The 57,671-nt window shown below is 36.4% G+C and carries 58 protein-coding genes and 1 tRNA gene (1 of these 59 running past the window's edge); 29 read left to right on the forward strand and 30 right to left on the reverse strand.

Going from position 1 to position 57,671, the window contains the following annotated elements; translation table 11 throughout:
• Nucleotides 1–3 precede the first annotated feature (3 nt).
• Together aspS and V0410_RS12825 are read left to right on the forward strand one after the other, a co-directional pair.
• A complete protein-coding gene (gene aspS, locus V0410_RS12820) occupies nucleotides 4–1,758 on the forward strand; it encodes an aspartate--tRNA ligase (RefSeq protein ID WP_330743830.1) in 1,755 nt (584 codons plus the stop codon).
• A gap of 499 nt (nucleotides 1,759–2,257) precedes the next feature.
• Entirely contained in the window at nucleotides 2,258–3,589 is a 1,332-nt protein-coding gene (locus tag V0410_RS12825) for a M12 family metallopeptidase (RefSeq protein ID WP_330743832.1), read from the forward strand.
• Between the two features lie 83 nt (nucleotides 3,590–3,672).
• On the opposite strand, the gene V0410_RS12830 is transcribed toward V0410_RS12825, so the two are convergent.
• The gene (locus tag V0410_RS12830) at nucleotides 3,673–4,950 is read right to left on the reverse strand and encodes an adenylosuccinate synthase (protein WP_330743834.1); all 1,278 of its coding nucleotides are present in this window, start codon (nucleotides 4,948–4,950) and stop codon (nucleotides 3,673–3,675) included.
• Nucleotides 4,951–5,135: 185 nt separating this feature from the next.
• On the reverse strand, nucleotides 5,136–5,705 hold the full coding sequence (locus V0410_RS12835) for a Crp/Fnr family transcriptional regulator (RefSeq protein ID WP_227944166.1): 570 nt from the start codon (nucleotides 5,703–5,705) through the stop codon (nucleotides 5,136–5,138).
• A gap of 146 nt (nucleotides 5,706–5,851) precedes the next feature.
• Here V0410_RS12835 and ku point away from each other — a divergent pair, with 146 nt between their 5' ends.
• The 4 genes from ku (at nucleotide 5,852) to V0410_RS12855 (ending at nucleotide 9,762) form a co-directional block, all read left to right on the forward strand.
• A complete protein-coding gene (gene ku / locus V0410_RS12840) occupies nucleotides 5,852–6,637 on the forward strand; it encodes a non-homologous end joining protein Ku (protein ID WP_110008276.1) in 786 nt (261 codons plus the stop codon).
• The gene (locus tag V0410_RS12845) at nucleotides 6,637–7,242 is read left to right on the forward strand and encodes a DNA polymerase ligase N-terminal domain-containing protein (protein WP_330743838.1); all 606 of its coding nucleotides are present in this window, start codon (nucleotides 6,637–6,639) and stop codon (nucleotides 7,240–7,242) included. The genes ku and V0410_RS12845 overlap by 1 nt, the downstream gene beginning before the upstream one ends.
• 71 nt (nucleotides 7,243–7,313) lie before the next feature.
• Nucleotides 7,314–9,185: a DNA ligase D gene (ligD, locus tag V0410_RS12850; RefSeq protein ID WP_330743839.1), complete on the forward strand. Its 1,872-nt coding sequence runs from the start codon at nucleotides 7,314–7,316 to the stop codon at nucleotides 9,183–9,185.
• Nucleotides 9,186–9,216: 31 nt separating this feature from the next.
• Nucleotides 9,217–9,762, forward strand: a complete 546-nt coding sequence (locus V0410_RS12855) for a hypothetical protein (protein ID WP_330743840.1) — start codon at nucleotides 9,217–9,219, stop codon at nucleotides 9,760–9,762.
• A 52-nt stretch (nucleotides 9,763–9,814) separates the two neighbouring features.
• Here V0410_RS12855 and V0410_RS12860 read toward each other — a convergent pair whose 3' ends face one another.
• The 5 genes from V0410_RS12860 to V0410_RS12880 all read right to left on the reverse strand — a co-directional run bounded on the left by V0410_RS12860 (nucleotide 9,815) and on the right by V0410_RS12880 (nucleotide 13,632).
• The gene (locus V0410_RS12860) at nucleotides 9,815–10,660 is read right to left on the reverse strand and encodes a mechanosensitive ion channel family protein (protein WP_202841532.1); all 846 of its coding nucleotides are present in this window, start codon (nucleotides 10,658–10,660) and stop codon (nucleotides 9,815–9,817) included.
• A gap of 269 nt (nucleotides 10,661–10,929) precedes the next feature.
• Nucleotides 10,930–11,664 carry an SDR family NAD(P)-dependent oxidoreductase gene (locus tag V0410_RS12865; RefSeq protein WP_330743843.1) on the reverse strand — a complete coding sequence of 245 codons (735 nt, stop codon included), beginning with the start codon at nucleotides 11,662–11,664 and terminating at the stop codon, nucleotides 10,930–10,932.
• A gap of 184 nt (nucleotides 11,665–11,848) precedes the next feature.
• Nucleotides 11,849–12,208, reverse strand: coding sequence for a preprotein translocase subunit YajC (yajC, locus tag V0410_RS12870; protein ID WP_002976292.1), 360 nt, complete (start codon nucleotides 12,206–12,208; stop codon nucleotides 11,849–11,851).
• 10 nt (nucleotides 12,209–12,218) lie between these two features.
• On the reverse strand, nucleotides 12,219–12,725 hold the full coding sequence (locus tag V0410_RS12875; protein ID WP_330743847.1) for a DUF1573 domain-containing protein: 507 nt from the start codon (nucleotides 12,723–12,725) through the stop codon (nucleotides 12,219–12,221).
• Between the two features lies 1 nt (nucleotide 12,726).
• On the reverse strand, nucleotides 12,727–13,632 hold the full coding sequence (locus V0410_RS12880) for a transcription antitermination protein NusB (RefSeq protein ID WP_110008282.1): 906 nt from the start codon (nucleotides 13,630–13,632) through the stop codon (nucleotides 12,727–12,729).
• Between the two features lie 91 nt (nucleotides 13,633–13,723).
• Here V0410_RS12880 and V0410_RS12885 point away from each other — a divergent pair, with 91 nt between their 5' ends.
• Entirely contained in the window at nucleotides 13,724–15,385 is a 1,662-nt protein-coding gene (locus tag V0410_RS12885) for an ABC transporter ATP-binding protein (RefSeq protein ID WP_330743849.1), read from the forward strand.
• A 99-nt stretch (nucleotides 15,386–15,484) separates the two neighbouring features.
• The gene (locus V0410_RS12890; RefSeq protein WP_027375472.1) at nucleotides 15,485–15,820 is read left to right on the forward strand and encodes a DUF3276 family protein; all 336 of its coding nucleotides are present in this window, start codon (nucleotides 15,485–15,487) and stop codon (nucleotides 15,818–15,820) included.
• A gap of 110 nt (nucleotides 15,821–15,930) precedes the next feature.
• On the opposite strand, the gene V0410_RS12895 is transcribed toward V0410_RS12890, so the two are convergent.
• The 12 genes from V0410_RS12895 to V0410_RS12950 all read right to left on the reverse strand — a co-directional run bounded on the left by V0410_RS12895 (nucleotide 15,931) and on the right by V0410_RS12950 (nucleotide 29,032).
• A complete protein-coding gene (locus V0410_RS12895) occupies nucleotides 15,931–18,291 on the reverse strand; it encodes a hypothetical protein (protein WP_330743857.1) in 2,361 nt (786 codons plus the stop codon).
• A 258-nt stretch (nucleotides 18,292–18,549) separates the two neighbouring features.
• Nucleotides 18,550–18,625 (reverse strand) — tRNA-His (locus V0410_RS12900).
• A 35-nt stretch (nucleotides 18,626–18,660) separates the two neighbouring features.
• The gene (gene bshB1 / locus V0410_RS12905) at nucleotides 18,661–19,380 is read right to left on the reverse strand and encodes a bacillithiol biosynthesis deacetylase BshB1 (protein ID WP_062675760.1); all 720 of its coding nucleotides are present in this window, start codon (nucleotides 19,378–19,380) and stop codon (nucleotides 18,661–18,663) included.
• An 82-nt stretch (nucleotides 19,381–19,462) separates the two neighbouring features.
• Complete coding sequence (locus V0410_RS12910) at nucleotides 19,463–21,115, reverse strand: tetratricopeptide repeat protein (RefSeq protein WP_330743860.1); 1,653 nt, start codon at nucleotides 21,113–21,115, stop codon at nucleotides 19,463–19,465.
• 91 nt (nucleotides 21,116–21,206) lie between these two features.
• Nucleotides 21,207–22,079, reverse strand: coding sequence for a PstS family phosphate ABC transporter substrate-binding protein (locus V0410_RS12915; protein WP_330743862.1), 873 nt, complete (start codon nucleotides 22,077–22,079; stop codon nucleotides 21,207–21,209).
• Complete coding sequence (locus V0410_RS12920) at nucleotides 22,069–22,266, reverse strand: DUF308 domain-containing protein (protein WP_171006307.1); 198 nt, start codon at nucleotides 22,264–22,266, stop codon at nucleotides 22,069–22,071. The genes V0410_RS12915 and V0410_RS12920 overlap by 11 nt, the downstream gene beginning before the upstream one ends.
• 75 nt (nucleotides 22,267–22,341) lie before the next feature.
• Nucleotides 22,342–23,184 carry an energy transducer TonB gene (locus V0410_RS12925; RefSeq protein WP_062675757.1) on the reverse strand — a complete coding sequence of 281 codons (843 nt, stop codon included), beginning with the start codon at nucleotides 23,182–23,184 and terminating at the stop codon, nucleotides 22,342–22,344.
• Nucleotides 23,185–23,213: 29 nt separating this feature from the next.
• Complete coding sequence (locus V0410_RS12930; protein WP_110008287.1) at nucleotides 23,214–23,783, reverse strand: ExbD/TolR family protein; 570 nt, start codon at nucleotides 23,781–23,783, stop codon at nucleotides 23,214–23,216.
• 11 nt (nucleotides 23,784–23,794) lie between these two features.
• Nucleotides 23,795–24,403: an ExbD/TolR family protein gene (locus V0410_RS12935; RefSeq protein WP_047435560.1), complete on the reverse strand. Its 609-nt coding sequence runs from the start codon at nucleotides 24,401–24,403 to the stop codon at nucleotides 23,795–23,797.
• A gap of 61 nt (nucleotides 24,404–24,464) precedes the next feature.
• Entirely contained in the window at nucleotides 24,465–25,328 is an 864-nt protein-coding gene (locus V0410_RS12940; RefSeq protein ID WP_076594929.1) for a MotA/TolQ/ExbB proton channel family protein, read from the reverse strand.
• A gap of 240 nt (nucleotides 25,329–25,568) precedes the next feature.
• Complete coding sequence (gene leuS / locus V0410_RS12945) at nucleotides 25,569–28,382, reverse strand: leucine--tRNA ligase (RefSeq protein WP_330743870.1); 2,814 nt, start codon at nucleotides 28,380–28,382, stop codon at nucleotides 25,569–25,571.
• A 173-nt stretch (nucleotides 28,383–28,555) separates the two neighbouring features.
• Nucleotides 28,556–29,032, reverse strand: a complete 477-nt coding sequence (locus V0410_RS12950) for a lipocalin family protein (protein WP_330743872.1) — start codon at nucleotides 29,030–29,032, stop codon at nucleotides 28,556–28,558.
• 145 nt (nucleotides 29,033–29,177) lie between these two features.
• Here V0410_RS12950 and V0410_RS12955 point away from each other — a divergent pair, with 145 nt between their 5' ends.
• Genes V0410_RS12955 through V0410_RS12965 form a run of 3 tightly spaced genes read left to right on the forward strand, consistent with a single transcriptional unit; the run spans nucleotide 29,178 to nucleotide 31,613 of the window.
• Entirely contained in the window at nucleotides 29,178–30,209 is a 1,032-nt protein-coding gene (locus V0410_RS12955) for an acyltransferase family protein (protein WP_330743874.1), read from the forward strand.
• A 22-nt stretch (nucleotides 30,210–30,231) separates the two neighbouring features.
• Entirely contained in the window at nucleotides 30,232–30,987 is a 756-nt protein-coding gene (locus V0410_RS12960; protein ID WP_330743876.1) for a glycosyltransferase family 2 protein, read from the forward strand.
• On the forward strand, nucleotides 30,987–31,613 hold the full coding sequence (locus tag V0410_RS12965; protein WP_330743879.1) for a deoxyuridine 5'-triphosphate nucleotidohydrolase: 627 nt from the start codon (nucleotides 30,987–30,989) through the stop codon (nucleotides 31,611–31,613). The genes V0410_RS12960 and V0410_RS12965 overlap by 1 nt, the downstream gene beginning before the upstream one ends.
• Here the strand turns inward: V0410_RS12965 and V0410_RS12970 are convergent.
• The 6 genes from V0410_RS12970 to V0410_RS23015 form a co-directional block, all read right to left on the reverse strand.
• Nucleotides 31,605–32,843, reverse strand: a complete 1,239-nt coding sequence (locus tag V0410_RS12970) for a 3-deoxy-D-manno-octulosonic acid transferase (protein ID WP_330743880.1) — start codon at nucleotides 32,841–32,843, stop codon at nucleotides 31,605–31,607. The two genes, V0410_RS12965 and V0410_RS12970, sit on opposite strands and share 9 nt — an antisense overlap.
• Nucleotides 32,844–32,848: 5 nt before the next feature.
• The gene (locus V0410_RS12975) at nucleotides 32,849–33,193 is read right to left on the reverse strand and encodes a cupin domain-containing protein (protein ID WP_330743882.1); all 345 of its coding nucleotides are present in this window, start codon (nucleotides 33,191–33,193) and stop codon (nucleotides 32,849–32,851) included.
• Nucleotides 33,190–33,657: a DUF1648 domain-containing protein gene (locus V0410_RS12980; protein ID WP_330743884.1), complete on the reverse strand. Its 468-nt coding sequence runs from the start codon at nucleotides 33,655–33,657 to the stop codon at nucleotides 33,190–33,192. Before V0410_RS12980 ends, V0410_RS12975 begins: the two co-directional genes overlap by 4 nt.
• Before the next feature lie 22 nt (nucleotides 33,658–33,679).
• Nucleotides 33,680–34,396 (reverse strand): C40 family peptidase, encoded by a 717-nt coding sequence (locus tag V0410_RS12985; RefSeq protein ID WP_110008296.1) that lies wholly within the window; start codon nucleotides 34,394–34,396, stop codon nucleotides 33,680–33,682.
• A gap of 86 nt (nucleotides 34,397–34,482) precedes the next feature.
• Nucleotides 34,483–35,130, reverse strand: a complete 648-nt coding sequence (locus V0410_RS12990) for an O-methyltransferase (RefSeq protein WP_202841554.1) — start codon at nucleotides 35,128–35,130, stop codon at nucleotides 34,483–34,485.
• Between the two features lie 119 nt (nucleotides 35,131–35,249).
• Entirely contained in the window at nucleotides 35,250–35,405 is a 156-nt protein-coding gene (locus V0410_RS23015; RefSeq protein WP_407936191.1) for a CCPGW family putative bacteriocin, read from the reverse strand.
• A 261-nt stretch (nucleotides 35,406–35,666) separates the two neighbouring features.
• On the opposite strand from V0410_RS23015, the gene V0410_RS12995 reads away from it, so the two are divergent.
• Complete coding sequence (locus V0410_RS12995; RefSeq protein WP_330743888.1) at nucleotides 35,667–35,825, forward strand: hypothetical protein; 159 nt, start codon at nucleotides 35,667–35,669, stop codon at nucleotides 35,823–35,825.
• 186 nt (nucleotides 35,826–36,011) lie between these two features.
• Here V0410_RS12995 and V0410_RS13000 read toward each other — a convergent pair whose 3' ends face one another.
• Entirely contained in the window at nucleotides 36,012–36,845 is an 834-nt protein-coding gene (locus V0410_RS13000; RefSeq protein ID WP_202841555.1) for an OmpA family protein, read from the reverse strand.
• An 87-nt stretch (nucleotides 36,846–36,932) separates the two neighbouring features.
• Between V0410_RS13000 and tilS the strand changes: the two genes are divergently transcribed.
• The 8 genes from tilS (at nucleotide 36,933) to V0410_RS13040 (ending at nucleotide 46,411) form a co-directional block, all read left to right on the forward strand.
• Nucleotides 36,933–38,285, forward strand: a complete 1,353-nt coding sequence (gene tilS / locus V0410_RS13005) for a tRNA lysidine(34) synthetase TilS (RefSeq protein WP_330743890.1) — start codon at nucleotides 36,933–36,935, stop codon at nucleotides 38,283–38,285.
• Complete coding sequence (locus tag V0410_RS13010; RefSeq protein WP_330743891.1) at nucleotides 38,258–38,818, forward strand: RNA polymerase sigma factor; 561 nt, start codon at nucleotides 38,258–38,260, stop codon at nucleotides 38,816–38,818. The genes tilS and V0410_RS13010 overlap by 28 nt, the downstream gene beginning before the upstream one ends.
• Before the next feature lie 98 nt (nucleotides 38,819–38,916).
• Nucleotides 38,917–39,858: a redoxin domain-containing protein gene (locus tag V0410_RS13015; protein ID WP_330743893.1), complete on the forward strand. Its 942-nt coding sequence runs from the start codon at nucleotides 38,917–38,919 to the stop codon at nucleotides 39,856–39,858.
• 332 nt (nucleotides 39,859–40,190) lie between these two features.
• Entirely contained in the window at nucleotides 40,191–42,260 is a 2,070-nt protein-coding gene (locus V0410_RS13020) for a protein-disulfide reductase DsbD family protein (RefSeq protein ID WP_330743895.1), read from the forward strand.
• A 135-nt stretch (nucleotides 42,261–42,395) separates the two neighbouring features.
• Complete coding sequence (locus V0410_RS13025; protein ID WP_330743897.1) at nucleotides 42,396–43,931, forward strand: T9SS type A sorting domain-containing protein; 1,536 nt, start codon at nucleotides 42,396–42,398, stop codon at nucleotides 43,929–43,931.
• A 184-nt stretch (nucleotides 43,932–44,115) separates the two neighbouring features.
• Nucleotides 44,116–44,643 (forward strand): biopolymer transporter ExbD, encoded by a 528-nt coding sequence (locus tag V0410_RS13030; protein WP_110011454.1) that lies wholly within the window; start codon nucleotides 44,116–44,118, stop codon nucleotides 44,641–44,643.
• Between the two features lie 108 nt (nucleotides 44,644–44,751).
• Nucleotides 44,752–45,534: an alpha/beta fold hydrolase gene (locus tag V0410_RS13035; protein ID WP_330743903.1), complete on the forward strand. Its 783-nt coding sequence runs from the start codon at nucleotides 44,752–44,754 to the stop codon at nucleotides 45,532–45,534.
• A 70-nt stretch (nucleotides 45,535–45,604) separates the two neighbouring features.
• Entirely contained in the window at nucleotides 45,605–46,411 is an 807-nt protein-coding gene (locus tag V0410_RS13040; RefSeq protein ID WP_330743905.1) for a patatin-like phospholipase family protein, read from the forward strand.
• 34 nt (nucleotides 46,412–46,445) lie between these two features.
• Here V0410_RS13040 and V0410_RS13045 read toward each other — a convergent pair whose 3' ends face one another.
• Complete coding sequence (locus V0410_RS13045) at nucleotides 46,446–47,450, reverse strand: DHH family phosphoesterase (protein WP_227943346.1); 1,005 nt, start codon at nucleotides 47,448–47,450, stop codon at nucleotides 46,446–46,448.
• Nucleotides 47,451–47,686: 236 nt separating this feature from the next.
• Between V0410_RS13045 and rpmH the strand changes: the two genes are divergently transcribed.
• Together rpmH and V0410_RS13055 are read left to right on the forward strand one after the other, a co-directional pair.
• Complete coding sequence (gene rpmH, locus V0410_RS13050) at nucleotides 47,687–47,845, forward strand: 50S ribosomal protein L34 (protein WP_002976260.1); 159 nt, start codon at nucleotides 47,687–47,689, stop codon at nucleotides 47,843–47,845.
• A 153-nt stretch (nucleotides 47,846–47,998) separates the two neighbouring features.
• Entirely contained in the window at nucleotides 47,999–48,709 is a 711-nt protein-coding gene (locus V0410_RS13055) for a cell division ATP-binding protein FtsE (RefSeq protein WP_330743912.1), read from the forward strand.
• Between the two features lie 59 nt (nucleotides 48,710–48,768).
• Here V0410_RS13055 and V0410_RS13060 read toward each other — a convergent pair whose 3' ends face one another.
• The 3 genes from V0410_RS13060 to V0410_RS13070 are packed head-to-tail and all read right to left on the reverse strand — an operon-like array spanning nucleotide 48,769 to nucleotide 51,501.
• Complete coding sequence (locus V0410_RS13060; RefSeq protein ID WP_330743914.1) at nucleotides 48,769–49,461, reverse strand: tRNA1(Val) (adenine(37)-N6)-methyltransferase; 693 nt, start codon at nucleotides 49,459–49,461, stop codon at nucleotides 48,769–48,771.
• Nucleotides 49,461–50,915, reverse strand: a complete 1,455-nt coding sequence (locus V0410_RS13065) for a sensor histidine kinase (RefSeq protein ID WP_227943343.1) — start codon at nucleotides 50,913–50,915, stop codon at nucleotides 49,461–49,463. Before V0410_RS13065 ends, V0410_RS13060 begins: the two co-directional genes overlap by 1 nt.
• A gap of 1 nt (nucleotide 50,916) precedes the next feature.
• A complete protein-coding gene (locus V0410_RS13070) occupies nucleotides 50,917–51,501 on the reverse strand; it encodes a riboflavin synthase (RefSeq protein ID WP_110011459.1) in 585 nt (194 codons plus the stop codon).
• 48 nt (nucleotides 51,502–51,549) lie between these two features.
• Here V0410_RS13070 and pdxA point away from each other — a divergent pair, with 48 nt between their 5' ends.
• The 7 genes from pdxA to V0410_RS13105 form a co-directional block, all read left to right on the forward strand.
• On the forward strand, nucleotides 51,550–52,641 hold the full coding sequence (gene pdxA, locus V0410_RS13075) for a 4-hydroxythreonine-4-phosphate dehydrogenase PdxA (protein ID WP_330743917.1): 1,092 nt from the start codon (nucleotides 51,550–51,552) through the stop codon (nucleotides 52,639–52,641).
• Between the two features lie 84 nt (nucleotides 52,642–52,725).
• A complete protein-coding gene (locus V0410_RS13080; protein WP_330743919.1) occupies nucleotides 52,726–53,256 on the forward strand; it encodes a YceD family protein in 531 nt (176 codons plus the stop codon).
• Between the two features lie 67 nt (nucleotides 53,257–53,323).
• Nucleotides 53,324–53,527: a 50S ribosomal protein L32 gene (rpmF, locus tag V0410_RS13085; RefSeq protein WP_002976251.1), complete on the forward strand. Its 204-nt coding sequence runs from the start codon at nucleotides 53,324–53,326 to the stop codon at nucleotides 53,525–53,527.
• Nucleotides 53,528–53,654: 127 nt separating this feature from the next.
• Nucleotides 53,655–54,137 carry an acetyl-CoA carboxylase biotin carboxyl carrier protein gene (accB, locus tag V0410_RS13090; RefSeq protein ID WP_330743933.1) on the forward strand — a complete coding sequence of 161 codons (483 nt, stop codon included), beginning with the start codon at nucleotides 53,655–53,657 and terminating at the stop codon, nucleotides 54,135–54,137.
• 84 nt (nucleotides 54,138–54,221) lie between these two features.
• Nucleotides 54,222–55,577, forward strand: coding sequence for an acetyl-CoA carboxylase biotin carboxylase subunit (gene accC / locus V0410_RS13095; protein WP_110011462.1), 1,356 nt, complete (start codon nucleotides 54,222–54,224; stop codon nucleotides 55,575–55,577).
• A 322-nt stretch (nucleotides 55,578–55,899) separates the two neighbouring features.
• The gene (gene rocD, locus V0410_RS13100; protein WP_330743936.1) at nucleotides 55,900–57,147 is read left to right on the forward strand and encodes an ornithine--oxo-acid transaminase; all 1,248 of its coding nucleotides are present in this window, start codon (nucleotides 55,900–55,902) and stop codon (nucleotides 57,145–57,147) included.
• Nucleotides 57,148–57,544: 397 nt separating this feature from the next.
• Nucleotides 57,545–57,671, forward strand: the beginning of a protein-coding gene (locus V0410_RS13105) for a glycosyltransferase family 2 protein (RefSeq protein ID WP_330747692.1). Its footprint extends 620 nt past the window's final position; only the first 127 of its 747 coding nucleotides appear in the window; its start codon is at nucleotides 57,545–57,547; its stop codon lies beyond the right edge, outside the window.

The following is a 57,671-nucleotide window of genomic DNA, read 5'->3' on the forward strand; positions in this document are numbered from 1 at the left end:
ATTATGTTTCGATCACACACCAACGGAGAGCTATCTCTGAAAAATCTGAATGAAGAAGTTACACTATCAGGATGGGTACAGACTATCCGTGATAAAGGATTTATGATTTGGGTAGATCTTCGAGATCGTTACGGAATTACCCAGCTGGTTTTTGACCAGGACCGCTCTTCTGCACAATTGATGGAAGAAGCTAAAAAACTGGGCCGTGAATTTGTGATTCAGGCTACCGGAAGAGTTATTGAAAGAGTAAGCAAAAACCCTAATATTCCAACAGGGGAAATTGAAATTCTGGTAGAAAAACTGACAATTCTGAACGATTCGCAGCTTCCACCTTTCACTATTGAAGATGAAACGGATGGTGGTGAGGAATTAAGAATGAAATACCGCTATCTGGATATCAGAAGAAATCCGGTAAAAGATAAACTGATCTTCCGTCACAAGATGGCACAGAAAGTAAGAAATTATTTATCTGACGAAGGTTTCATTGAAGTGGAAACTCCTGTTTTGATCAAATCTACTCCGGAAGGAGCAAGAGACTTCGTGGTACCAAGCAGAATGAATCCGGGACAGTTTTATGCATTGCCACAGTCTCCGCAGACTTTCAAACAGCTTTTGATGGTAGGTGGAATGGATAAATATTTCCAGATCGTGAAATGTTTCCGTGATGAGGATTTAAGAGCAGACAGACAGCCGGAATTTACACAGATCGACTGTGAAATGGCTTTTGTAGAGCAGGAAGACGTGATGAACGTATTCGAAGGAATGACCAAGACTCTTATAAAAGATATTACAGGGCAGGAATTCGAAGCTTTCCCAAGAATGACTTTCGCAGATGCGATGAGAAAATATGGAAATGACAAACCGGATATCCGTTTTGGAATGGAGTTCGTGGAACTGAATGAGCTGGTAAAAGGAAAAGATTTCAAAATATTTGATGATGCAGAATTAGTAGTAGGAATTAATGTAGAAGGATGTGCAGACTATACAAGAAAGCAGATTGATGAACTTGTGGATTGGGTAAAACGTCCTCAGATTGGTGCTTCAGGAATGGTTTGGGTAAAATTCCAGAATGACGGAGTGAAGACCTCATCGGTAAACAAATTCTACAACGAGGAAGATTTAGCAAAAATCATCGAAAAATTCGGGGCAAAAGAAGGAGACTTGATGTTGATTCTTTCCGGAAACGAAAATAAAGTAAGAGCTCAGCTTTCTGCATTGAGAATGGAACTTGGAAACCGTTTGGGACTAAGAAAAGGAAATGAGTTTGCACCACTTTGGGTTGTTGACTTCCCTCTGTTGGAATGGGACGAAGAAACTGAAAGATACCATGCAATGCACCACCCGTTCACCTCTCCGAAGCCAGAGGACATCCACTTACTGGAAACTGATCCTGGTAAAGCAAGAGCCAATGCTTATGATATGGTTCTGAACGGAAACGAAATCGGTGGAGGATCTATCAGAATTTTTGACAGAGATCTTCAGTCTAAAATGTTTGATTTATTAGGATTTACCAGGGAAGAAGCAGAAGCTCAGTTTGGATTCCTGATGAATGCATTTAAATATGGTGCACCGCCGCACGGAGGTTTAGCATTCGGATTTGACCGTCTGGTAGCTATTCTTGACGGAAATGAAGTGATCAGAGATTACATCGCTTTCCCTAAGAACAATTCAGGACGAGATGTAATGATCGACGCACCTGCTTCTATTGCAGATGCACAGCTCGACGAACTGGAATTACAATTGAACTTAAAAGCATAATGTAGAGCGGGGTATTTGCCCCGCTTTTTTTATATTCTCATACAGCCCCTTAAGTTCACCTTGAACTTCCTGATATTTTATACTGACAATACTATTTTGAAAAACAAATCTTAATCAATATTATTTAGAATCAAAAAACATTACAAATTTCAATATAATTTATCAATTTATTAACAAAACAAACTTTACACTAGTAAAATATGCATTTTTACGCACTATATCAAACATTCATGAAATAACCTGATTTACAATTTAATAGTAAAAATTAAATTAAAATAATTACATCAACGAAATAAATACATTTTTCAAATAAAAAAACTACAAATCAATCATTATATTATGTTATATGTAAATATGATTTTTATTAATATATTTACGTTACACAGCTGAATTATAATGAAGACTTAATCAAAACTTAGGAATTGATGTATTTTTATAATCTCATGCGTATGATAATAATATAGCTGTTCATATTGTAAACCAAACCAATATAAATAATATGAAAAGCAAACTATTACTCTTATCAGGATGCCTTGTTCTGGCACTGAATTCATGTAGGTCGGATATTGAAAATCCACAAACAGATTCAATAGACCTTACAACGACTAAACAGGACAATGCGAAGATTCACAAATTATTAATTGACGGAAAATACACGTATGTTAATGAAGTCAATGGTGAATATTTTTATGCAGATGATATAACAATCAGTACCGAACAGTTTACTAAATTAAAGAGCCTAGCCAATTCAGAAATATCCACAGCTGAAAAAAGCACTATCGTTAGTTCATTTATTAAAACCTGGCCTAATGCTACAGTCTATTACACATTACCCAGCCAGGGAACTATGAGCACTCAGAATTACAATACGTTCCTTACCAATATCAGCAAAGCGTTTGAATTGATCTCGTCTCAAACCAGTATGCAGTTTGTTCAACGTACCAATCAAACAGAATACATCACCTTTACTTATACAACTTCCAACAGTTCTCCACTCGGATGGCAACAAAACAGAGTTAACGGTATTAAGATTTATAATATCACGTATCCCGCCATTATCGCTCACGAAATCATGCATTCTATGGGAATTATGCATGAGCAGTGCCGTCCGGATAGAGATCAGTACATCATTGTAGATGTTAACAAAGCTGTAGAAGGAAGCCGCCATAACTTTAATATTTATAATGATTACGCAGGATATGGGGATTTTGATTTCGGTTCAGTCATGATGTATCAGTCTACAGACTTTGCTATAGACCCAAGCCAGCCTGTAATGACTAAGCTGGACGGATCCACTTTTACCAAGCAAAGGACAGGATTGTCTGCCGGTGATTATGCCGGAATCAATCATTTATATGGTCCTGTTAATGCCAGTTCTGCCATCAACGGTACTTATACGATGACAACAGCTTTAGCGAATAATAAAAATGTAGATATTACCGGAAGTTCCACTACAGATGGCACCAGTATAATTTTGTATTCAGCTTCTACAGGGAATAATCAAAGGTTTACTTTCAGTAAATCAGATCATGGGTATTATATCATCAAATCTATACTGGATCCTTCAAAGGTGTTAACCGTAAGAGGTAACGGAACAACGAATGGAACGGCTGTTGAGTTAAGAACCAATGTTAATGCCGATTCTCAAAAATGGCTATTATTCAATCTTGGAAACAATGGCTTTGGATTTGCTCCGAAGAATGCACCAGCATTGAGATTAGAGGTAAAAGACGGCTTAACAACCAATCTTACGCCCATTGTAATCGGCACTACAGATCAAACGGTTCAGCCTTCTATAAAGCAGCGCTTTACACTTACAAAAGTTAACTAAGTTTTTCCATACAATAAAGAGGTTAGAAAATATTTTCTAACCTCTTCTGTTTATAAGATCAATATATATTGCCTGGCATAAAACTATTTGCTGATTAATTTCAACATCTGCTCCCTTCCCGGCCCGGTCGAAAGATAAGCCACCGGAATTCCTAATTCTTCTTCCAAGAACGAAAGAAACTCGTTGACTTCTTCGGGTAATTCTGAAGGACTTTTCATTGCAGAAAAATCAGCATCCCAGCCATTCATCCATTTCAATACAGGTTTTCCGTTTTCAGGAAGTAAACCTGAAACATCCACTGTTTTTCCGTCTTCCAGTTCATAATGGGTACAGATTGCTACAGATTTTAATCCGCTCAAAACATCCGCTTTTGTCAGAACCAGCTGGGTAACTCCGTTGATCATTACCGCATATTTTAAAGCAGGCAAATCCAGCCATCCGGTTCTTCTGGGACGTCCTGTATTGGAACCAAATTCATTTCCTTTCATTCTGAGATCATCTCCAAATTCATCTAAAAGTTCCGTTGGAAATATACCATTTCCCACACGGGTACAATACGCTTTCGCTATCCCGTAAATTTCACCGATCTTTTTCGGTGAAACACCTAAACCGCTACTCGCTCCTGATGCTGTCGTTGAGGAAGACGTTACATAAGGATAAGTACCATGATCAATATCCAGCATTGCTGCCTGAGATCCTTCCGCCAATACTTTTTTTCCTTCAGATAAAGCTTTGTTAATATAAATTTCAGTTTCTGTACAATTGAATTTTTTAAGAAACTCCACCGCATCAAAAAACTCTTTACTGATTTCTTCTAAAGCAGGCAAAACAATCATTCCTCCTTCTTCCAGCATTCTGTAATCTCTATCCAGAATATGCTGTGCCCTGCTTTGAAAATCTGATGAAAATATATCTCCTGCTCTCAGGTTCTGTCTTAATATTTTGTTTGAATACGCCTGGGCAATCCCATTTTTTGTAGTCCCGATCGTAGTATACTCACGACTTTCTTCCATGAAAATATCCAGAAGCTTATGCGTTGGCATTACCAGGTGTGCTTTTTTGGAAATAATGATATTGTTTTCCGGCTGAATGGTTTTATCAAATACCTGAAGATTCAGGATTTCTTTTTTAAAACTTACAGGATCAATAACAGTTCCTGTACCGATCACATTCTGTACTCCTTTCATAAAGATTCCCGAAGGAATCATTTTAAGCGTTATTCTGCGCCCGTTTCTTTCAATGCTGTGTCCTGCATTAGATCCGCCATTAAAACGTGCTGTAATGTCGTAATTTTCACTAATCAGATCAATGAACTTTCCCTTTCCTTCATCTCCCCATTGTAATCCTAATACAATATCCATATTCGTATTTTAAATTTTATGAAGCAAAGCTATGGCAGTCAGCAGGAAAGACCATTGTCATTTGACAAAAAGAGATTTCTTGAGAAACTAGAAGCTAGATTTTAGAAGTTAGTAAACTCACAAACCCTCTTACTCTCCCACTCAAAATAATATCATCTATCAATTATCATTTATCAATAATAATTCTAGACAATATTTCTCCTGATCCTGCTCAGCGAAGATGGTGTAACACCAAGGTAAGAAGCCAGCATAGATTGAGGAACTCTGTTGGCAAGGCCGGGATAATGATTTAAAAAATGAATGTACCGTGATTTCGCATCCTGATTAAGCATGATACTGGCGACCTTCAGTTTATTCTCCACTACAAAAGCATGGATTCTTGCAAACAAAACGGGCCATACCGCAATTTTCTCTTCCAGAATTTTAAAATGTTCACGGTCAATGACCAGCAATACAGCATCGGTAATCGCTTCAATATCTTCATGCGCGGGCAGTTGATCTGTAAAGCCCTGAAAGTCTCCGATAAATCGCCCTTCGTAAATAAAATACCGTGTGAAATCATCACCTTGCTTGTTGTAATACAAAGACCGGAAAACCCCTTCCTTCACAAAGGCAATTCTCTGACTTACTTTCCCGGCTTCTATAAAAGGCTCTCCTTTTTTTACTGTCATTTCCTGAATTCCTTCAGCAATCAGCAGCTCGTCCTGAGGATTCAGTGTTCCGAATTTTTTGATATAAGTAAAAAGCTCTTCCATATTTTGATATCACCACGGATTGCGGAAATATAAAGATATAAAAGTCGGAGATAAAAACAATTGTCATTTGGCAACAAAGTCCATGAAAGGTACCACACGGGCTTCTGTCGGCATATTAATTGCTTGATTTTTAAAAACGTAAGACAATGAAAGCAATTTGGAACGGCGCAATTGGCTTCGGATTAGTCAACATTCCTGTCAAAATTTATTCCGCCACGGAAACCACAAAACTGGATCTCGATATGCTCGACAAATCTGATTTTTCAAATATCCGGTTCAAAAGAGTAAATGAAAATACAGGAAAAGAAGTAAAATGGGAAAATATTGTGAAAGGTTATCTCATGGACGACAAATATATCGTTCTTGATGAAGAAGATTACGAGGCTGCAAGCCCGGAAAAAACAAAAATCCTTTCTATTGACCAGTTTGTAAAGGAAGTAGAAGTAGACAGTATGTATTTTGAGACTCCTTATTATCTGGAACCTCAGAAAAATGGTGAAAATGCCTACAGACTTTTATTAAAAGCTCTTGAAAAAACATCCATGGTAGGAATAGGAACTTTCGTGCTCCGCGAAAGCGCCGCTATTGGGATGATCCGTCCTTACAATGACGACATACTGGTTCTTAACCGCCTGAGATTTGATCAGGAAATAAGAGACTATTCAGATTTAAAAATTCCTGCCCAAAAAGCTCCGAAACCTGCAGAGTTGAAGATGGCTGTCAGCCTGATTGAACAGCTTTCTCAGGAATTTGATCCCGCAATGTATAAAGATACCTATTCTGATGAGCTGATGAAGATCATCAAGCAGAAAGCAAAAGGCAAAAACGTAAAAGCCCAAAAAGCGCAGCCTGCAAAAGAAGGTAAAGTGATTGACCTTATGGCCCAATTAAAAGCCAGCCTGAATACCTCTAAATCCAAATCCGCATCGTAATGGCTCTCAAAGATTATCATAACAAAAGAAAGTTCAATGAAACCAGCGAACCTAAAGGAAAAACAAAGAAAAGCAAAGACAAACTGATTTTTGTGATTCAGAGGCATGCAGCCTCCAGACTTCATTATGACTTCCGGCTTGAAATGGAAGGTGTACTGAAGAGCTGGGCTGTTCCGAAAGGCCCGTCTTTAGACCCCAAAGACAAACGTCTTGCCATGATGGTAGAAGATCATCCTTACGATTATAAGGATTTTGAAGGAAACATTCCGGAAGGAAATTATGGAGCCGGACAAGTGGAAGTATGGGACAGCGGAACTTATGAACCTCTGGAAGAAAATTCTAAACTTTCTGATGAAAAAGAACTTCTGAAGGAACTCTATGCCGGTTCTTTAAAATTTATTTTGCATGGCAAAAAGCTGAAAGGTGAATTTGCTCTGGTTAAAATGAAAAATAATGATGACAACTCATGGTTGCTTATTAAACATAAGGACGAATTTGCAGAAAGTCCTTACGATGCTGAAGAAAACACTTCACCAAAATCTCTGGTTACCCAATTTTTAGAGGAAAAAAAAAACCTAAAAATAAAAGAAAAAAAGAAGTCGTAACTTCTCAAAAACCTTTCAGAAACTTCAATTCTTTAACGAATGAAAAAAAGCTCAAGTCTTTCATTAAACCTATGCTGGCTAAACTTTCAGAGGAACCGTTCAATGATAAAGACTGGATCTTTGAAATAAAATGGGATGGCTACAGAGCTATCGCAGATCTCAGCCATGATACTCCGCTTTTCTATTCCCGGAATGGAATTTCCTTTTTATCAAAATTCGACAAAATTGCTCAGGATTTCGGCCAACAAAAACACAGTATGATCCTGGATGGCGAAGTTGTGGTCTATAACGAACAGGGAAGGCCTGATTTTCAGCTTTTGCAACAAATCGGGGATAACCCTGGTGCCGCCCTTGCCTATCAGGTTTTTGATATTCTATGGCTCAATGGTCATTCTACAGAAGATCTGCCTTTAATTCAACGTAAAGAGCTTTTAAAAGAGGCTCTGACAGAAACCGAACGGATCAAGTATTGCGATCATATTCCTGAAAAGGGCATTGAGTTTTTTGCACAAATGAAAGAAATGCAGCTGGAGGGGATGATTGCAAAAAGGGCAGACAGCCTGTATGTTGAAAATCACAGAACCACCGATTGGCTTAAAATCAAATTTTCCAATACAGAAGAGGTCATTATTTGTGGTTTTACGGAACCCAGAGGATCCCGGGAAAGCTTCGGAGCGTTGATATTAGGAAAATTTATCGATGGGCAGCTTACTTACTGTGGTCATACAGGAACAGGTTTCAATACGGCTTCTTTAAAAGAAGTGTATGAGAGACTTCAGAAAATAATTGTAAAGTCATCTCCATTTGAAACAGCTCCCAAGACCAATATGCCGGTAACGTGGGTAAAACCTGAGCTGGTATGTGAAATCAAATATTCTGAAATTACCAAGGACGGAATCTTCAGACATCCGGTTTTTATCACAATCAGGGATGATAAAAGCCCGGAAGATATTAAAAATCCATCCTTCACCGAAAAATCTAAAGATATGAATACAAAAGCTTCACCAAAAAAGACAAAGGTTTCTGAGAAAGAAAAAGAGGTTACCTTAGACCAGCATTCTGTAAAGCTTACCAATCAGGATAAAGTCTATTTTCCTAAAGATGATATTACGAAAGGAGATGTTATTGAATACTATCAATCCGTAGCCCGGTATATTTTACCTTACTTAAAGAATCGTCCGCTTTCTCTGAACCGTTTTCCCAATGGAATTGAAGAGCAGGGTTTTTATCAGAAAGACGCAGGAGATTATGTTCCTGACTGGATAAAAACCACACAGGTATATTCTGAATCTAATGATAAATACATTGATTATATTTATTGTAATGACAAAGCAACATTAGCCTATCTGAATAATTTAGGCTGTATAGATCTCAATCCATGGAACAGTTCGTTACCTGATCTTGAGCATCCTGATTATCTGGTTTTAGACCTGGATCCTTCTTCAAAGAATACATTCGATGAGGTGATTGAAACGGCGCTTCAGGTGAATGAAGTTTTAAAATCAATTAAAATAAAAGGCTACTGCAAAACTTCAGGGAGTACGGGAATTCACATTTATATTCCGATGGGCGGTAAATATGATTTTGACCAGGTTAAAGATTTCGCTCATATCCTCATGAAGCAGGTGAATGAAAAACTGCCTAAGATTACTACTTTAGAAAGAAGTCTTCAAAAAAGGGATAATAAAAAAATTTATCTTGATTATCTGCAGAACAGAACAGGACAAACCCTGGCAAGCGCATACAGTCTCAGGCCGAAACCAGGAGCTTCAGTTTCCATGCCTCTGGAATGGGACGAATTGAAACCGGGAATGAAACCTACAGATTTTACTATTGACAATGCTCTTGACAGAATTAAAGAGAAAGGAGACTTGTTCAAACCGGTTTTGGGTAAAGGAATTGATATGATAAAGGCTTTGGAGCTGCTGCAGAATATTGATTAATTTCTTATTTTTGCCCGCAAAGCTTTTACCCATGGATGATTCAATCAAATTACAGTTATATTTCAATGAAAAGATAGAAAGAGAAAATCAGAAATTTTTCTTTCAGTATACATGGAAAAAGCACTTTGTTGAACTAAAAAAAGCAATCATATATGCTGTTCTATTCATGGCATTAGGATTTCTTCCTATAAAATCTTTGAATCTTGGTCCTGTTTCCATTATTTTTAAATATGGTAGTTTCTTATTTATAGGATATATTTTCCTTCTATTATATCAGTATTTCAATACTAAAAATAAAACCTTTAAATTAATCGAAGAACAAATTGATGATCTTAGAAAAAAACATGATGAAATAAGCTTTATAACACTTCATCAGGATAGTATTACTGTTAAAAATCCATTCAATACAATCAACTGCGTCTGGGATAAAACTCATTATAAAATAGTTGATCAATACCTTATTTTAAATATGGTTAATAAAAATATTAATTTCATTTTTACGGAAGCCGAGTTTAAGGAGAATGAATATAAAATTTTATTAGATTTTCTTCAGCAACATTCTACAAAAGAAAAATAAAAACTCCCACATTACAATAATGCGGGAGCTTCTTAAAAAAAATTAAATATAATTATTGATTGTAAATATGCACATCTCTTTGAGGAAAAGGAATTCCGATTCCTGCTTTATCAAGTGCTTCTTTACAACCGATGATTAGTTCTTCATTCATTGTCCAGAAGTTTTCAGTGGAAGTGCTTACTCTTACCGATACATTAACAGCACTATCTCCAAGCTCTGTTACTACTACCTGTGGCGCGGGCGTTTCAAGAGCATATTGATTATTTTTAATAACTTCCATTAAAATATCCTTGGTCTGCCTAAGATCCGCATCATAAGCAACTCCGATGTCCAATGATGTTCTTCTTGTTCCCAACTGGGTAAAATTGGTAATGCTATTATTTGATACTACTCCGTTGGGAATAACAATCAGTTGGTTCTGCGGTGTAACCAGTTTTGTATGAAAAATATCAATAGCCTGTACAGTTCCTGACACGCCTGAACTGGTAGAAATAAAATCTCCAATTTTAAAAGGTTTTAATAATAAAATTAAAATTCCACCTGCAAAATTTGTTAAGGATCCCTGTAACGCTAAACCTACTGCCAGACCTGCGGCACCAATCATGGCGACAAATGCAGAAGTCTGTACTCCAAGCTGCGTTACAACAACAATGAACAAAAGAATATTCAATCCCCAGTTGATAATATTTAAAAGAAAGTGCTGGAGTGAAGCTTCCATGTTTCGTTTTTTGAAAGCTTTTTCAACCAGCTTTTTGATCATTCTGATCATCCATGAGCCAATCAGGTAAATTAATAATGCAGAAATGATTGCAGTAAAAATCCTCGGTGCCCATGAAATTGCTGAAGAAATTAAGGTATCCCAGTGTTGTTGAATCTTGTTCAATTCTAAATCGTCCATTTTTATACTATGTGTTACTATTTATATCAATACAGCATTGATATCTTCTGCAGGATTTGAAAAAAAAATTCTACCCTTCCCTACCTGAGCGAAGGTGAATCATATTTATCCTTAAAATAGATTGACAACAGAAAAAGAATGTTTCAGCTTTATTCAATAATCATTCAGAAACTGAATCTTGCAGGAAGAAATAATTTTTGGGACATAGAATTACAAAAACGATACCGAAATGTCTGCTATTACAGAAAAATAATATTAATGAAAATTCCTTAAGGTAATTTCGCAACGAGACTTTCCGGTAAAAGCCTAAGAATATGATAAATCATTTTCCATTTAAAATTTGGAACAATGGTAAAAGAGTTACCTGCACCTACAATAAATTTCGCCACATAATCCGGCTCCATAATCAGAGATTGATTCAGTTCCAATCCTTCATTGATTTTTGTTCTGATATACCCGATAACCAAAGCATTCACAATGATTTTACGGGAAGCCAACTCCTGCCTCAGACCTGCCAGAAACTGCGTAAATGCAGCCTTTGTACTTCCGTAGACAAAATTGCTTTTTCTCCCTCTTACCCCTGACAAGGATGAAAGACCAATTATTCTTTCCAGGTTCGTATTGCTTTTATCCATTGCAATAATACTCAGAATAGACACCCCTCCCATATAATTGACCTCCATCATTTGCTTTGCTCCTTTGAAATCAGTGAGAGCTTTTTGGTTATCTACTAAAAATCCTGCGGCATAGACTACAATATGAGGCTTTACAGAAAGGTTGTAATAAAACTGATGATGAGAATCAAAATCAGCAGCATCAAAATACAAAACAGAAACTTTTGAGCGGTCAAGATTGTTTGAATCAATGAAATGATCCAAAGATGTTGTATTTCGGGAAGCAGCAATGACAGTGAATCCTTTTTCAACATATTGTATCATACATTGTTTCGCTACATCTGAATTAGCGCCCAGCATTAGAACGGTTTTGTTTGTGTTTTGATTCATAAGGCAAAGATAATTTTTTTATTAAATACTAATCCCGCTCATTGCTTTCCTAATTAGATATGAAAACCGCCAGACATATTAAAAATACGGGAAGCAAATACCGCTTATGAGATCAAAAGCTTATAAAAAAACTGCGGCGGGTGAACTTTGTTCACCCGCCGCAGCTTACTATTTTCAGACTGAATTATTTTTTTTCTTCAGTTGCTGTTTCTTTTTTGTCATCTGCCTTATCTGCAGATTTTGCTCCAAAGCGCGCTTCAGTCATTTCTCTTGAAACCGCCGCTTTTTCGAATTTCAGTTTTCCGGATAATGTTTCGATTACAAAACCATCATCCTGAACCTGAGCGATTCTTCCGTGAAGACCCGATGTAAGAACTACTCTTGTTCCTACTTTAAGGTTTTCCTGAAAGTTTTTTTCCTGCTTCTGTTTTCTCATCTGAGGTCTGATCATCAGGAAGTAAAACCCTACGAACATCACACCCATCATAATCAGCATCATTGATGAAGATCCTTGTGGCTGTGCCTGTAAAAATAATGTCAACATATTTTAAATATTATGGTTGAATGTTCGCAGTGAACGTTAATCTGATTGGCGATTTTTCCACGTTTGCAAAAACGTCAGCATACTTCTGAACATTTCCGTCGAAGCTTGAAGAATCAAAGTGCAAAGTAACTTTTCCTTTTTTACCCGGCATGATTGGCTCTTTTGTAAAATCAGGAGCTGTACATCCGCATCCAGGCTTCACTTCAGAAATAATTAATGGATTTTTCCCTGTATTGGTAATTTCATATACATGCTCCACTTTATCTCCTTTTTTGATTTTACCAAAATCAAAGCTGTTTTCAGATAAAGCTACAGAAGTAGATGGTTCGTTGGAAACCGGAGCTGCCGTTTCACCGGTTACAGCTGCTGCTGTAGAATCAGTGATTACCGGAGCCGCAACAGCTGCAGAATCAGTAGTTGCAGTTTCAGCACTTTGAGTTTCTTTGTTTTCTTTTTTACATGAAACTAACCCAAAGCCTATAATTGACAAGGCGATAATTGATAACGTCTTTTTCATTTTATATTCTATTTTGATCTTTACAATATTTATCTAAAATACCATTGATGAAGATATTGGAACGATCTGTAGCAAATACTTTTGCAATTTCAATATATTCATTAATGATCACTCTTGAAGGTGTGAAAGCAAAGTTATCAAGCTCTGCAATAGCTGTAGATAAAATTACTTTATCCATAAGAGAAACTCTTTCCAGATCCCAGTTTTCGAGTCTTTCTTCCAGCTTCTTTTCATTGTTTTCCCAGTTATTCAGGGTATCTCTCAACAATTTTGCAGCAAATGTTTTATCTTCTTCATCTTTAATCATTTTGATCAAAGTTCTGCTTTCTTCATCTTCTCTCAGGAAACCGATCGTTTTTTGTACCATTGAATTGGCGATATGGATATCATCATACCATGAAAGTTCCTTATCACCTAAATAATCATGAAAATCTTCATTCTCAGCAATATATCTTAAGAATAATTTCCCAATAAATTTCTGATCTTCCTCAAAAGAATATCCTTCTTCTTTCATGAAATCCTGATAACGTTTTCCAGCAGTAATTCTCTGGAAAGTTTTTACCAACAAGTCATCATGCATATCCCACTTCAATTGCTTGTGCTGACCTGTAAAAAATAATCTTTCAGGATTTTCTTCCAGCTTACGCAATACCTGGTTGTTGATGAATTTTTGGTTAGGATTAATATCAGCATCAGTTTTAAGAAATTTATTCTTACCAATTTCGATCTGATTCTCTGCCAAATCTTTCAGACCCACCAAAAAGTTGAGCTGATAGATGTATAGATAATAGATTTTCTCTATCCCGGCAAACATGTTTTTCTCTAAAACATCAAATTTTACAGGATTTTGGTAGTAAGAATACACGGTCTGTACTACTTTTTCACGGATTTGTCGTCTTCCTAACATTCAAAGAGCTTTTTTATGGCTGCAAAGATACAAAATTTAAAATTGATGAAATTCGTAGTGTGATGACATTTTTGTAATTTTGTCAAACTATATGAAAGCGCTAAAAACCTTAAACCCTTATTTTTGGAAACACAAAATACTATTGTTTTGGGGGGTACTCTTTATCATCGCCAGTAATTTCTTTAATATATATAAGGTTCAGTTTGTAGGAAAATCTGTTGATGAGCTTACAAAAAATGGGAATCTCGGCTTCAACCAGCAGGTTCTAATCTATGTTGGAATTATTGTAGGATGTTCTCTTTTAACCGGATTCTTCACTTTTATGATGAGACAGACTATTATTGTTGCGTCAAGAAGAATAGAATATGAGCTTAAAAATAAAATTTACAGACATTACCAGGATTTATCTTTAACGGATTATAAACAGACGACTATCGGAGACTTAATGAACAGATTGAGCGAAGATGTTGTTGCAGTAAGGATGTACCTTGGTCCCGGGGTGATGTATGTAGCCAATCTGATTGTCCTAGTATTGATAACCGCGATCTACATGGTAAAAACAGATGCTTCCATGACGATGTGGACTTTACTTCCTCTTCCTCTTTTATCGTATGCTATTTATAAGGTAAGCTCAATTATCAATAAAAAGTCAAAGATCATGCAGAAAAGCCAGTCTGCGATTTCAACTTTTGTACAGGACAGCTTTTCCGGAATCCGTGTGGTAAAATTTTTCGCCAGAGAAAAATATATCGAAAAAAACTATGGCATCAAAGTTACTGATTATCAAAACAAAGCCTTGGATCTGGCCAAGACAGAAGCGTATTTCTTCACCATTATTCTTTTCGTTATCGGTTTATTAAACGTGGCCATCATCTGGATTGGGGGTGCCAAATATATTGCCGGAGAATTAAGTATCGGTAAGATTGCTGATTTCTTCATGTATATCAACACCCTGATTTTCCCATTCTCTATGGTAGGATGGGTAACTTCTGTGAATCAGAGAGCTGAAGCGTCTATGCAGAGGATCAATGAATTCATGGATAAAAAATCCGAGATCATTAATACTCATTTTGAAAACTATCCTATCAAAGGAGATATTGAATTCAGAAATGTTTCTTATGTATATCCAAATACGGGAATCAAGGCACTGGATAATTTAAGCTTTAAAGTAAAAGCCGGGGAATCTTTAGCTATTATGGGTAAAACCGGAAGTGGAAAGTCAACAATTGCCTTGCTGTTATGCCGATTAATAGATCCTACAGAAGGGGAAATTTTAATTGATGACAAAAACCTAAAGGATCATAATCTGGAGAACTACAGGAACTCTATCGGGTATATTCCTCAGGAAAGTTACTTATTCTCTGATTCTATTGAAAATAATATCGGTTTTGCCATTGATCATCCTTCTCACGAGAAAGTAGTAGAATACTCAAAAATTGCAGATGTTCATAAAAATATTGTAGAGTTTAAAGATCAATATAAAACACTTGTTGGTGAACGCGGAGTAATGCTTTCGGGGGGACAAAAGCAGAGAATTTGTATCGCAAGAGCCTTAATTAAGGACCCCAATATTATCATTTTTGACGATTCTTTGTCTGCTTTAGACACAGAAACTGAGCAGAATATTCTGGAAAATATTGATAGAAAAATCAGTAATGCCACTTCCATAATTATCACACACAGAGAGTCTAGCGCTCAAAAAGCCCATCAAATTATCAACCTTACTGAAATTGCCAATTCTGTAACCGCTTAGCCATTTCGTTCTCAATTGTTAAATAAATCATAAAAAAAATTTTGTGATTAAAAGAATTCTTTTATATTTGTTCTTAACAAGATTAAAAAATATCTAACAATGAGTGAATACAAGGAACGCCATGAAAATGAGATTTTCACGAAGGTGTTAAAAGCAGGAAGAAGAACTTATTTCTTTGATGTGCGCGAGACGAAAGCAGGAGATTATTATCTTACAATCACTGAGAGTAAGAAGAATTTCGGAGAGAATGGGGAAGCTACATTCGAGAAGCATAAAATTTACCTTTACAAGGAAGATTTTAAAAGTTTCCAGGAGATGTTTAATGAGTCCACAGATTTCATCATTAATGAAAAGGGTGAGGATGTAATTTCAGAAAAACATGACAAAGACTTCAAAAGCAGATCTTTTACAATTGATTCTGACGACGAAGTTTAAAAAAGAATATCTAAAAACACAAGCATCTGAAAAAGATGCTTTTTTTATGCTCTGAAATTGTTATATATAAAAAAACGGGCTAAAGCCCGTTTCTGTTGAATATTAACTAGTTATTTCCTTTTTCCGTATTTTACTGATACTATTTCTTTTGAATCTTCTTTATCGAAAGGTGCTGATTTCAGGAAACTGTATAACACATCTGGCACCTCATTCTGACATGGATCTGCTTGCTTATTGGCAGCAGGATGATTTTTGACAACTTTTGCAGCCGAAAACATCACTATCCCACCATCTTTTCTAAGGGTAACCAGTTCATCATTTTTTGAACTTGAATCGAAGTTTCCAAAACACATTACATTATTTTGGGTTTGCATAGCAGGAAAGCTTTCAATCCCAATATTCTCTAAATATTTAACCCCATTTGATTCCTTCATTTTAAAAACTTTATAATCTCCATCAAAGTTTCTATGAGCAATAATTTCATCTGCTTCATCACCATCCAGATTTCCAACAGCTAATCCTTTCCAATCTGAAGCTGCCCCGAACCCTATAGATTTATCAATAAGAGTCATTACTCCATTATCATCAATACTATAAACATACACCCCATTCTGCATATAATCATCAGCATCAACCAGCAATACAATTTCATCCTTACCAACTCCATCAAGATTACCGGCTGCCACCGCTTTAATTTTAGAATTTGCAGGCAGATTGAGCTGATTAAAATAAACCAATTCAGGATCAGTACCATTAAATTTATACACTCTTACTTCTTTGTTATAATTTCTCACTGCAACAAAATCATCTTTGCCTCCACTGATAAAATTTCCTGCAGTGATTCCTACCCAATCTGAGTCTGTTCCAAACCCTGTAAATTTTGACTGCTCAACGATTTGGTTATTTTCAATTTTAAAAATATAAAAGCCATTCTTATTAAAATCAGCATGATCACTCAATGCAATGATTTCGCTTTTAGTATCTCCAAAGAAATCACCAGCACCCAATCCTTTCCAATTATAATTATAACCATAAGCGATACTGTTTGTAACAGTATGAAAGCTCTTACCATCAGGTTCCAAAGTACCTATCAACCCATCATAATTCCTGATTTTCACAAACTCATCATCACTGTCTCCATCAAAATTACCCTTTGCTACACCTCTCCAATCAGAATCTTCTCCCCACAAATGATAAGTATTCACAGGTACAATAAATTTTTCATAAGTTGCTAAAAGTGCAAGTGTTAAGGCAGACCCTTCTACATTGATATGATCATAATAATTTTTTGCCGCTTGTAAGTCTGCGATTATCTGATATATTTTTTTATCATATTCCGCTGAGAGATATAACCACATGTAAGAAACATATGCGCCATATTTAGTATTAATATCTGTTGGAAGATTATTTATAGTACTATATTTAATATTCCATTTTAACCCATTATAATTCACTGCATCATTTATTGCTAAAGGTCCCTGATAAATATCTTTTGTATAAGTTTTAACATATCTCTCCATATCTAAAGATGTATAAAGAGAATCGTTGGAGTTATTCTTTATATTATATTTATAGCATTCATATGGAAAACTCACCGTTAAGCCTGCATGGGATATATCATCACGTAAATAAAAATGATTCCAATATATCCAAGTATATGACCCTAGATTATTATTGACAGAAGTATTTAATTTTAAAAAATTAGCAATTTTATTAAGCTGTTTAAGATAACTTTGATCATCTGTTGCTCTATACATTTGTACCAAAACCCTTCCCATAGCGCTTTGCATATTAAAGGGAGCAATTACACCTTTATACTTTATTGGAGGATTATTATTAACATTAAGAGAATCTCTTTCTTTATAATAACCTATACTATCATTAGGATTAGAATTATACTCTGTAAACCATTGCCCTTTGTGATAAAGAAGCGTTTCTTTTATCTTTTGTTTAAGATCATCAGCAATATTTTTAAAAGTCATATCATTATAACGCCCTCCTGACTGATATAATATATTTTGAATACTACTATCATTTTTAATAATAGCAGCAAACTTAGCCATAGGGTAAATTATGTTTGCACTATGTACTAAATGAGCGTAAGTCTTTCCCGAATCCGCCTTTGGATAATTGTAGTGATTATGCGACCAGGCAGCACCTGAAACATTACGATAATCAAAAATTTGATTTAGACCAGGCACCTGACCTCTAAGATCGTCCCTTCTATCAATTACATTACCCATACATTGTATCAAAGTATTAGCATATTTAGGATCATGCGTTTTTTCATACATTAATACTAATGCTTCCATATGGGCAGGTACACCCCAAGCAAACTCAGCCTGATCAGGGCTGTCTGAATTGCCTAAAGATGTATCATAATGCTTCTCATCAAATAGATTTTTATAGTAAGATTGAGCATAAGACTGTAGAACAAATAATAACGTGAGAATTGTAAAGAGCTTTTTCATAGTAATAGTTTTGATTTTTGAGATCATCTTCAAGAGAAATATTTCCCTTGAAGCCGGCTAGACAAATATAAAAGTTTCAATCATCAATCCATGAATTTATTTTAAAGGATCAAAGAATACCATTTTTATACGTTGGCTCAAGATTATAAACGTAATACGTGAAAAATTTTAGAGAAAAAAGTAAAAAAAGAAACGTCAGTGACTACTGAAATTAGTATAAAAATAAAAAAGTACACTTTCAAAAAGTGTACTTCCTTTGGGTGAATGATGGGTCTCGAACCCACGACCTTCGGAACCACAATCCGACGCTCTAACCAACTGAGCTACAATCACCGTTTTCTGAGTGCAAATATAGGACAATTTCCTCAACTACCAAACAATTCCATCAAAATTTTTCAAAGAAATTAATCTTTCAGACGTAAAGCCCTCAGCGTAAGCAACTCCCGATAACCGCCCTAAATCCTGTGCGCGATACGTTAAGCTTTCATAAAAGTCTTTTGTGGTAATGGGAGTCTCAGGTTCTTTAGATGTTGGGTCATAAAACTGAGTTTTGTACGCCATACAAGCTTCCAGTTTTTTAGGCAGATACTCTGAAATGTCAATAACAAATTCCGGTTTAATATCTTTCCACTGAATATAATGAAAAATATGCTTTGGCCTCCACACTTCCTGAGATTCGCCTTCCAGTACAGTTTCAATTTTTCTCAGTCCGGACAAAAAGCACGCATCCGACACTAATTTCGCTCCTTTTGCATGATCCGGGTGTCTGTCATCAATTGCATTAGCCAAGACGATTTCTGGCCTGTATTTGCGGATCATTTTTACGATCCTCATTTGATATTCTTCGGAATTTACCAAAAATCCATCTTTCATCCCAAGATTCTCTCTTGCGGAAAGCCCCAGGATTTTGGCTGCATCTGCTGCTTCAGTCTTTCTGGTTTCATCCGTACCTCTTGTCCCAAGCTCTCCCCTGGTAAGATCTACAACAACGCATTTTTTCCCTTCAGAAACCATTTTAGCAATAGTTCCGCCACATCCAAGTTCTACATCGTCAGGATGTGCACCAAAAGCAAGTATATCAGTTTTCATAAACTCAAAGATAGGATTTAAAATAAAAACTTCCCAAACATTACGCATGGGAAGTTTTAATATCTATAATTTAAATTTTAAATTACTTGTTGATTTCTGCATTTAATTTTACAGCATCCTGGTAAGTAGGGTCTAGCTGTAAAGATTTAGCTACATAATCTTTTGCTTTTGCAGCATCGGAATCTTTGCTCATGTATGCTACCGCAAAGTAAGCATAAGCAAGAGTTTGCTTGTTCGCTTCCTGATCAGCTGGTTTTACCGTACTGATGAATTTCTCATAAGCCAATTTTGCTGCTTCATTGTTTCCTGCCTGCTGGTAAGAATACCCCTGGCTGTAATATGCCGGAGCCCAATCAGGAAGAAGTGCTGACATTTTTTGCCATGTAAGGATTGCTCCATTCCAGTTTTTAACATCCTGGTAAGCTGTTGCTAATTTAAATAATGAATCAGAATCCTGGCTGTTGGCAGCAACTTTTTGTTTCAATGCTTCAATTTCAGGATTAGTAGGTCCTTTATCAGCTTCTGCCTGAGAAGCTCCACCACCACCTGCGATGTTTGCCAATTCAAGATCCCACTTCATTGTTTCATCCTTAGCAGCTTTTGCAATACCCACTTTTTGCTGAGCTTCAGCCATTAAAGCAGATTTCTTTGCTGCATCTTTTTCATCTTTTGCTAAACCGGCAGCAATAAGCCCCTGTAAACCTTGGTCTGCAGGCAATATTCTTGTTTTCTCAGCCTGAGAAACGAAAGTATCCATATTTTGCTTAGCGTCTGCATAATTTCTATCTGCATATGCATTATAAGCTCTCAATTTGAATTTGATAGGATCATCAATTTTATCAAAAATCTTATCTAATACCATTTTAGAGTTTGCATAATCTTCATTCGTGAAATATAGTTTTGCAATTTCTAATTGGGTATATGGATCTTCGTCAGCATATTTTGTATAGTTGATAAGGTCCTGAGTAGCCTTTGCATTTTGCTGGTATCTGATATCGTAACCAGCCAATGCTTTGTACGCAGGAGCGTATGTAGGATCTACAGCAATTGCTTTATCAACGCTTTCTTTCGCTTTTTGCCATACTTGAGCAGCCATCCATAAAGTAGCCATTCTCGTGTAAACTGAAGCTTTATTTTTAGCTACAGGTAACGCCTTGTCGTAAGCAGACATAGCTTCTCCCGGAGATCTTTTCAATCTGTAAGCATCTCCTAATGTATAATAATAATGTGCAGGAACACCTTTTTTCTCAGCTTTCTCAATAGCTTTAGTCAAAAACTGGATTGCCAGGTCCGGTGAACTGTTTTTCTCGAATAAAGTTAAAGCTTCTGCTGCTCTGAAAAGAACTTCAGCATCTTTTTCTCTTGAATCAGTTACTACTTTTTGAATTTCAGCAACAGCATTTTTATCGCCTTTACCTAATTTAACAGCAGCCAAACCAATTTTGTTCAGATAGCTTTTACCGTCTGCAGCTAATCCTTTGTTAAAGTTTTCAGTTGCCTTAGCATAGTCCGGCTCTCCTTGTCTTAAGAAAGTATTTCCCAAATAGAAGTAGTTTTCAGCTGTAGGCTCTTTAGCGATCATGTCAGTGAAGTTTGTTTTTGCCTGCGCAAATTTATCACTGTCTATACTGTTGATACCATCCTGCAGTGTTTGTGCAGAGGCAAAACCGGTAAAAAATACCACGGCTGCTCCAAAAGCAATCTTCTTTACATTCATATTCATTATATCTTTCATTTTATATTTTCTAATAATTGAGTTTTATTATACACAATTTTCAGACCAAATCAAAATTTTTAATAAGGACAAATTGTGAATTTAATATTTTTTAACGCATCTGAACTTCTCTCTTATAAATGTTATAAGGTTGTAAGCCTTCTTTCTGCACAATTTTCTGTCCTAAATGGGTACATGAAAATCTTATAAAGCCATTGGCAATATTAAAGTTACCTTCATTAATCAGGAAATAAAGAACTCTGGTAAACGGGTATTCCATCGTGCGAAGTCCATCAAAATCTGCAGTATACGATTTTCCTTTCTCTATCACAGGAAGTACCTTCACCATGTCTCTCAGCTTTTCTGAAGTTTTATCATAGGGACGGCTGAAAGTATTCAATCCGATAACGCCTATTTTATCAGGATATTTTCCCAGTTCCTCTATAATCTTCTGATTTCCCGGAATAATGGAAAATTTCAGGTCTTTTGGCTGTTTTTTTAATTTCTCTGCAACAAAATTCAGGTTACTGGAGTTGGTTCCGTCAAAAATAAATTCTTTTTTATCAGACATCAGACCGTTGCTGATTTCTTCCATTGAAATACTCTCTTTCGGAGAATCTTTAGGGACAACAAAAACCACCGCATCCGCAGCAAATTTAGCAGGAAGGAACTTCAGATCTGTTCTATCCTCATATGTTTTAATTTCTTCAGGATTAAGATTTCTGGACATCACCACCACTTTAGCACTTCCTTTCAAAAGATCAAGAAGTCCTAAATCTTCTTTCTTCGTTTCTACTTTGATATGTGTTTCAGGATAGTTGATCATATAGCCTTCGGCTAATGCTTCTGTAACGCTTTGAAAAGATTCGTCGGTAAAAATGGTAAGATCACCTTTGTGATAGGAAGGAGCGTTTTTCTCCTTTTTGCAGCTTGCAAGCATTATGCTCAGTACAAAAATTACTGCAAGCTTGAAACTATTCTTCATTTCTCGATTTTTTAATTCTTGAGATCGCTCTGTAAATTCTGAAAATACCATAGATAATGAGCACCACTCCCAATGCATAAGCAACAGCTGGCTCTAAAATAGTAAAGAAGAATTTGTAGACAATCACTACAATTCCTAAAACGATATAAAACAATCCCGTAACCAGGGATAACCAATTGAACATCATGTAACAAAAATACCAAAAAAAATAAAAAGAGAAGCATAAGCCTCTCTTTTTATTTATATTTTGAATAAATAAGTCTTATTCAAAGTTCATCGTAAATGGTACGCTATAGTAAGATCTAACACTCTCCCCGTTTCTCTTCGCAGGAGTCCATTTTTTAAGTTTCTTAACTACACGCATCGCTTCACTGTTGAAGTCGCCGTTTGGAGATTTTTCTTCAATAGTAACGTTCGAAACAGTACCGTCTTTTTCTACAACGAACTTAAGCTTCGCTTTAAGTGTTCCTTCACCTCCTTCCATCAAAGAAGTATCAAAGTTATCACCCAGGAACTTTCTCAATGCTCCCATACCTCCAGGATATTCTGCAGACTGGTCAACATCTTTATAGATCTCGTTAGGGTTGTTCGCTTTTACTTCTACTGTACTTGCTTTAGTACCTGTAGATGGTGGCGGCGGTGGTGGTGTATAAGCTGGAGCTTTTACCCCCTCCTGATTCTGTAAACCAGTTGTTGTTTCCAACTGCTTAGAAATCGGCGGTGGTGGAGTTTCAATTTTCGGAGCTTTTACAGGCTCAGGAACTACGTTCTGAATTACCTCAATTTTCTCCTCTTCTTTTGGAGGTGGAGGTGGTGGAGGTGGTTCTTCTTCTTTAGGCTGCTCGATAATCGGATCTTCTTCGATAATATCTACAAGATCTGCCTTCACTTCCTGCTTAGGCGGAGCTGTAAGATTTTTAATCGTAAGATAGATGAACGGAGACAAAGCTGCCAAAAGGAATAATGCTGTTCCGATAATAAAAGACTTGGTTAAAAGTCTCGGATACTGATGTCTAAGATCATAGGCACCATATTCCTTGTTTCTATTTTCAAATACGATCTCGTCTAAAGTAAGATTCTGACCGTATACATTTTCATCTGCCATAGATTAGATATAACAATTTTATGGTTAAATTACTTTGTAGCAGCAGCCGGTGCAGCAGCACCTCCTACTTTTTTCTCATAAATAGCTTTTTCCCAAGGTTTGATATCAGTAACCCCGTACTGCTCACTTTTGGTAATTGCCATTTCATCAAGAATATCAACAAAGTTCTTATATACAGCATCGTCAGTTGGCTTAATGATCACGGTAAATTTCGTTTGATCTGCAGCTCTAGATTTTGCCTGCTGAATTACTTTTCTAATTCCTTCTCTATCAAGGGTAGTTTCCATAAGAGTCTGGTCATTCAAGGAAGTAGCATCCTGCTGGTGCCAGAAAACTCTGTTATTTTTTCCTAATAAGATAGAAATTGAGTTAGAAAGTTTAATTTCTGTTGGAGGTGGTTTTTTTGTTTCATCTTTCGGTTTAGCCGGAAGACCCAAATCCATAACGTTCGGTTTACTGAACGTAGTTGTGAACATAAAGAAGGTAATCAATAGAAAACCCAAGTCCACCATCGGAGTCATATCGACTCTGGTACTTTGCTTCTTGGAACGGACCTTGCCGCCCTTGCCGCCTTTCTCTTGTACTTGTACTTCTGCCATTTCTATCGATATTATTCGTTAGGTTTACCTTCTTGTGATGTAATCAACCAAAATTTAAGAAAATCAATATCTCTTAAACCCTCAAATAGACTTTTAACTTTAGGATACTCAGTTGTAACGTCACCTTTAATAGCTAACTTGTAGTCAGGGTTAACGCTCAAACTTTCTTTTACCCAATCAATTAATTGTTTATTTGTACTGTCCATAGGAATACCTGTAGGACTCTTATAATTTTTCTGCTCATCTGCAGGCAGATCCAAATACCCTTTAAGTTGGTTCATTGGAACTCCAATTGCCTGAATTTTCTGGAAAGCTGCTTTTTGGTTGTTGTCAAAAGTAATACCATACTTTTGTCCCATTTTATCCAAAAGTGCAAGTCTTTCTGATGCATTTTCTACTGGCTGGAAATAGAATTTTCCGTCCGGAGTAGCGTTGATAGTCATTAAACTAGCATCAGGAAGCAATTTTTCCGAAATTGAAGATGGCGGTTTGATCTGCTCCACGTCAGGTTTTTTAAACTGAGTGGTCAAGATAAAGAACGTAAGGAGTAGGAACGCAACGTCACACATTGCAGTCATGTCCGTAATTACTCCATGTCTTTTTGGTTTGACTCTCGCCATTATTATAAAATATTTTTAATTAAACTTCTTTTAATTGCTAATGCAAATATCTTGCTAATTCTTAGTTGAATTCAGCGAAAGACTGTTGGATACTCATAGAGATCTCGTCGATCTTGTAAGTTAATCCGTCAATTTTAGATGTAAAGAAGTTATAAAGGATAATAGCGATTGCTGAAGTACCAATACCTAAAGCTGTGTTGATCAAGGCTTCAGAGATACCAGTAGATAGAGCAGCAGCATCCGGAGTACCACCTCCTGAACCTAATGCGAAGAACGCCTTGATCATCCCGATTACCGTTCCAAGTAGTGCTACTAACGTTGCAACAGTACCTAAAGTAGAAAGGATCATCATGTTTTTCTCAAGCATTGGCATCTCAAGAGTAGTAGCTTCTTCGATAGCTTTGTTAAGCGCTACCATTTTCTGCTCTTTATTTAATGTAGTATCGTGAGAAAGTGCTTTGTAAGTAGTAAGACCTTCTTTTACCACGTTACCAACAGAACCTTGTTGTCTGTCGCACTCTTCGATAGCTTCGTCGATTTTGTTTTGGTTTAGTAAGCTTCTTACCTGTACAACGAAGTTGTCTAAGTTTCCTTTTCCAGCTGCTTTACCAAGAACGAAATATCTTTCAAAAGAGAAAACGATTACAGTAATCATGAAAGTAATCAAGATTGGTACGATAACCCCTCCTTTGTAGATAATACCTAAAAACGATTCTGGGTGAATGTCTTTTCCTTCAACACTTGAAAAAGCTACAGAACCACTTCCTAGTTTATCTGCATCTTTAAAGTTTCCTGGGCTACCAAGAACGAATAAATAAATACATACTCCTATAGCAAATAGAATAGGAATAATAACAGCTGGATTTAAACCTCCTGCCTTTCTAGCAACTACTTGCTCATCATTTTTTGAAACATTCATTTCCATATTTAACTAAATTATATTGTTTTAAAATTTTACAGGGTGTAAATTAAAGGCAAAATTAATTAAAATGCAAGAGTCTTAATTAAACATTTTGCTTTTTTTTGATAAAGAAATTTTAATACGATTTCGAAATAATAATTATTTTAAATTATTTTATTTATTTTTTCCAAATTTAACATTTGAATTAAAAAATCAAAAAAATAAGACACCCATTTTTTTTAATTTCCCAATGTTAATTTTTTTTTAAATTACGATATTCACAATACGGTGAGGGACTACAATGATTTTTTTAGGGGTTTTACCCTCCAAAATCTGTTGCATTTTCTCGTTCGAAATCACCAAATCTTCCACTTCCTTGGCAGATAATTGAGCTGAAAGCGAAATTTTGAACTTCATTTTACCATTTACGCTTACCGGATACTCAATTTCATCTTCAACCAGATAATCCTCATTCAATGCCGGGAATTTTTCAAATTCTATCGATGTACCGTGTCCTAGTAAACTCCACAATTCTTCACAGATGTGAGGAGCATACGGAGAAATGATAACGGCAAGCGGTTCTAAAATATTGCGTTTGTTGCATTTTATTTTCTGAAGCTCATTCACAGCAATCATAAATGATGATACGGATGTATTGAAAGAGAAGTTTTCAATATCATATACTACCTTCTTTATTAAGGTATGTAAAACTTTGTATTCTGCTTTTGTAGGTTCTTCATCTGAAACTTCAAATACATCTCCGTTGAAATAAAGATTCCAGAATTTTTTAAGGAAACCGTATACTCCGCTTAGTCCCTGTGTATTCCAAGGCTTGGATTGTTCCAGTGGCCCCAAGAACATTTCATATAAACGTAAGCCGTCTGCTCCGTACTCTTCACAGATGTCATCAGGATTTACTACGTTATATTTTGACTTGGACATTTTTTCTACTTCACGGTCTGTGATGTATTTTCCGTCTTCCAGAATAAATTCTGCATCTGCATAATCCGGTCTCCATGCTTTGAAGGCTTCAGTATCCAATTCGTCAGAAGTTCCTTTTAATAAGGATACATCTACGTGAATCTGCTGAGTCTGGTAATCTTTAGCTAAATTTTTAGATACATACTGATTCGTTCCGTCAATTCTGTACACAAATGCACTCATTCCCAAGATCATCCCCTGGTTGATCAATTTCTGGAATGGCTCATCATGGCTGATATAACCTCTGTCTTTTAAGAACATGTTCCAGAAACGGGAATATAATAAGTGGCCGGTTGCATGTTCGCTTCCTCCTATATATAAGTCTACCTGTCCCCAATAATCTGCTAACTCTTTTTTAACAAAAGTTTCTTCATCATTCGGATCCATATATCTAAGGAAGTACCATGAGCTTCCTGCCCAACCAGGCATCGTAGATAATTCTAACGGGAAAATTGTTTTATCATCAATAAGATCTGTAGCAACTACCTTCTGGTTAGCTTCATCCCATGCAAATTCTTTTGCATTTCCTAGCGGTGGATCTCCATCTTCTGTAGGTAAGTATTTTTCAACTTCAGGAAGTTCCAACGGTAAAGCAGAAGTTGGCAGCGTGTAAGGCATGCCATCCTTATAATATATAGGAACAGGTTCTCCCCAATAACGTTGTCTTGAGAAAATAGCATCACGCTGTCTGTAGTTGGTTGTTCCGTGACCGATTCCTTTTGTTTCGATCTCGGAAATTATTTTTGCTTTCGCTTCATTATAATGTAATCCGTTCAGAAAATCTGAATTTACACAAACGGAATCTTTAGAGTCAAAAGATTTTTCCTGAACATCCTCTTCAGTTTCTACAACTTTCTTGATTTCAAGATTAAATTTCTTAGCGAATCTATGGTCACGCTCATCATGTGCCGGAACCGCCATTACTGCTCCTGTTCCATATCCCATCAACACATAGTCTGAAATATAGATCGGCATTTTTTCATTGCTGAAAGGATTGATTGCATAACTTCCTGTGAAAGCTCCACTCACGTTTTTCACGTCAGACATTCTGTCTCTCTCCGTTTTTTTGGAAGTTTCTTCAATATAAGTATCTACTTCTACTTTTTGAGCATCTGTCGTAATGGTTTCCACTAAAGGGTTTTCCGGGGCCAATACCATAAAGGTTGCTCCAAAGATAGTGTCAGGCCTTGTTGTAAATACCTCAACAGTCTCGTCATGTCCTTCTACTTTGAACTGAACCTGTGCTCCCTGAGATTTTCCGATCCAGTATTCCTGAGAATCTTTCAACGGCTGCGGCCAGTCCAGCGTATTTAATCCCTGTAATAATCTTTCAGAATATGCGGAAATTCTCATACTCCACTGCATCATTTTCTTTTGGAAAACCGGGAATCCTCCTCTTTCGGATTTTCCATCCTTCACCTCATCGTTGGCCAGTACAGTTCCTAATGCAGGGCACCAGTTTACTGTCGTTTCTGCTCTGTAAGCAAGACGATAGTTTAAAAGGATGTCTTCTTTATCAATTTCGGAAGCATTCTTCCATTCTTCTGAAGTGAAATTTAATTCATCATTCTGATTGGCATTTAATCCTTCTGTTCCTTTTTCTTCAAAATGCCGGATCAAGGAATCAATAGATTCTGCCTTATCCGTATTTTTATTATACCACGAATGATACAACTGGATAAAAATCCATTGTGTCCACTTATAGTAAGAAGCATCCGAAGTTCTTACTTCCCTGCTCCAGTCGAATGAGAAACCGATTTTTCTCAGCTGCTCTTCATATCTGTTGATATTTTGTTCTGTAGTAATAGCAGGATGCTGTCCTGTCTGAATAGCATACTGTTCAGCAGGAAGTCCAAAGCTGTCATATCCTACCGGGTGGAGTACATTAAACCCCTGATGTCTTTTGTATCTCGCATAGATATCCGATGCAATATATCCCAGCGGGTGACCTACGTGAAGGCCTGCTCCTGATGGGTACGGAAACATATCGAGTACATAAAACTTAGGTTTGTCTGTGTTATTAGAGGTTTTATAGGTTTGATTTTCCTCCCAGTATTTCTGCCACTTTTTTTCTATCTGCTGATGATCGTAAAACACTTGATATATATGTTATATGTTAGACTGATTATTTTTTCTTTTTGTCAAGATTCACAAAATTAATGATTTTAAAGTAAATAGAAATTGAAATTATGATGAATTACAAATTCTACCCTCAACAAAAAAATCCCATCCGGAGATGAGATCTGTTTTATATCCTGAAGTATATACTATTATTGAGTAACTCTCTTGAAGGTATATGTTCTTGTCTGGAATATAGTAGGATCCTGAGTCTCCTCTCTTACCGCAAGATTGAGCGTTGTTGCATCCAAAGTAATCACCTTTGCATTCTGCGGTTCTACGAGTCCCTGAATTTTCATCTGAACATCTTTCCCTTCCTTATTATAAGTGTAATTGAATTTTATATCTGAAAGAATAGCACACTGACCTGGTGTAGCAGTATCTCCCCAGTTCGTTTTCCCTCCTTTGGAGTCAGCGCTGAACCACCATCTTGTCTGTTTCTGACAGTCTGTATAAGTAATCGTGTTAGAAACCGGGTCTTCACCAACTTCCACAGTGGTAACTACTTCTTTTAACGGTTGCCATGTCCCAACAAGAGGAGCTTCCAGAACAGTATCATCGTCACTGCTGCAGCCTGTAGCGGCAGCAAACAAAGATAAACCTGCAAATAGTAATGCTAATTTCTTCATAGATCAATTTTTTCAAGCGCTAAAATTATAATTTTTTTGATTTATATTACTATTTTTTATGAAAAATTATTTCATCGGCGATTATTTATATATATTTAAAAATAGGGACACCCCATTTTCCCTTTATTTAACAAATAATGAATACATGAGCATCGTTCATTCTATTAAAAAAGTTATTTTTGCAGGAAACAAAATACAAATGCAGGATATAACGAGAAACAATTTTGATTTTATACGTGTTCTCCTTGCCTTTATTGTCTTTCTGGGACATCTTGGCACACTCAGCGCTTCTCCTGACCTCAAGATTTTTGAGCACAGCCCTATAGAAATTGCTGTTTTCGGCTTTTTTGCGGTGAGCGGATTTCTTATTGCAAGGAGCTATGAAAGGTCTTCAAGCCTGAAAAGCTATTTAAAAAAGAGAATCAGAAGAATTGTTCCCGCCTACTTATTGGTTATTTTTTTATGCGCAATTTTATTAAGCCTGGTAAGTACCTATTCCTTCACTGAATATTTCAGCAATACACAAGTTTATAAATACCTATTTTGGAATTCATTATTTTTAAATTTTAAAGCACCCTGGCTTCCCGGAGTTTTTGGAAATCAAGCAGTGAATGGTGCCCTATGGACACTGAAAATAGAAATGTGCTACTATTTTGCGGTTCCTCTGTTGTTTTTGCTTTTCGGAAAAAACAATAAATACAGAAATGTAAGTTTGGTTATTCTATACTTCTTATCACTTATTTATCTCAATTATTTTGAATCTTTAAATAAAATTTCGATTGCCAAACAGCTCCCTGGAACATTATCCTATTTTATCCCTGGGATGTTGATTTACTTTAATTTTAATAAATTCATCCAACATAAAAATCTTATTTTCATCATTGCATTCGTTACTGTGTGGATTGACTTATTTTTAAAAGTTCAGCTTTTTTCTCCAATGATGATCGGGGTTATCGTAATGTATATCGCCTATTCATTTAAGTTTCTGAACAATTTCGGAAAATATGGAGATTTCACTTATGGGATTTATATCTTCCACTTCCCTATTATCAGAACTTTTCAGACTTTAGGATTGTTTGAAGATTACAATCCATTTGTAATGGCTTTGGTATGTATGTTGGTGGTTATTGCGGTAGGTGTAAGCTCCTGGCATCTTTATGAAAAAAGATTTTTATAATTTAGCAGTTTAAAAAACACAAATGAAAGATCTTGTCTCCATCATTACTCCCTGTTATAATTCTGCAGAATTTATCGAGGAAACTATACAGTCTGTTCTTAATCAAACCTACGAAAACTGGGAGTGGCTGATTACAGATGACCTTTCTAAAGATAATACTGTTGAAATCATTAGAAAATACAATGATCCGAGAATAAAACTACAGGTACTGGAGAAAAACGGCGGTGCAGGAAATGCAAGAAACAACAGCCTGGAAAGAGCCCAGGGAAGATATATTGCGTTTCTGGATTCTGATGACTACTGGTATCCTGAATATCTGGAAACAATGACGGATTATATGCAGGAACACAATGCAGAACTGGTATATTGTAACTATTCAAGATGTAACGAACAGCTTCAGCCTATTCTGAAAGATTTTCTGGCTGACAAAGTGGTTACTTTCTCCAATCTGCTGAAAACATGCCGCCTTGCCCCGGTTTCCACAATGTACGACACGAAAAGGGTTGGAAAATTTTTGTTCCCCGTAAAAAGTAAACGTGAAGATCATGTCATGTGGCTGAATCTTTTAAAAGTGATTCCGGAAGGAATTCCTGTACAAAAGACACTGGCAAAATACAGAATGCGTGAAAACAGCGTTTCAAGAAATAAAAAAAACATCATCAAAGATCAGTATCTTGTCTATAAAGCTTTCATGGGATTCTCAACAGTAAAATCATTGTATTATACGGCTAACTGGGCCGTAAACGGATTCCTGAAATATTCGAAAATTTTTAATTAATGGAATATTCAAAAGAGTTTAAAGCTGCGCTGAGTGCTTTTTCCGGAACGGAGAAAGACAAACTGATTTTCAGACTCCTGAGAAAGGATAAATTATTGTCAAAAAAGCTCTACTTCGAACTGATAGATCCGGAAACTACAGATGATAAAAGAAATGCCATGGAAGAACATGTGGAGCAACAGGTTCTTCTTGCATCAAAATACGTGGGAAATGCCAAATATTTCCTGTCTACTGTGCGGAAAATAAGTGCTGAAATCACGGAGCATGTAAAAATCACGACCGATAAATTCGGAGAGGTTTCCCTGAATCTTCTTCTCGTAAACAAGGTATTGGAAAATAATGGTGATCTCAGCAGACAAAGGTTTGACAATGTTTACAAACTTTATATTTACATCATCAACAAAATCTTCAAATCTTTGGTCCTTATAAAAAAACTGGATGAAGATTACTGGATGGAAATTGATGAAAACCTTCGTGATACCCTGAATAAAGTTTTAGAGAATCATTATCTGCAAAAGCTGTGCATCAACAATGGTCTTGACTTTAACTGGTTTGAATGTAACAGGATTCCCGACAACATTGATCAGATCATGAAAGATATTAAAAGCCAGGGATTTTTACGATAGAATTTTCTGAAGAATCATTCTCGTAGAGTCTGGCTTCCCATCTACAAATTTTTCAGCATTTTGAGACATTTCAGTAAGTTCTTCTTTGTTATCTTCATTCGTTAGAAATAAGACAAATTCTGAGGCCGTATACTCATCAGAGAAAGATTTCCCTCCATTGGCAGAGATCAGGTCGTCAGCTTCCGGATTCTTTTTGTAATGATTCCCAAAGATCACCGGAACACTAAAAGTGGCTGCCTCCAGAATATTGTGAAGTCCGGCATCATGAAATCCTCCTCCTACAACAGCTACATCTGCATAAGAATATAATCTGGACAATAAACCTATGCTGTCTATGATCAGAATTGGAGTATTGAAAGTTGAAGATTGAGTGTTTTGTATTTCGCTGTACAATAAGGCATCCGGGAATATATTTTTCAAATGCTCTACTCTTTTCAGATCGTGGGGTGCGATAATAAGTTTTACCGTATTATTTTTACGGGAAACCATTTCAGCTATTTTCTCTTCCGCATGCCATGAACTTCCAAAGACTATTGCTTTATTATTTCCAATGAAGTCTGCAATGAAATCTACATGATTATTTCTTTCCCGCAGCTGTTTTACTCTGTCAAATCTTGTATCTCCCGTTACGGAAGACTTTGTTAATCCAACGCTTTTTGCCAAGGCCAATGAAAACTGAGTCTGATGAAAAAACCAATCCACATTTTTCTGAAGCTGTTTTACAAACCATTTTCCGTAGGAAGTAAAGAAAGATTGTCTTTCGTAGAACAGTGCCGAAATAACATAAATTTTTGTTCCTTTACTTTTCAGCTCAGCAAGGAGGTTGTACCAATAATCGTATTTAACCGTAAAAAATAGTTCAGTATTGAATTGATCTGTAAATTCTTTGACAGCCTTTTTATTGTCGAAAGGTAAATAACAGACAACGTCAGCAATGTGTTTCTTCTTAACCACATTTTCATATCCTGACGGAGAAAAGAACGTCACCAGAACTTTGTGCTGAGGAAAATTCTCTTGGAGTTTCTCCAGAACAGGTAATCCCTGCTCATATTCACCCAGACTTGCCGCATGCATCCAGATGACTTTATCTGTTTTTGAAAATGAAGATTTTACTTTATCCAAAGACTGCGTTCTTCCTTCAACGCCTTTTTTAGTTTTATCATTAATCAACGCGAAAGCCTTCATTCCGAAGGTAAGGAGACTGATGAAAATATTATATAAAAAAGCCATTTTACTTATTCTTTAATTTCAATTCTGTCATGATCCGTAGGAGGATTGGATATGACCAAAAACTCAATTTCTTCAGTGGATTCGTTGGAGATAAAATGTTTTGCTCCCGGCTCAACAGAAATAGATTCTCCCTGGTTAACCAGGAATTTCCTTTCGTTGATATAAAATACGGCTTCTCCTTTCAAAATATAGAAAAACTGTTCTGCCACTTTATGAAAGTGCAGTTTCTCCGAAGTTGCTGCAGGCATCTTCTCCTGCTTTACGGATAAGTTCCGGGTATTTTTAAGGATCCAGCTGTCACATTGGTTCCCCCATGTATAATGTTCTGAATTATTTTTAGAATGTATCATTTAAACAGATAAGCAATAAAGAGTAATGCAGGAGTAAATAAAACAACTGATAAAAAGATCGTGGCCATTGAAATCCTGGGTTTGGCTTTATCATCAGCAGCATATCTGAACATATAGTCCTGAAGGTTGAGAAAAACCATTGCCAGTACAACAAAAAGAATTCTCAGTCCGATTTTCATAATTAAAAACTGAGCACCCATGTTCTGGTCTGTAATTTCTACCGGAAAATTAGTGTCTTCGGGATGTCTGGTGCCATAAGTGAATACAGCATACAATCCCAGCGCCAGTACAGGCATCAGAAAAGCATACATTTTCCCTCCAAATCCATCCGCTTTTCCTTCCATATCAAAATGGACGGGAATTCTTTCTGGCAACGTGTTATAGTTTTTAAGGGTAAATCCCCATAAAAAAGCGACCCATCCAAAATTTAAAATATCAAAAATTGTAAAAAGAATATTTTCCATTTCAAATGAGATTGAATGAGGATTAAATTACACTTTTCAACACTCTCAGTTTATGAGTATGCTTATTCATTTCTTTATTGAAGATTCCGGTGGAATCCAGCGTGTCTATTCTTACTTTTCCGGAAGCATGAATGATCTTCTGATTCTCCAGCATAATTCCTACATGGATAATCTTTCCTTCTGCGTTTTCAAAAAAAGCAAGATCACCAGGCTGTGTTTCTTCCACGAAAGTAAGCGGTTCTCCTACCTCAGCCTGCTGTGAGGCATCTCTGGGTATCTTTATATTGTGAATTTTATAAACCAATTGGGTAAATCCGGAACAGTCTACTGCAAAAAAGCTTTTACCTCCCCACAAATAAGGTACGTTCAGGAATTCTTTTGCCGTCAGAGCAATACTTTCGCGCACATCATGACTTCTTCTTGAAGCTACCACCGGAAATTCCACTTCTGAACCCATAGAAAGCAAAGTTTTTCCATCATTCATTAATACGGAAGAAAAATCTTCGGTAACGACGGTCACTTTTCTTTTGGCCAGCTCTTCGTCTGTTACAGGCTTCAGCTGCTTGGTATCCATCCATCCTTCATAGCCATCATAATGCATTTTTATTTTGGTCCAGTTTTTATCCACTTCCAGAATATCCGCACTTTCTCCAAACAATATTTCCGTAACAATTTCAGCTCTGTCAGAATTTTCTGCACGAACCGGCGCTACTGTAACAATACAAACTCCTTTATTCATTAATTTTCAATTTAAAGATTGAATAATTTAAAGATTAAAAATACAATGTTGTATCTCTTTAAATGTTTAATCCTTGAATATTTCAGTTACTTTCTGCGAAGAAAGTTCACTCCATCACGCAAAGGTAAAATAAGATTTTCAAAATCTTCGTCTTTTGCTGCCAAATCATTTAATTCCTGGATCGACTGGGTAGATTTCAGTTTCGGATTTTCTTCCAGCACTTTCCCATACCATAATACATTGTCAAATAACACCACTGTTCCGGATTTTGTATGAGGTTTAATCAATCTGAAATATTCGGCATAGTTTTCCTTATCAGCATCTACAAAAATCAGATCAAAAAATTCATCTGTTTCTTTTAAATATTCCTTGGCATCCTGAAGTTTAAAATCGATCTGGCTGGCATATTCGCTGGATTCAAAGTATTTTTTAGGAAGATAGGCAAGATCTTCATTCACATCCAATGTGGTGATTTTTCCGTCTTTTGCCAATCCTGATGCAAGACATAAAGTAGCATATCCGGTAAATGTTCCTATTTCAAGAATATTTTTCGGCTGCAGCATCTGGGATATAATCGTCAGCAGTCTTCCCTGCTGATATCCGGAAATCATATGAGGCTGTGTTGTTTTCTGATACGTCTCTCTTCTTAGCTTTTTCAGAATTTCGGATTCCGAAGAAGCGTGCGCCTCCAAATATCTGTCCATTTCAGGATTCTTTTCTTCAAAAAAACTCATACCATTTTAATTTAAACAAATTTAAGGATTTTAAAGCTACTTTTTTAATTCAGGAAGAAGATACAAAAAAAGAGAGAAATTAATCTCTCTTAGATGCATCTATATACTTTAAAAGTTTATCATATTGCTATACAATATTCTCTTATACCAGCACAAACCCATCCCGGGCAACACTTTGTTTGCAGGCTGGTACAAAATATCTGTGGATTACACCCGTTAATAGCACCTTGTACAGTTTTCATTTCTCCTCTTGAAAGTTTTTTTGAATTTTTCATAATAATTTTAGTTTAGTATTAATTTCCTACTCTTTAAGATTTTCGGACACCTCTGTTATTATTTCCTTATATTGAGATTTAAATATACATATTCTTTTATTAATCAACTAATTATATACGTAAAAATTGCTTATTAAATGTAAAAAATATGTATCTCAGTAAAAACCCCATATAAAATACCGTGAAAACACGGATGGTATTTTTGTGGTATTAGTTATAAGTTTGCAGTAAGAATAAGGGGTAAAAACACTAAGAGAAAACATGATGATTGCAGGAGAGACACAAACTAACCATGAGAATCACACTAAAGTTGTACTGAAAAGTAGAACTGATTCTTCTGCAGCAAAAAGTAAGAAAGAAATATCCACTTCATTTTTGCAACGAATTATTTCACTCCTGAAAAAGGAAGAATTAATTTGATTAAGAATAGATCCCGGCCACCTTCGGGATTTATTTTTGTTTTAAACGGTCGAATGTCATTTCTAAAAAATATAGACAATCTTTTCTTCAAAAAAAAATCGGCAGATTATATTCCGAAACAGATTAACACATCATAAAAAAAATCCCGAATTGCTTCGGGATTTATGATGATATAGGGTGTAGTCATTATTTCTTAGGAGCGATATCCATCAGTTTCATAAACTCATCAAGTTTAGGCATAATGATGATTTCCGTTCTTCTGTTTTCTGCTCTTCCCGAAACGCTCATGTTAGTTGCTTTCGGGTTGTATTCAGAACGTCCGCCAGCAGTAATTCTTGCCGGATCTACACCAAACTGAGTCTGAAGAACCTTAGCAACAGATGTACCTCTTAATGCAGAAAGATCCCAGTTGTCTCTTGGAAGGTTTGGAGAGTTCAACGGAGCGTTATCCGTGTTCCCTTCAATTAATACCGAGTATTTATCGTAATCATTGATTACTTTTGCTACTTTACCTAACACTTCCTGAGCGGCAGGTAAGATGTTGTAATCTCCCGTTTTGTATAACATTTTATCAGAAAGAGAGATCATAACTACTCCTTTCAATACTTTTACCTGTACATCTTCATCAGATACATTATCCAAAGATCTCTTCAGCTTATTAGACAATGCAAGGTTCAGACTGTCGTTCTTGGCATTACTGGAGATCAGCTGCTTGATATATGAATTGGAAGCATTGATTTCTCCTACCAGTTTATCAATGTTAGCAGAACTTTTTCCTGTGTTCGACAAACATGCATCAAGTGATGATTTTAAAGCATCATGCTGGCTTTTCAATAAGTTATTTTCCCCTGCCAATGCAGAGTTCTGAGATTTCAAATCCTGAATTTCTCTTTGTCTTTCCCCAATATTTTCAATACACTGCTTATAGTTTGTGCTCAAAGCATCATACTGCTTTTTGCTGACACAAGATGTCATCCCCAGCGCCATTGCAGAAACTGCTAAAATTTTTAAAATCTTCATAAATAATCATTTTTAGACTACTCAAAGTTAGGAAAATTCAATTGAATTATATCGGTTATCTTTGCATAAAAGAAATTCTCAACATATATGTTGAATAAATCAGCCTTTATCAGTCAGTTAAAAAATCTCGTTCACGAGCCGGAAAACAAGACCTATCTTTTAGCAGTAAGCGGAGGAGCAGATTCTATGGTTCTGGCCTCATTGTTCAGGGATTTCAGGCAGGAAATCCAAGATGCCGGATTTCAGTTTCAGGTAGCTCATATCAATTATAAACTTCGGGGGAATGATTCGGATCTGGATCAGAAAACAGTGCAGGATTTTTGTGAGAAAAATCATATAAAATTTCATTTGTATGAAGTTTCGGAAAAAGACCAGAAGCCTGAAAATTCAATCCAGCTTTGGGCCAGGGAACTGCGATACCGTTTTTTTAACGAAATCAGGGAAAAAGAAAAGCTGGAATTTCTTGTTACCGCCCATCATCTTAATGACCAGCTGGAAACTTTCATTATTAATCTGTCCAAAGCTGCCGGCATTAATGGATTGAGCGGAATTCCATCGAATGATAATAAAATCCTTCGTCCCCTTTTAAATGTTTCAAAAAAAGAAATTTATCAGTTTGCTGAGCAGAATACTATTGAATTCCGCGAAGACCTTTCTAATAAAAAAAGTGATTATCTGAGGAATAAGATCAGGAATGAGATTGTTCCGATGCTGATGGAGACCAACGATCACTTTCTGGAGAACTTCAAAAAAAGTTCTTTATATCTGAATCAAACCAAAGAGTTTGTACAACAACAGATCCAGGAAATAGAAAATCGCCTTACCGTATTTAACCAAAACTATAAAATCTTATCAAAGGGAAAGCTGGATAGTGAAAGCGATTTTGTAAAATTTGAAATTTTAAAGAAATACGGATTCAATCAGGAGGAAGAAATTCCGAAAATTTTTAAAGCCGAAAATAACAGTTCTTTTTTTTCAAAGGAATATCAGTTGATTGTCAACCGGGATGAACTCATCTTTATTGATAAAAGTGAAAAAAAGGAAACTCCGGAAGAAATAGTACTGATCAAAAATTTTGATTTTTCCGAAAACCAGACGAGCATCAATCTCGTAGATGATATTGAAAACATTTCCGGAATCAATAAAGGATTTGAATGGGATTTCGATGCTGAAAAGCTTCAGTTCCCACTTCTTTTGAGGAAACAGCAGGATGGAGATGAATTTTATCCGACAGCGTTTCCAGGAAAAAAGAAAGTTTCTAAGTTTTTCAGAGACGAAAAACTATCTCCTTTGATTAAGGAAAAGACCTGGTTATTATGTGACTCCGGAAACCATATCCTGGGAGTTATCCCTCTCAGACAGGATCGCAGATTTCAGGCAGACAGCACTACTCAAAAAAAGATAACTGTAAAGTGGACAGAAAAACAACTAATTCGTTAGCTGTTGATGATTTTAAGAAAGACAGCAATATAGCTTTTGGAATTTTATACCAACAGTATTTTGGTTATACCCAGAAATTCATACTCAAAAATAAAGGCAATCTTGAAGATGCAGAAGATATCTTCCAGGATGCACTGCTCATTCTGTACGAAAAGTTGAATGCTGACGAATTTAAAGTTCAGACCTGTCTGGGAAATTATATTATCGGAATTGTAAAAAATCTGTGGTTTAAAAAACTCAAAAACAGAAACTTTTATGTTGAGTCTCCTGAACACTATTTCATGGAACATCGGGAGGAAATAAGTACGGCCATTGAAAATGAAAGGTATTACTGGGAAAAACTGGTTGGTTATATCCAATCGATCTCTTCCCATTGTCAGAATCTGATTCATGACATTTTTATTGAAAACAAAAGTATAGAGGAAATTCAGAATAAATATCAGTATTCAAGCAGACATAATGCTCAGAATCAAAAATACAAATGTGTAGAGCAGATCAAAAGGATTAAAAATAACAGCATTTTTTCTACCTGACAATCAAATCATTAAAAAAAACAATTTAATCTGTGGGTGATTTTTTCATGAATCAGGGAACCTAATAAGAAAAGAAATATATGTTCAAAAAAATCATTTTGAGTTTTCTTATAGCAATAGGAATTTCATTACATGCACAAAGCACAGGCATCAGTTTTCAAAAAATTGATTTGGAAGCCGCGAAAAAAATCGCAGCAAAAGAAAATAAACTGATCTTCATTGATCTGTTCACTACCTGGTGTGGTCCATGCAAACTCATGGCAAAAAACACTTTCACAGATTCCAGAGTCGGAGAAATGTTCAACAAAAATTTTGTAAACCTTGCCATAGACGCGGAAAAAGAAGGATTAAGCCTGGCCAAAGAATTTAAAGTAGTCAACTACCCTTCTTTTCTATTCCTGGATCCGAAAGGAAAACTGGTTCAATATGATTTCGGCTATTATAATGCTGAACAGTTTTTAGGCGTAGGAGCAGCTGTTATTGAAAAAAAAATGCCTCAGTCCGGTAAAACTTTAGATCAGGTAAAAGGAAAAATGATTGGAGATAAGATAGGTAATTTCAGTGCGAAAGATCATTTGGGAAATACTTTTTCTTCATCAGAAGAAAACAAAAAACTGGTGGTTGTTTTTATTCGCGGACAATGGTGCCCTTATTGTAACAAATATATTGAAACATTACAGAATCTGGCTCCTGAGCTGAAGTCGAAAAATGCAAAACTCGTTATTATTTCTCCTGAAAAACCGGAATTTATCGAAAAGACAATCAGTAAAACAAAGACCGATTATACCGTTTTATATGATGAAGGTTATAAAATAGCAGAAGCATTTGACGTCCTTTATACTCCTGACAGTGAAACTCTTAATTTATATAATTCAAAATTAAAGGAGGATTTTGCTGACAGCAGATCAGATCATTCCGGAAGACTTCCTGTATCGGCAACCTTCATCCTTAATGAGGGGAGAGAAATTACATGGAGACATTTTGATACAGACTATAAAAAGAGAGCATCCGTAGAAGATATTGTAAAAAACCTGAATTGATTGATCCAAACTTTTATCATGACAAACAATTATCATCATAATACCACGTTGGCAAAATTGACAAAATCAATAATCACTTTAAATGATGAAATAAGTGATAGCGCTATGGTGATAAAGGCAGAAGACGAAATATTTTTAGGCATCAGGCTTAAAAAAAGAAAGTTTCTAAATTTTTTAGGGACGAAAAATTATCTATTTTAGCGAGGCAAAAAATCCGGACACGCACTCATCAGGAAAAATACTGTATTTGACAGCTATCCTTCAGGGAAAACAGAAGATATGCAAAGAATGAGAAAACGAAATGGAGTCTCAAAACTTTAATGAAATGAACAATGAAATTTAGAAACTGGTTTTTATTAATTCTACTATTTTTAGCGACAGGAATTAATGCGCAGATAAAAAATCCTGTAAAGTTTAAATTCACCATCAACGATCTGGGAAACAATCAATATGAAGCGGTATTGAATGCTACCATGGAAAACGGATGGCATATTTACTCTAAAGATTTACCGGAAGATACCGGAATTCCAACGGAGTATAAAGTGACAGGAAAGAATATTGAGTTGATTGGAAAATTTACCGAAGTCGGGAAAAAACATGAAGAATTTTCTGAAGCATTCGGAGGTACTATTGTTTTTTATTCCAATTCTGCCGGATTTAAGCAGAAATTTAAATTAAAAGATCCGGCAAAACCTGCAGATGTCACTTCTGAGATCACGTATCAGACTTGTGATGACAGAGTTTGTCTGGCTCCCAATACATTAGAATTCAATCAAAAAGTTACTCCAAAAGGGGCAGCGGAAGAGACTGCAGCCGAGGAAACCGCAGGCCCTGCAAAAGACTCTGTAAAAATAACTGAGACGGTTACTGAAAATCCTGCAAAAACTGAAGCTACGATCACAGAAGCGTCAAAACTGGATCCAAAGCAGCTGAAAATTGCCACCATCGATTTCAAAAAGCCATTGACAGATTGTGGTACAGCGTCTGCCAAAGTGGATGAAAATTACTGGACCTATCTATTCCTTGGATTTATCGGAGGATTAATCGCTTTGCTTACGCCATGCGTGTTCCCGATGATTCCACTGACGGTTTCTTTCTTTACTAAAGGAAGTAAAAACAAAGCCAAAGGAAAAAGAGATGCTCTTATTTATGGGTTTTTCATTCTTCTGATCTTTGTTTTACTAAGTATTCCTTTCCATATTATTGACGGAATTGCCGGAAATATCTTCAATGAAATTTCCACAAGTGTATGGTTGAATATTGCTTTCTTTATCATATTCATCTTCTTCGCCGGAAGTTTTTTCGGGTATTATGATATTACACTGCCAAGTTCTATTGCCAACAAATCTTCCAAAGCGGAAGAAGCAGGAGGAATTATCGGTATTTTCTTCATGGCATTAACCCTGGTGATCGTTTCTTTCTCATGTACAGGACCTATTTTAGGAAGTTTACTGGGAAGTGCGGTAACAGGTTCATCCAATGTTCCTATGCTGCTGACATTTGCGTTGGCAGGATTCGGGCTGGCATGGGCAATTATTTTTGGACTGCTGGCATTATTCCCGCAGGCATTACAGAGCCTTCCGAAATCCGGAGGATGGATGAATACGGTAAAAGTAGTTTTAGGATTCGTAGAACTGGCATTGGCATTGAAATTCTTATCTAAAGCAGATCTTGTTTCCAAAACATTCTTCTTAAAAAGAGAGCTATTCATTGCCATCTGGATTATTATCGCCTTAGGATTGGCTTTATACTTATTAGGATTCATCAGATTCCCGCATGATGATAAAAAGCCTAAAATCTCCATAACAAGGAAGATATTGGGAGTATTGGGAATTGGTTTTGTGATTTACCTGGTCCAGGGGTTAATCCCATCTGATCATCCTAAACTTCAGTTATTAAGCGGAATTTTACCTCCGCTGAATGTGAGCTATTTCCATGATGAAAAAGACGGCATTTTAGGAATGCATCCGGAGCACGACTTCTTCAAAGCTGTGGAACTGGCCAAAAAAGAGGATAAACCCATCCTGATCGACTTTACAGGATACGGTTGTGAAAACTGTAGAAAAATGGAGGAATTTGTATGGAGCGAACCGGATATCTTACCAATTCTTCAGAACGATGTAGTACTGGCTTCTCTCTATGTAGACGACAAAGAAGAACTTCCTGAGGATCAGAAAACCAAAATTGACCTGGGAGACGGACAAATCAAAAAGGTAAAAACCATCGGAGACAGATGGAGTTTATTCCAACAGGTGAACTTCAATAATAACTCTCAGCCTCACTATGTTTTAATTACTCCGGACGGTAAAGTAATCAACACGCCTGTTTCAGGATATATGCCTAAAGAGGATTTCAAAAAATTCCTTGAATGCGGAGTAAATTTCTATAAAAAGAATAAATAAATTATTTACATATCATTTAAAAACTCACACTTTATCGTGTGAGTTTTTTGTTTTAAAGAATTAAATAAACAATAAAACACCAAATGTAGGCTAAAATTAATTATATTTGAATAACTATCACCAATTCAAATACATATGAGATATTTAACATCTACTTTTTTATTTCTTATCTATTCCATATTAGCAGCCCAGTCTGCCCCTTCCATAGAATGGCAAAAAGCATTGGGAGGCACCCATGGTGAATCTGCCAATGCCGTTCAGCAAACCTCAGACGGAGGATACATTGTAGCCGGACATTCTATGTCCAATGATGGAGATGTCACCGGGAATCACGGAGGAGGAGATTACTGGATCGTAAAATTAAACCCTGCGGGAGGCATACAATGGCAAAAAACGTTAGGAGGAAGCAATGTTGATGACGCACAATCCATCCGTCAAACTACCGATGGAGGATATATTATTGCCGGATCATCCAATTCCGGTGACGGAGATATCAGCGGAAATCATGGAAATTATGATTACTGGATTGTAAAACTTGATTCCAACGGGAATATGCAATGGCAGAAATCGCTGGGTGGAAACAGTGTGGATATGGCACAATCTATTCAGCAGACTTCTGAAGGAGGATATATTGTAGCTGGATCTTCAAGTTCCAATGACGGAGATGTGAGCGGAAATCATGGAGGAGGAGACTATTGGATCGTAAAATTAGATATTAACGGAAATATACAATGGCAGAAATCGTTGGGTGGAAGCAGCAGTGAACAGGTCAATTCTGTGCAGCAAACTTTTGATGGCGGCTATATTATTGCAGGAACCACCGTATCTACAGATGGCGATATTACTGTAAGCTACGGGAACAATGACTTTTGGGTGGTAAAACTCGATTCCGGCGGAAATATGCAATGGCAAAAAACGTTGGGCAATATTGGTGATAACATAGGATATTATGCGCAACAGACTTTTGATGGCGGCTATATTGCCGTGGGCACTTCTTTTAATCCTTCAAATCTTGAAAGCGGACTTCCCGATTATTGGGTTATCAAACTAAGCAATAACGGAACCATCGAGTGGGATAAATATTTTGGAGGAAGTTTTCATGACAACGCCATAACTATTCGTCAGACTCCCGAATGGGATTATATTGTTGCAGGCTGGACAGCTTCCAACAACGGACAGGTAACCAATCACCACGGTAATCTGGATTACTGGATCATAAAACTGGACAGCAGCGGAAATCTGAAGTGGGAGAAAACCCTGGGAGGCCCCGATTTCGATTACTTAACTGCTCTTGAACTGACCGCTGATAACGGGTATATTGTTTCAGGAAGTACAGGATCTACAAGTGGAGACGTTACCGGACATCATGGTATGATCGATGCCTGGGTAGTTAAATTAAGTCCGGAACAACTTGGCATTCCGGAAAATCAACAGAGGCATAAACCCAACCTCTACCCTAACCCTGCAAAAGACTTTTTCTATTTAGATCATCTGCCCCGGGAAAGTACTATTAGCATTACTGATATTTCCGGAAGAAAACTTTTCTCTCAAAAATATAACGAAGAAAAAATTAAAATCAGCACATCTGCATTCACGGAAGGAGTTTATATGATACAGGTAAAAAACAGAGAAGAAATTATTCTTACAAAGAAAATAACAATCACCCGGTAACCCCCTTGAAAATATCATAATTACCCTTTCCCTTCAGGAAAAGTATTAAAAAACAGAAATATGTAAAATTCATACGATAATAATCAATAGATTCATGAATCTATAAAGTTTTTAATAATCAAGGCATATGTTTTGTAGGAATTCTTCAAAAAAAAATATAGTCTAACATTTAAAAACTTTAATCATGGCAGAAGTAATTGCACAAGAAAAACAAGGCGGAAAGCAAAAGAAAAAAATGATCCGCGTGGATATGACTCCTATGGTAGATCTGGGATTCCTACTCATCACTTTCTTTATGTTCACCACCAATTTTACAAAACCGAACGTAATGGACCTGGGACTACCCGCAAAAGACCATAATCCTAATCCAATCCCAACTGATCATGTAATCGGAGATCAAAACCAGATTACCTTTATTCTTGGAAAAGACAACCGCGTATTTTATCATCAGAGCAATCAGAAAGATCTGAATACAGGAAACCTGAAAGAAACAGATTTCAGTGGAATAAAAATTTCAAAGATCATTGCTGAAGCCTATAAGAAAGCTCCGGCACCCGATATATTCACTGTTATTGTAAAACCAACGGATGAAGCCAATTACAAGAATTTTGTAGATATGCTGGACAATCTTGCTATTTCCAAAAAGGAAAGATATGGGGTTACAGATATCAAGCCCTGGGAAACAAAGGTTTACAAGGAATTAACTCAATAAAAGACAAGGGCATTTTTTTAATGCTCTTTTTTTTGACTAAATTTGAAAGGAGAAACGGATCTGCAGATAACCTGCTGTATTATTTTTAACCTTCTAAATTTTGGAATCATGCTGAACTTTGAAAGAAAAGGAAACGGAAAAGAAACATTGGTACTTCTTCACGGATTTATGGAAAACATATCCATCTGGAGCGATATGGAACATCATCTTTCCAAAGATTTTTCACTGCTTAAAATTGACCTTCCCGGCCATGGACAGTCTGAAATTCTGGCTGAAGTTCACACCATGGAACTGATGGCTGAAGAAGTAAAAAAAGTACTGGATGATCAGCATTTAGAAAAAATACATCTTCTGGGACATTCCATGGGAGGATATACTTCACTTGCTTTTGCAGAGAAATATCCTGATTCTTTAAAAAGCCTTACTTTATTTTTCTCTACGTATTTTCCGGATGATGAAGAGAAAAAACAACAGCGAATCAAAAGCTACAGAATCATCAGGGATGCTTTCGCACACTATGCAAGAGCCGGAGTTCCCAATTTATTCAATCCAAATGAAAGGGATATCCTGGAAGGTAAAATTGAAATAGCTCTTGAAACAACCCTTTCCACCAACAATCTGGGAGCACTTGCCTGTGTAAAAGGTATGGTGGAAAGAACCGACAAAAAACATGTCCTTGAAAACCTGGAAGCTAAAATCTTAGTACTGGCGGGTAAACATGACAATGCTGTAAAAACAGATATGATGATCAAACATCTTCCGGACAGGACCAATATCAAATCTTATATTCTTGACTGCGGACACAACGGGCATTGGGAAAAACCTGGCATCTGTGCAGAAATTATCAATACAGAACTTCTTCACAATCTTCCTAAAAAACTGGTTTTATAAAACAGGTTAACTGACAATTAAGCTGTGCATAAGAAAAAATCCTGTATATTAGTAGAGGATAATTTGGGTAATGGCTTTATTTTCATTCAAAAAAAAGAAACCACCGGCACCACCGGTTATCGGACTTACACTTTCAGGCGGAGGAATGCGTGGGATTGCCCATATCGCCGTACTGAAAGCTTTGGAAGAATACAATCTGAAACCAAACATTATTTCAGGAACCAGCGCAGGTTCCATAATTGGTGCTTTTTATTCTTTTGGAAAAACGCCGGACGAGATGATGGAAATTGTAAAGCAAACTTCTTTTTTCTCCAGGTCATCTTTAAAATTATCCAAAAACGGAATCTTCAGCTCCAATTTTATTTTGAAACTGTTCAAAGATTATTTCCCGGAAGACAATTTCAGTATTTTAAAAATTCCGATGTATGTAGCCGCAACGGAAATGACTCATGGCATTGTAGATTTCTTTTCTGAAGGAGAGCTTTTTGGGCCATTGCTTGCCTCTTCCAGTGTTCCTTTTATTCTTCCTCCGGTAAGGATCAGTGAGAAAATTTATGTGGATGGCGGCGTTCTGGATAATCTTCCCATTGAGCCTATTATGGATAAATGTAATTTTCTGATTGCTTCACATGTCAATTCCATCAGCTATGATGAATTAAACAAAATGAGTCTGATGAAGGAATTTGACAGAATCCTTCACTTAGCCATTGCCAAGTCGGTGTATTCTAAGGCAAAATACTGTAATATATTTTTAGATCCGCCCAAAATGACCAAATACAGTCTTTTCAACAAAAGATATATGGATGAAATGTTTCAGCAGGTATACGATTACACCTGTCAGGAACTGGAAGAAAAAGGATATCGTAAAAATGTCTGATTATTCCGGAAGAATTTACAGCCCTTTCACATTCCTACAAACCTTCTTCTTTTACTTTCTCTTTAAAATTGGCTATCGTTCCTGCTAAAGAATCTAAAGACTTTCCTCCGGCTGCATTAATGTGACCTCCACCATTGAAATATTTTCTTGAGAATTGGTTTACATCTACATCATCTTTGCTTCTGAAAGAAATTTTAACAAAGTCTTCATATAAATCTTCCATAAAGAATGCGGACATTTTTACGCCGGCAATACTTAAACCATAATTAACAAAACCTTCTGTATCTCCTTTCTGGAAACCAAATTCTTTCAGTTCGTTTCTTGTCAGGCTTAAAACCGCTACGGTTCCGTCATTCACTACTTCTATTCTTCCAAGGACCAAAGCAAGCAAATGCAGGCGGGAAACCGTATTGGTATCCCATGTATTGGAAGTAATCATGGCAGGATCTGCACCGTGTTCGATAAGATTAGCGATAATACGGTGTGTAGTCGCACTGGTAGAACGAAAACGGAAACCTCCTGTATCCGTCATAATTCCGGTATAAAGACATTCTGCCATATCCTGGTTCACCAGCTTTTCATCCTCCATTGCTTCAATGAAATGATAAATCATCTGTGAAGTGGCAGGAATGACTGTATCAGAATAAACAAAATCAAATTTTTCCGGCTGCTGGTGATGATCAATAAGAATTTTCTTTCCCGGAGCCTTTACCAGCCAGTCACCCAATAATCCGATTCTTGACGGGGAATTAAAATCCAGGCAGAAAATAACATCTGCTCCCGCAATCAAATCCGCAGCCAATTTTCTTTTATATTCTGCAATAATAACTTTTTTAGATTCCGGCATCCATTTCAGAAATTTCGGAAAATCATTGGGTACGATAACCTCCGCATGAATTCCTTTGGCTTTCAGATAATGTTTTAATCCAAGGCTTGAACCAATAGCATCTCCATCCGGGTTATAATGGGTAAGGATCACTATTCTGCTATCCTGGGTAAGTAATGTATTGATATCTAAAAGTTCTGCTGGTGTAAACATCCGGTGTTTATTTTTCGTTAAAATTAAAGTTTTCAAAGATAGAGCTTTTATATAAATCATTTAAATATTATTTTTGTACCGGAAAAATGGTTTTGTGATGAGGGTTTGTTAATACCCGACCAAAAAACATTACATTTAATTTTAAAAAAAGATAATTAAAGTTTGTAACTTATAAAAATTTATATATCTTTGCAACCTGAAAATTAATAGATTAATTACGATTTAAACATATAGTAATGAGTAAAAGAACATTCCAGCCATCAGAAAGAAAGAGAAGAAACAAACACGGTTTCAGAGAAAGAATGTCTACGCCAAATGGAAGAAGAGTTTTGGCTGCGAGAAGAGCTAAAGGCAGAAAGAGATTAACTGTAAGTGCTGCACGCGCTAAGAGATAATTTCTAATTATCATATACAAAACATGCTTGAGAAGATCCTTTTCAGGCATTTTTTGTTGTTAAAATTTACTAAAATTTAGGCTACATCAACATCTTTTTTCTATTTTTAGAAGTTGAAATATTTTTATAAGAAACAGCCTTTAAAATTAAATTATGCCACATACCAATATCGCCGGAGACAATATTATAAGTTTGCAACACGCAAAGATTGCGCAAAAAAACTTCACTGTTCTTTCTGATGTAAATCTTAACATTAAAAAAGGTAGATTCTGCTACCTTATCGGAAAAACAGGTTCCGGAAAAAGTTCCCTTCTGAAAACGCTTTACGGACACATTCCATTGGCATCAGGACACGGAGCTGTTGTAGGATTTGATCTGGCAAAACTAAAGCCGTCTGATATCCCTAACTTAAGAAGAAAATTAGGAATTGTATTCCAGGATTTCCAGCTGCTTTCAGACAGAACGGTTGAGAAAAACCTGAAGTTTGTTCTTGAAGCAACAGGATGGAGTGATAAAGTAAAAATGGAAGACCGTATCAACGAGGTGTTGGGAAGCGTGAACATGAAAAGCAAAAAGCACAAAATGCCTCACGAACTTTCCGGAGGAGAGCAGCAGCGTATTGCCATCGCAAGAGCCCTTCTGAACCACCCGGATCTTATCTTAGCGGATGAGCCGACCGGAAACCTTGACCCTGAGACTTCCAATGAAATTATGACATTATTAAAGCAGGTTGCCCTTGAAAATGGCGCTGCAGTAGTAATGGCAACACACGATTATCATATGATTCAGAACTTCCCTGGTGAAGCCATCAGATGTGAAGACGGAAAAGTTTCTGTATTGGATACTTCAGAATTATTCGAATAAGAATAAAAAAACAAGAAGGTCGGAAATAACTAACTTCTAACATCTTATTTATAAATTCTTTACTTAAAAACATGAAACTCTTTGGTGAGTTCAAGATATTGGTCCGAGTATTGTCTCGGACTTTTTTCTATCACAAAATCAGATTCGCTGGTTTCTTTTTCTTGTGAGGAAAACTCAAGAATCAATCTTTTTGCCTTTGCATTTTCAATTCCCCTGATATTAATTTTCCTGCTCAGATGCAGGTTATTTTCTTTACCTATTGAAACAAAAGTTCCTCCTGCTTCTACAGGTATGATTACGGAAAAGATCCCGTTGCCTGACAGCAATTTTGCTGCCCTGCTGATCAACTGTCTGAAGTTCAATTCCACAGTCTGGCGCGCAATCTTATCTTTTTCAGATACTGATTCTTCAAAATACGGAGGATTGGACACAATAAGATCAAAACGATCTACCGTTTCAAAAGTTTTAAAGTCCTGATGACTGTTTTTCAACCTGGCATGAAAAGGAGAATTCTCAAAATTGAGCCGGGTAAGTTTTGCCGCATCCTCATTAATATCCAATCCCAAAAAGCCGGCCTGAAGATTTCTTTGCGCCAGCATAAGAGAAATCAATCCGGTTCCGGTTCCGACTTCCAAAACATGGGAAGCATGTTCAACGTAAGCCAAAGCTCCAAGAAGAACTCCGTCTGTTCCTACCCGGAAGACGTCTTTAGACTGCTGAATTTCAAATTGCTTAAATGTAAAAGGCTTCACTATAAATTGGTAGGCAGTGTAATAATGAATGTAGATCCCTTTCCTACTTCTGATTTCACAGAGATCTCACCTTTATAATCCTCAATCATTTTTCTCACCATAGACAGACCAAGCCCCATTCCACTGCTTTTAGAAGTAAAATTCGGCTCAAAGATTCTTTCGTACATATTTTCAGGAATCCCGACTCCGTTATCCTGAACGGAGATAATGACTCTTCTTTGGTGCTGTTCGACATCTACATTGATGATCAGTTTTCTCTTATCGCTTTCCGCCTGCTTTGCATTGGTAACAAGGTTTGTGATAATTCTGGAAAGATAAATTCTGTCCATATTGATCATAATATTCGTCTTGTTGGCATGCATGAAAATACTGTCATCATTGAATACACGGAGAATATCTTCAACTTCCGTATTCAGATTGATCACTTCATTATTTTTTTCAGGAAGCTTTGCAAATTCCGAGAATGCCGAAGCTACGGTAGCAATCAGATCAATCTGATCCACAATAGTCTTACTCATCTGCTTTACCCTTTCTCTGATATTCGGATCTTCGGGATCAAATTTTCTTTCAAAATTCTGAATCGTCAGCTTCATTGGCGTCAATGGATTTTTCACCTCATGAGCCACCTGCTTGGCCATTTCTCTCCATGCTTCTTCAGATGCTTTGAATCTAAGCCTTTCTTTCTGATCCTGAATCTGTAAAATCATCCTGTTATAAGCCCTTGCCAAAGCATTAAGCTCATCGTTCTTATAATATCTGATAGGACGCATTTCGTTTTCAAACAAGGTAATACGGGTAATCATATCAGAGAATTTCGTAATGGTTTTCGCCAGGCTATTAGAAGTCACCCAACTGATCCATATACTGAAAAGAATAAGGAAGATATCTACTAAAAGAATATATTTTACATACTGATGAAGAACTTCAAGGTAAGCAGATTCATTATGGTATAAAGGAATATAAACAATTCCGATAGGCTCTAGTTCATTGTTTTTCAGCAAAAGATAGGAAGAGGTAAGCTTTGCATCCTTAGCTGCATCATAATTCACCATGTCTACTCTTGCGTCAGTAGACAGAATCTTGTTGATGATTTCTATAGGAATTGTTTTCTGCTCAATTAATCCTTCGTCTTTGTTGGAAAGCAAATAGTTTCCTTTCAGATCATAAATAAAAATGTCGTGCTGATTGATATCCGCTATTTCAAAGATTTTATTCCCCAAAACCTCCGGGAGATCTTTTGTCTCAATAAGTTTCTGACTTACCGCATAGTCCAGATATCGCATTACAGCATTGGTTTTATCCTGCATATCGATATTACTCTGCTGTAAAGAATGATTTCTCAATACAAAGTAAGGAACAAGTGATGTAGCAACCACACTTAAAAAACATACCAGCAGGAAACCGAAAAACACACGATTCCTTAAGCTATATCCTTTATACTTATTTATTGACATTCTACTTTTTAATTAACCTAGCAATATACTTACCAATGATATCAAATTCCAGGTTTACTTTGTCACCAATTTTCAAATGTTTCATATTCGTAAATTCCCAGGTATAAGGAATAATAGCTACGGAAAACTGATTATCTTCACTTTTAGCAACAGTAAGACTGATTCCGTTTACAGTAATGGATCCCTGAGGTACCGTTACAAAGCTTCCGTCATTATCATACTTCATGGTAATAAAATAACTTCCGTCTTTATTTTCAATACTCACCACTTCACCGGTTTTATCAACATGTCCCTGAACAATATGACCATCGAGTCTTCCATCCATTTTCATACAGCGTTCAAGGTTGACAACGGTTCCCAATTCCCATTTTCCAAGGTTGGTTTTTTCCAATGTTTCATTGATTGCCGTCACCACATAATGATTGTCTTTTATTTCAACAACTGTAAGACAACAGCCGTTGTGCGCAAGGCTTTGATCAATTTTCAGTTCATTTGTAAAAGGGCAGGTCAGGGTAAAATCTATATTGCTTCCTTTTTCTTCAATCTTCTCAATAACACCAACTGCTTCAATAATTCCTGTGAACATATTATTTTTTGCTAAATTTGTAAATTATAATCTTCAAAGATAATCAAAATGAGCCCAAAAAACCATAAAGTACGAGTAGGAATTTCAATCGGTGATTTCAACGGCATCGGTCCGGAGATCATTATGAAGTCTCTGAAAGACAAAACTATTACAGATTTTTTCACACCTGTAATTTTTGGTTCGGGAAAATTATTCACTTATCAGAAAAATATTTTTAAGCTGAATCTTAATTTCAACTATGTGAATGAACCTTCGCAGGCACAGGCAGGGAAACTCAATATGGTGAACCTTACCAAAGAAAACGTGAATGTAGAACTGGGAGTTCCTACTGAAGAATCTACAAAGATGGCCATTGATTCTCTGGAAGCAGCTACTGAAGCTTTGATGAAAGGAGATATTGACGTTCTGGTAACCGCTCCGATCAACAAGGATGAAATGGTAAAGATGGGTTTCAAACATGCAGGACACACAGGATATTTTGAAGAGAAATTCAATAGAAAAGGATTAATGTTCCTTGTTACCGAAGATCTTAAAGTGGCTGTTTCCACACATCATATCCCAATTGCAAAGGTGGCTGAAAATATTTCCAAGGAAAAAATAAAGAAACAGATCCGAGTTTTAAACCAGACGCTGATAGAAGATTTCTGCATCCAAAAGCCTAAAATTGCGGTGCTGGGATTAAATCCTCACGCAGGAGATGGCGGGGTTATCGGAAATGAAGAAATCGAGATCATCAGCCCAGCTATTAAAGAACTTTCTGACAACGGAATACTGGCATTCGGGCCTTTTCCTGCAGACAGTTTCTTCCAGCCGGGCAAATACAAAAATTTCGATGCTGTTTTAGCGATGTATCATGACCAGGGACTGGCTCCTTTCAAAACATTAGCATATGAAGAAGGAGTAAATTATACGGCAGGACTGCCTTTCATCAGAACATCTCCGGATCATGGAGTTGCTTATGACATTGCAGGAAAAAATATGGCTGATGAGCAAAGTTTTACAGAAGCAATCTTTACTGCTATTAAGGTTTTCAAAAACAGAAGTGAATACAGCGAACTGATGAGCGACCGCCTGCAGCCTAGAAAAATGGCTGTAGACAACGGAATAGATGAAGATCTACCGGAGGAAACTGAAGCATAAATCTTTAAAACAAATTTTAAATTAATTTGTTTCAGATTTTATTTGTTATTATAAAAAAAATGCATATTTTTGCACACTCATTTTATGGACAAGTTAAGAAACTATGACGTAAGCTTTTCCGGACTTAAAAACGGAAGACACGAGTTCAAGTTTGAGATAGATAAAACGTTCTTTCAATTATTTGACACTGAGCAGGAATTTACAAATCCTAGAATAGAAGTGAATGTATCACTTGATAAACACACTACTTTTCTAGAATTTGAGATTAAAATTAATGGATTAGTTGAATTGGTTTGTGATATCACCAATGAAAATTTCGACTATCCTATTGAGAATGAAATCAAGATTTTGGTGAATTTCGGGGAAGAATATGATGACAGCAATGAAGATGTGATTACCATTCCTACCGGAGAGCATGCTTTCAATGTAGCACATTTGATTTATGAAAATGTAATGCTTTCTATCCCGATGAAAAAGATTTCACCGAATGTAAATGATGAAGATCTTAAAATTCTTGACCAGTTCAGTCCTAAAGATATTGAGGTAACTGAAGAAGAAGAACATGAAAGTGACCCGAGATGGGATGCTTTAAGAAAATTAAAAGACAATAATTAAATAGAATAATTTAAATATGATGAGATGATGAATCTCATCGCTCATCAATTAAAAAAGTTATTAGAAAATGGCACATCCAAAGAGAAGACAGTCGTCTACAAGAAGAGATAAGAGAAGAACTCACTACAAAGCTGTAGTTCCTCAATTAGCTAAAGATGCAACAACAGGAGAGCTTCACCTATACCACAGAGCTCACTGGCATGAAGGAAAATTATACTACAGAGGTAAAGTAGTATTGGAAAAAGAAGTAGCTGCTACTGAAGAAAACTAAGAGTCGCTTTTCGCTGAAAAAGCCTCATTTTAATACAAAAACCGCCCAATTTTGATAAAATTTGGCGGTTTTTTGTTGTTTTTTACGTTTTTTTGGTATCTTTGGCATCAAATCAAATATCAAATTTATGGACATTAAAGACATACAAAATCTTATCAAGTTTGTATCTAAGGCTGAAGTTTCAGAAGTGAAGTACAAAACTAAAGATTTCGAAATCACTATTAAAACTCCATTAGCTGGAAGCGATGCTGTTTATGCACAGCCTGCAGTATACCACACTGCACCGCAAGCGGTAGCTGCTCCGGTACCTGTTGCAACTCCGGCTGCTCCTGCTGCTGAAAAAGCTGAAGCTGCATCTGATGACAGCAAATATGTAACAATCAAATCTCCAATGATTGGTACTTTCTATAGAAAACCATCTCCTGATAAAGATGTATTTGTAAATGTAGGTGACGAAGTTTCTGTTGGTAAAGTAGTTTGCGTTATTGAAGCAATGAAGCTATTCAACCAGATTGAATCTGAAATCAGCGGAAAAATTGTTAAAATTTTAGTTGACGACGCTACGCCTGTAGAGTATGACCAACCTTTATTCTTAGTAGATCCATCTTAATTAAAATATTGATTAATGATGATTGATAATTGATGATAAAGTCAATTTCAAATTTCAAATTTTCAAATTTCAAATCGTATTAAGATGTTCAAAAAAATATTAATAGCCAATCGTGGCGAAATTGCAATGCGTATTTTACGTACTTGTAAAGAAATGGGGATCAAAACCGTTGCAGTATACTCTACTGCTGACAAAGACAGTCTTCACGTAAGATTTGCTGATGAAGCAGTATGTATTGGTCCTGCAATGAGTAAAGACTCGTATCTTAAAATCCCTAACATTATTGCGGCAGCGGAAATTACCAATGCTGACGCTATTCACCCAGGTTACGGATTTTTATCTGAAAATGCTAACTTCTCAAGAATCTGCCAGAAGAACGGTATCAAATTTATTGGTGCTTCTCCTGAACAGATTGAAAAAATGGGAGATAAAGCAAACGCTAAGGCTACTATGAAAGCAGCAGGTGTACCTTGTGTACCAGGTTCTGACGGATTGATCGAATCTTATGAACACGCTGTAAAGATAGCTGAAGAAACAGGATATCCGGTAATGATCAAAGCTACCGCAGGTGGTGGTGGAAAAGGAATGAGAGCTGTCTGGAAAGCTGAAGACCTTAAAGATCACTGGGAATCTGCTATTCAGGAAGCTGTAGCTGCCTTTGGAAACGGAGGTATGTATATGGAAAAACTGATTGAAGAGCCAAGACACATCGAAATTCAGGTTGCTGGTGACCAATTCGGAAAAGCGTGCCACCTTTCTGAAAGAGATTGTTCTGTACAGAGAAGAAATCAGAAATTAACTGAAGAAACACCTTCTCCTTTCATGACAGACGAACTTCGTGAGAAAATGGGGGAAGCTGCTGTAAAAGCTGCGGAATTCATTGGATATGAAGGGGTAGGAACAATCGAATTCCTTGTAGACAAGCACAGAAATTTCTATTTCATGGAAATGAATACAAGAATCCAGGTAGAACACCCTATTACTGAACAGGTAATTGACTATGACCTGATCAGAGAACAAATTCTTCTTGCTGCAGGAACTCCTATTTCAGGAATCAACTATTATCCTAAGTTACACTCCATCGAGTGCAGAATCAACGCAGAAGATCCTTATGCAGATTTCAGACCGTCTCCGGGAAAAATCACAGGATTAAATATTCCTGGCGGACACGGAATCAGAGTAGACACTCACGTATATTCCGGATATACAATCCCTTCTAACTACGACTCTATGATTGCTAAGCTTATCACTACGGCTCAGACCCGTGAGGAAGCCATTGCAAAAATGAGACGTGCTCTTGAAGAATTCTATATTGAAGGAGTAAAAACAACTATTCCTTTCCACAGACAGCTGATGGATAATGAAGATTATCTTTCAGGAAACTATACTACAAAATTCATGGAGGATTTTGTAATGGATAGAAAATACGATAATCACTAAGATTATTTTATATACAAATTAAAACTGCCTCAAAAGGGGCAGTTTTTTTATTTAAATCCATCAATGATTCTGCCAGTCGACATATCATAAAAACCAACGAATCAAGCCCTTATTAATTGTTAATAAAAATTAATAAACAATCAGAAAATAAAATTCTGCCGGCTTAAAGATATAATACCTAAAACAAGCAATCAACAAAGAAAATATTTTCTGATACGATATTATTCCACCCTAAAATCTACTTCAATTTTCCCCCGGAACGATACTGGGTATTTGTTTATGCATATCATTAATATTGTGTAAATTTGTAAAAAACAACAATATGTCAACAGCAGAACAAACAAAAAACTCACAGTATTTTATTGACCTTGAAGACAAACATGGAGCGCACAACTATCACCCCCTTCCAGTAGTTCTGGACCGTGGAGAAGGTGTTTTCGTTTGGGATGTGGAGGGAAAAAGGTACTATGATTTTCTTTCAGCATATTCTGCTGTGAACCAGGGACACTCTCATCCAAAAATTGTAGGAGCCCTGGTAGAACAGGCTCAAAAACTGGCGTTAACTTCAAGAGCTTTCTACAACTCTAAATTAGGAGAGTATGAGCAGAAAATAACCACGCTTTTCGGGTTTGATAAAGTTTTACCAATGAATTCCGGAGCTGAAGCTGTGGAAACAGCGGTAAAATTAGCCAGAAAATGGAGTTATGAAGTAAAAGGAATTGCAGAAAATGCAGCGAAAATTATCGTTTGCGAAAACAATTTCCACGGAAGAACAACCACTATTGTTTCTTTCTCCAATGATCCGGATGCCAACCAAAACTACGGACCTTTTACACCAGGATTTATCAAAATTCCTTATAACGATATCGCTGCATTGGAAGAAGTATTAAGCAGAGAAGCAGGAAATATTGCAGCGTTCTTAGTAGAACCAATTCAGGGAGAGGCCGGAGTGTATGTTCCGGATGAAAACTTCCTTAAAAATGCTTCTGAATTATGTAAAAAACACAATGTTCTTTTCATTGCTGATGAAGTTCAGACAGGTATTGCAAGAACAGGAAGACTGATTGCCTGCCACCATGAAGAGGTACAACCGGATATCCTGATCTTAGGAAAAGCACTTTCAGGAGGTATGTATCCGGTATCCGCTGTTTTAGCGAATGACAACATTATGAATGTTATCAAACCGGGACAGCACGGTTCCACGTTTGGAGGAAATCCTATTGCATGTGCCGTAGCTGTAGCTGCATTGGATGTAGTAGCTGACGAAAAACTGTCTGAAAGAGCAGAAGAATTAGGAAAGCTTTTCAGAGCTGAAATTGAAAAGCTGATCGAAAAAACAGATCTTATTACCAAAGTAAGAGGAAAAGGCCTTTTAAATGCTATACTGATCAATGATACTCCTGAAAGTTCTACGGCATGGAATCTTTGCTTACAATTAAAAGAAAACGGATTGCTGGCAAAGCCTACCCATGGAAACATCATCAGACTTGCACCGCCATTGGTCATTACAGAAGAACAATTGCTGGATTGCGTGAAGATTATTGAAAAAACTATTCTTGAGTATAAATAAACCGATATTCATCGGGTATTTTAATATGATCAACACTATTTGAACTGTTGATTTCCGGAAAAGATTAATGGGTATGGTAGTTAAAAACCATACCCTTAATGTATCTCATCAATACATGTGTTTCCCGGATCTACCCTCAGCAATTACTTCAAAAAAGCATAAAAAAATCATATTTTTTAACTTTTTAAAAATTTAGGAATTGTATTTGCTATATACATCCGAATACTATAATGTGCAATCTTCAAAGGTGGCATTTTTTTGAATTCTGCATAATAGAGATAAATGACAAAGATTGGTCTATAAAATTCAAATTTAAACTTATCTTTGAAAGATTAAAACTATTTAGAATGACCTTAAGAGAGATAGCGCCTATTTCCTTATTAAACAAAACGTTGTGATGAATATAAGTGGTTTAATCATAACATATAATGAAGAAAAAAATATACAGGATGTCCTTGAGTCTTTTGATTTTTGTGATGAAATAATTGTGGTAGACTCTTTTAGTACGGATAAAACTGTAGAAA

It is taken from the genome of Chryseobacterium sp. CP-77 (assembly GCF_036362765.1).
Taxonomy (GTDB): Bacteria; Bacteroidota; Bacteroidia; order Flavobacteriales; family Weeksellaceae; genus Chryseobacterium; species Chryseobacterium cupriresistens.

Excerpts from the sequence above, each read along its gene's own strand:
- V0410_RS12865 (WP_330743843.1), bottom strand. The coding sequence starts at position 11,664 with ATGAATCAAAACACAAACAAAACCGTTCTAATGCTGGGCGCTAATTCA.
- V0410_RS13045 (WP_227943346.1), bottom strand. The coding sequence starts at position 47,450 with ATGTTTACACCAGCAGAACTTTTAGATATCAATACATTACTTACCCAG.
- V0410_RS12935 (WP_047435560.1), bottom strand. The coding sequence starts at position 24,403 with ATGGCGAGAGTCAAACCAAAAAGACATGGAGTAATTACGGACATGACT.
- V0410_RS12965 (WP_330743879.1), top strand. The coding sequence starts at position 30,987 with ATGGAATATTCAAAAGAGTTTAAAGCTGCGCTGAGTGCTTTTTCCGGA.
- V0410_RS12825 (WP_330743832.1), top strand. The coding sequence starts at position 2,258 with ATGAAAAGCAAACTATTACTCTTATCAGGATGCCTTGTTCTGGCACTG.
- V0410_RS13020 (WP_330743895.1), top strand. The coding sequence starts at position 40,191 with ATGAAATTTAGAAACTGGTTTTTATTAATTCTACTATTTTTAGCGACA.
- V0410_RS12885 (WP_330743849.1), top strand. The coding sequence starts at position 13,724 with ATGAAAGCGCTAAAAACCTTAAACCCTTATTTTTGGAAACACAAAATA.
- rpmH (WP_002976260.1), top strand. The coding sequence starts at position 47,687 with ATGAGTAAAAGAACATTCCAGCCATCAGAAAGAAAGAGAAGAAACAAA.
- V0410_RS13025 (WP_330743897.1), top strand. The coding sequence starts at position 42,396 with ATGAGATATTTAACATCTACTTTTTTATTTCTTATCTATTCCATATTA.
- V0410_RS12915 (WP_330743862.1), bottom strand. The coding sequence starts at position 22,079 with ATGAAGAATAGTTTCAAGCTTGCAGTAATTTTTGTACTGAGCATAATG.
- accB (WP_330743933.1), top strand. The coding sequence starts at position 53,655 with ATGGACATTAAAGACATACAAAATCTTATCAAGTTTGTATCTAAGGCT.
- V0410_RS13000 (WP_202841555.1), bottom strand. The coding sequence starts at position 36,845 with ATGAAGATTTTAAAAATTTTAGCAGTTTCTGCAATGGCGCTGGGGATG.
- V0410_RS12975 (WP_330743882.1), bottom strand. The coding sequence starts at position 33,193 with ATGATACATTCTAAAAATAATTCAGAACATTATACATGGGGGAACCAA.
- V0410_RS23015 (WP_407936191.1), bottom strand. The coding sequence starts at position 35,405 with ATGAAAAATTCAAAAAAACTTTCAAGAGGAGAAATGAAAACTGTACAA.
- V0410_RS12860 (WP_202841532.1), bottom strand. The coding sequence starts at position 10,660 with ATGGACGATTTAGAATTGAACAAGATTCAACAACACTGGGATACCTTA.
- V0410_RS13055 (WP_330743912.1), top strand. The coding sequence starts at position 47,999 with ATGCCACATACCAATATCGCCGGAGACAATATTATAAGTTTGCAACAC.
- V0410_RS12930 (WP_110008287.1), bottom strand. The coding sequence starts at position 23,783 with ATGGCAGAAGTACAAGTACAAGAGAAAGGCGGCAAGGGCGGCAAGGTC.
- V0410_RS12995 (WP_330743888.1), top strand. The coding sequence starts at position 35,667 with ATGATGATTGCAGGAGAGACACAAACTAACCATGAGAATCACACTAAA.
- V0410_RS12985 (WP_110008296.1), bottom strand. The coding sequence starts at position 34,396 with ATGAATAAAGGAGTTTGTATTGTTACAGTAGCGCCGGTTCGTGCAGAA.
- V0410_RS12950 (WP_330743872.1), bottom strand. The coding sequence starts at position 29,032 with ATGAAGAAATTAGCATTACTATTTGCAGGTTTATCTTTGTTTGCTGCC.
- V0410_RS12940 (WP_076594929.1), bottom strand. The coding sequence starts at position 25,328 with ATGGAAATGAATGTTTCAAAAAATGATGAGCAAGTAGTTGCTAGAAAG.
- V0410_RS13035 (WP_330743903.1), top strand. The coding sequence starts at position 44,752 with ATGCTGAACTTTGAAAGAAAAGGAAACGGAAAAGAAACATTGGTACTT.
- V0410_RS12875 (WP_330743847.1), bottom strand. The coding sequence starts at position 12,725 with ATGAAAAAGACGTTATCAATTATCGCCTTGTCAATTATAGGCTTTGGG.
- V0410_RS12845 (WP_330743838.1), top strand. The coding sequence starts at position 6,637 with ATGGCTCTCAAAGATTATCATAACAAAAGAAAGTTCAATGAAACCAGC.
- yajC (WP_002976292.1), bottom strand. The coding sequence starts at position 12,208 with ATGTTGACATTATTTTTACAGGCACAGCCACAAGGATCTTCATCAATG.
- V0410_RS12955 (WP_330743874.1), top strand. The coding sequence starts at position 29,178 with ATGAGCATCGTTCATTCTATTAAAAAAGTTATTTTTGCAGGAAACAAA.
- bshB1 (WP_062675760.1), bottom strand. The coding sequence starts at position 19,380 with ATGAAAACTGATATACTTGCTTTTGGTGCACATCCTGACGATGTAGAA.
- V0410_RS12880 (WP_110008282.1), bottom strand. The coding sequence starts at position 13,632 with ATGTTAGGAAGACGACAAATCCGTGAAAAAGTAGTACAGACCGTGTAT.
- ligD (WP_330743839.1), top strand. The coding sequence starts at position 7,314 with ATGCTGGCTAAACTTTCAGAGGAACCGTTCAATGATAAAGACTGGATC.
- rocD (WP_330743936.1), top strand. The coding sequence starts at position 55,900 with ATGTCAACAGCAGAACAAACAAAAAACTCACAGTATTTTATTGACCTT.
- V0410_RS12910 (WP_330743860.1), bottom strand. The coding sequence starts at position 21,115 with ATGAAAGATATAATGAATATGAATGTAAAGAAGATTGCTTTTGGAGCA.
- V0410_RS12890 (WP_027375472.1), top strand. The coding sequence starts at position 15,485 with ATGAGTGAATACAAGGAACGCCATGAAAATGAGATTTTCACGAAGGTG.
- pdxA (WP_330743917.1), top strand. The coding sequence starts at position 51,550 with ATGAGCCCAAAAAACCATAAAGTACGAGTAGGAATTTCAATCGGTGAT.
- V0410_RS13040 (WP_330743905.1), top strand. The coding sequence starts at position 45,605 with ATGGCTTTATTTTCATTCAAAAAAAAGAAACCACCGGCACCACCGGTT.
- V0410_RS12855 (WP_330743840.1), top strand. The coding sequence starts at position 9,217 with ATGGATGATTCAATCAAATTACAGTTATATTTCAATGAAAAGATAGAA.
- V0410_RS13080 (WP_330743919.1), top strand. The coding sequence starts at position 52,726 with ATGGACAAGTTAAGAAACTATGACGTAAGCTTTTCCGGACTTAAAAAC.
- V0410_RS12980 (WP_330743884.1), bottom strand. The coding sequence starts at position 33,657 with ATGGAAAATATTCTTTTTACAATTTTTGATATTTTAAATTTTGGATGG.
- V0410_RS12895 (WP_330743857.1), bottom strand. The coding sequence starts at position 18,291 with ATGAAAAAGCTCTTTACAATTCTCACGTTATTATTTGTTCTACAGTCT.
- V0410_RS12835 (WP_227944166.1), bottom strand. The coding sequence starts at position 5,705 with ATGGAAGAGCTTTTTACTTATATCAAAAAATTCGGAACACTGAATCCT.
- V0410_RS13070 (WP_110011459.1), bottom strand. The coding sequence starts at position 51,501 with ATGTTCACAGGAATTATTGAAGCAGTTGGTGTTATTGAGAAGATTGAA.
- V0410_RS12925 (WP_062675757.1), bottom strand. The coding sequence starts at position 23,184 with ATGGCAGATGAAAATGTATACGGTCAGAATCTTACTTTAGACGAGATC.
- V0410_RS12960 (WP_330743876.1), top strand. The coding sequence starts at position 30,232 with ATGAAAGATCTTGTCTCCATCATTACTCCCTGTTATAATTCTGCAGAA.
- V0410_RS12990 (WP_202841554.1), bottom strand. The coding sequence starts at position 35,130 with ATGAGTTTTTTTGAAGAAAAGAATCCTGAAATGGACAGATATTTGGAG.
- accC (WP_110011462.1), top strand. The coding sequence starts at position 54,222 with ATGTTCAAAAAAATATTAATAGCCAATCGTGGCGAAATTGCAATGCGT.
- aspS (WP_330743830.1), top strand. The coding sequence starts at position 4 with ATGTTTCGATCACACACCAACGGAGAGCTATCTCTGAAAAATCTGAAT.
- V0410_RS12970 (WP_330743880.1), bottom strand. The coding sequence starts at position 32,843 with ATGGCTTTTTTATATAATATTTTCATCAGTCTCCTTACCTTCGGAATG.
- rpmF (WP_002976251.1), top strand. The coding sequence starts at position 53,324 with ATGGCACATCCAAAGAGAAGACAGTCGTCTACAAGAAGAGATAAGAGA.
- V0410_RS12830 (WP_330743834.1), bottom strand. The coding sequence starts at position 4,950 with ATGGATATTGTATTAGGATTACAATGGGGAGATGAAGGAAAGGGAAAG.
- V0410_RS13065 (WP_227943343.1), bottom strand. The coding sequence starts at position 50,915 with ATGTCAATAAATAAGTATAAAGGATATAGCTTAAGGAATCGTGTGTTT.
- V0410_RS13030 (WP_110011454.1), top strand. The coding sequence starts at position 44,116 with ATGGCAGAAGTAATTGCACAAGAAAAACAAGGCGGAAAGCAAAAGAAA.
- ku (WP_110008276.1), top strand. The coding sequence starts at position 5,852 with ATGAAAGCAATTTGGAACGGCGCAATTGGCTTCGGATTAGTCAACATT.
- tilS (WP_330743890.1), top strand. The coding sequence starts at position 36,933 with ATGTTGAATAAATCAGCCTTTATCAGTCAGTTAAAAAATCTCGTTCAC.
- V0410_RS12920 (WP_171006307.1), bottom strand. The coding sequence starts at position 22,266 with ATGATGTTCAATTGGTTATCCCTGGTTACGGGATTGTTTTATATCGTT.